This window comes from Streptomyces sp. NBC_01454, from assembly GCF_036227565.1.
GTDB lineage: Bacteria > Actinomycetota > Actinomycetes > Streptomycetales > Streptomycetaceae > Streptomyces.
In genome coordinates this window covers 625,251-679,942 of record NZ_CP109460.1, presented here as the reverse complement: position 1 = coordinate 679,942, position 54,692 = coordinate 625,251, and the positions used below count along the sequence as shown (strand labels likewise).

The window sequence follows — 54,692 nt, the reverse complement described above, 5'->3', positions numbered from 1 at the left end:
CCGGACCCTCTGGGCGTGGACATGGCTTTTCCCCCTCCTGGCAGAATTGGACCGACGCATGACACCATGTGGCGTGTCCGGGCTCGGGAAGTAGAGCCAATTCGGGGAAGGTGGACTGATCTTTGTGGCTCAGTGGACTTCAGCGGTAGGCGCACCCCAACTCGCCCGGCTGCTCCGGTCACAGGACCCGTGCGACGCCCAACTCGCGGCCGGCGGGCGCCGGTTGCCCGCCTACCGCAGCCTCGCCGACCGGGTGCGCCTGCTCGTACTGGAAGGCCGGATACCGGTCGCCGCCCGCCTGCCCGCCGAACGGGAACTGGCCGCCGCCTTCGGCGTCAGCCGCACCACCGTCGCCGCCGCCTACGAAGCGCTGCGTGCCGAGGGGTTCCTGGAGTCCCGGCGCGGCTCGGGCAGTTGGACGGCCGTCCCGGCGGGCAATCCGCTGCCCACCCGCGGCCTGGAACCGCTGCCCCCGGAGGCCGCCGGATCCATGATCGACCTCGGCTGCGCCGCCCTCCCGGCCCCCGAGCCCTGGCTCACCCGCGCCGTCCAGGGCGCGATGGACGACCTTCCGCTCTACGCCCACACCCACGGCGACTACCCGGCCGGTCTGCCGGTCCTGCGCCAGGCCCTCGCCGACCGCTACACCGCCCGCGGAATCCCCACCATGCCGGAACAGATCATGGTGACCACGGGCGCGATGGGCGCCGTGGCCGCGATCTGCCGGCTGTGTACGAGCCCCGGCGAGCGGGTGGCCGTCGACTCCCCGTCGTACGCCAACATCCTCCAGCTGATGCGGGACGCCGGCGCCCGGCTCGTCCCGGTCGCCCTCGGCGAGCGGCTGGCCGGCTGGGACCTCCCCGTCTGGCGCCAGGTGATGCGCGATGCCGCGCCCCGGATGGCCTATGTCGTCGCCGACTTCCACAATCCCACCGGCACCCTCGCCACCGACGACCAGCGCCGCCGCCTGGTCGACGCCGCCAAGTCGGCCGGCACGCTGCTCGTCGTCGACGAGACCATGACCGAACTCCAGCTGGACGAGGACCCCGAGCCGCCGCGCCCGGTCTGCTCCTTCGACCCCGGGGGCAGCGCGGTGATCACCGTCGGCTCGGCGAGCAAAGCGTTCTGGGCGGGGATGCGGATCGGCTGGGTGCGTGCCGCTCCCGACGTCATCCGCAGTCTGGTTGCCGCCCGCGCCTACTCCGACCTGGGCTCACCGGTCCTCGAGCAGCTCGCCATCGCCTCGCTCCTGAAGGGCGGCGGCTGGGAAGCGGCCGTCGAGATCCGTCGTGAACAGGCCCGTGAGAACCGCGACGCGATCGTCGGGGCCCTCCAACGGCACCTCCCCGACTGGGAGTTCAGCGTGCCGCACGGCGGGCTCACGCTCTGGGCGCGCACCGGCGGACTCTCCGGTTCCAGGATCGCCGAGGCGGGGGAGCGGCTCGGGGTGCGGGTGCCCTCCGGCCCGCGGTTCGGTGTCGACGGGGCCTTCGAGGGGTTCGTGCGACTGCCGTTCACGGTCAGCGGCGCCGTCGCGGACGAGGCCGCGGTCCGGCTGGCCGGCGCCGCGCGGCTGGTCGCGACGGGTGCGCCGGTGGACACCGAGACGCGGCACGCCTTCGTGGCCTGACGCCCTGGGGACCGCCCGGGCGGCTGAGCCTCAGCCCTCCGCCCGGGACGCGTCCGCCGACCCGTTGACCACCCGGGGCTCGCCGCCCTTGCCGTGTGCCGCGGGCGCGGCGGCGCCCACCGGTTCGCCGGCGCCCCCGGCCTCCCCGTCCCGCGGCGTCCCCTCGGCCGCGGCGGACCCGCCCGCCGGTTCCGCGGTGCCGGCGCCCGCGGACGTACGGGCGTCCACCTTGCGGATGTCCACCGGCTTGCGGCCCGCTCCCACCGTGCGGTCGCCGCCCGCCGGGCGGCCGTCCTCGGGCTGCTTTCCGTCCACCGGCTCGGCGGGGTCTGCGCCATCGGCCGGGACCGTCCGCTCCGGCAGCAGTGCCAGGACGGCCTTCCGGTGCGCCTGACCGGTGGCGTCGTCGAGCGGGTCGGGGGTGGCCGGCACCTGGAGCCGCAGCACGGGAGCGGTGCCCAGGCGCGCATAGCCGCGCCCCGGCGGCACCTGCGCGACCGGAGTGGTGTGCGGCGGCGCCCCGAGCACCGCCCGTACCTCCTCCGCCGTGGCGGGGCCGAGGACCACCCGTGCCTTGGTGTGCGCCCGCACCGGTTCGCTCAGCAGCTCGGCGCTCTCGAACTGCTCGGCCACGACCACCGTGATCTGGGCGGCCCGGCCGTGCCGCAGCGGCACCTCGAGCCACTGCTGCGGATCGTCCCGGCCCTCCGCGGCCGCGATATGGGCCAGCGCGGTGGGACGGTCCGCGATGATCCACAGCGGCCGGCGGGTGTCCTCCGGCGCGGGCCGGCCGGCCTGCCGCGCCCGGTTCGCCGCGATCAGCCGCCGCTCGGTCTCATGGGCGGCCCACTCCAGCGTCGCCAGCGCCCCCGCCAGCCCGCTCTCCACCCCCAGGACGCCACGGCGCCCGGCCAGACACCCGTACTCGCCGGTGCCGCCGCCGTCGATGACCAGCACATCACCATGCTGCAGCGCCTGGAGCGCGAGCGAGCGCAGCAGCGTCGTGCTGCCCGTCCCCGGCTGCCCCAGGGCGAGCAGATGCGGTTCGGTGGAGCGCGGACCGGTACGCCAGACGACCGGCGGCGCGTCCCGGGTCTCCTCCCCGGCGGTGACCGGGAGGGTCCGCTGGACGAAGTCCGGGTCGGTGAACCCGAGCACCAGCTCGCCCGGCGAGGTGACGAAGCGCTGGGTGGCGATGTCGGTGGGCAGCGGGCCCAGGGCGGTCAGGGTGAGCTGATTGGCCAGCTCGTCCCAGGCGAAGTGGTACTCCCGGCCGCGGCCGGCCTTGGCGTACAGCACCTGCTCGATGCGGGTCCGGGCCCCGTCCTCGCCGTCGGTGAAGTACGCCGGGTACTTCAGCTGGAGCCGTTCGAGCCGCCCGCCGTCGTCGAAGGCGTACTCGGGGAAGGCCCGCTCCCAGTCGCCGTCGGGCGCGTACAGGGGACTGGGGTCACCGTCCACGGAGAGGTACGGCACCAGGGCCTCGTACAGCGCCCGCAGCCGCTCGGTCGCGGCCTCGCCGGGGCCGGTCTCCACGGGCGTGCGCTCCCGCCCCGCCCAGGCGCCCGCGCCCATCAGCGTGATCAGGGCGAGCAGCGGCCCGTACGGCACCAGGCACACGACCAGTACGCACGCCCCGATGAAGAAGGCCATCGGGCCGCGGTGCTCCCGGGGCGTGGCGACCCAGCGTCCACGCCCGGCCGCGCCCAGCCGGCGCAGCCCCCGGCCGATGATGATCAGCGGGTGGAACACGTCGGAGGCGCTCTCGGCGGCGGTGCGCGCCAGTTCGCGGCTGCGGGCGAGGGAGGCGCTGTTGGCCATGCGGGTCAGGGGCTGGCCGCTGGTCAGGATGCGGGGCAGGGGGCGCCGGGCCACGTCTTCTCCTGTTGCTCGTGCGGTGGTCGTCGGGGCTCGGCGTGGGCGGCGAGCCGGGGAACGTGCGGCACGCGGAGCCGCCCGGACGGAGCGGGCGCGGCCCGTCCGGGCGGACCGGTGGGGTGGCGCCGGACGGGGACTCCGGGCGGGAATTCCGGGCGGGAGCGCCGGACGGGCCTAGATCTTGATCCCCCCGAGGAGGTTGGCCAGGCTCGCCCCGCCGGCCTTGATGCTGGGCGCGATGGCGGAGCTGGCGAGGTAGAACCCGAAGAGCGCGGAGACCAGCGCGTGGGACAACTTCAGGCCGTCTTTGCGGAAGAAGAGGAAGACGATGACACCGAGCAGGACGACGCCGGAAATGGACAGAATCATGGGGGGTTCTCTCCTGGGTGGTGGGGACGGTCACCATGAGTTCTTCCAGCCTCACAGCACGTATCAAGCCACGAAAAGCTGCAAATGGGTGATTTATCGTTGAAATTCCCTAAATGGGCGCAGCTTTCGCGTGGTCCGCTTCGACGGATGCCCGGCGTGTCGTGGACCGTCCCGGCCGACCCGGCACAATCGTGGGGTGCCGAAACCGAAGAACACGCCCCGCCGCCCGGCTCCCGCCGCCCCCGCCTCGCCCTGCCCCTGCGGACGCGCCGCGACCTACGGCGACTGCTGCGCCGCCTTCCACCAGGGACGCGCCACCGCCCCGACCGCGGAGCGCCTGATGCGCTCGCGGTACAGCGCCTTCGCCGTCGGTGACACCGGATATCTGCTGCGCACCTGGCACCCGACGACCCGGCCGGCCGTTCTGGACCTCGACCCGGCACAGCGGTGGACCGGACTGGACATCCTCGGCACGAGCGGCGGCAGCGCCTTCCACACCGAAGGCACCGTGGAATTCCGCGCGCACTACACCCTGCACGGCCACGCCGACAGCCAGTACGAGCACAGCCGCTTCGTCCGCGAGGCCGGCCGGTGGGTCTATCTCGACGCCCTGCCGCCGGGCTAGGAACGGGGGCCGCGGGGCCCGGTCGCCCGGCGGCCGGAGCCCGGTGTTCCGCGGACCCGGCCCTCAGCGGCCGCGCAGCTCGTCGATCTCGCGGCGTTCGCGTTTGGTGGGGCGTCCGGCGCCGCGGTCGCGGTGTGCGATCACCGCAACCTCCTCGCGCGGCGGGGCCGGTGGGGAGTTGTCGACGTAGCACTCCGCGGCGATGGCCGCGCCCACCCGCTTGCGCACCAGCCGCGCGACCACCACGATCCGCTCCCGGCCCGCGTGCCGCAGCCGCACCTCGTCGCCGTTGTGCACACCGTGCGCCGGCTTCACCCGTTCCCCGTTGACCCGGACGTGTCCGGCGCGGCACGCCGCCGCGGCCAGCGAGCGCGTCTTGGTGAGCCGTACGGACCAGATCCAGCTGTCGATGCGGGTGGTCCCCTCGTCTGAAGCCATACCCAGACTCTAGAACGGGTGCCCATGCGGGAGTCGGCCCGACGGCCCCGATGCTGCCGGCCCCTGCACGAAAGCTCCGCCTCAGACGGGATCGACGGCTTCTTGGACTCCGGTGTCGGTGAGCTCGTCCCGGGACACGTTCTCGCGGCGCGGGAGCAGCAGCGGGGTGGCCAGGAGGAGGACGCCGGCGGCGGCGATCGCGGTACGGAGGCCGGTGACGGCGGCCAGCAGACCCCAGAGGGCGGTCACGGCCGCGATGGCGGCGCTGCTGCTGATCGACCACGCGGCCAGGGTGCGCGCCACCCGGTCGGGGGCGGTGTGGTCGAGCCGGGCCGTCGCCAGCAGCGGGTTGAACACGCCGCAGCAGGTCACCACGCCGAGTTGGACGACGATGATCACGACGAGCCCGGGGACGCCGGGCTGGACGAACGCCAGGCCGAGCGGCCAGCACGCGCGCAGCGCCCCGGAGGTGCGCAGTACCCGGTGCCGGCCGAACCGCGTCGCGAGGGGGTGCGCCAGGCGTGAGCCGATCAGTCCGCCGACGCAGGGGGCCGCGAAGGCGAGACCGTACTGCCAGGGCGCGAATCCCAGGCGGCCCAGCAGCAGTACGGCGAGCAGCGGTTGGGAGGCCATGATCAGGCCGTTGACCACGATCGAGTTGACGAACAGCGGGCGCAGCGCGGGGTGGCTGAGGATGTGGCGCCAGCCCGCCAGCAGGTCGCCTGCGCGCAGCCGTGCCGCACCGGTCCGCGCGGGGAGCGGTTCCGTCCCGCCGATGGCGCGGATGCCCAGCGCCGAGAGCAGATAGCTGACCGCGTCGGCCACCACGGTCGTCACCGGGCCGAACAGTCCGATCGCGGCCCCGCCGAGCGGCGGTCCGACCGTGGTCGAGGTCCAGGTCGTGGACTCGAACCGGCCGTTCGCGACGAGCAGGTCCGCCGGCGGCACGAGCGCCTTGAGGTACGCGCCGCCGGCCGCCTTGAACGCGATGTCGGCCGCGGCGGTGACCACCGAGACGAGGAGGAGCTGGGCGAAGCTGAGCAGGCCGAGCGCGAACGCGGCGGGGACACTCAGCAATGCCACGCAGCGGGTCAGATCCATCGCCACCATGACCGGCCGCTTGCGACGGAACTCCACCCAGGGGCCGAGCGGCACCGCGACCAGTGCTCCCACGGCCCGTCCCGTGGCGGCCAGCGCCGCCACCTGGGCCGGGCCGCAGTGCAGTACCAGCACCGCGATCAGGGGCAACGCGCCGAAGCCGAACCCCGAGCCGTACGCGCTGACCGCATACGCCGCCCACAACCACCCGAATTGACGCCCCAGCGCCCGCCTGCCCGCCATACCCGCCGCCCCCCCTCGCCGGACCGGACCGCCGACGTTGACCACAGGCATCTAAGCGAGGAGGAGAGGACGAGAGCAAACGAGATCCGCCGGACCTTCTTCAGGCGGGCGACCGCCGGCGCGACGTCTTGGCCCCGGTCTTCTTGGCAGTGGCCTTCTTGGTGGCCGACGTGGTGGCGGCTTTCTTTGCGGTCTTTGCGGTGCTTTTCGACGCGGCCTTCTTGGAACTGCCGGCCGCGGTGCCGCGGGAGGCCGTGGACCGCCCCGCGGCGGCCTTCGGCGCGGTCGAGGATTTCGCCGCCGCCGCCGCCGTCTTCTTCGCGGGGGCCTTCTTCGTGGCGGTCGCGCCGGTCTCGCGGGCCGTGGCCTGCTTCGTCGTCCCGCTCTTCTTGGCGGCGCCCGAGCCCGCCGTGCGCTTCTTCGCGGCCTTCCGTCCCCGCAGGGGCGTCACGGAGGCCGGCTCCGACGTCGTGTCGCCGCCCCCGCCCCGTGCCGCCTGCACGCTCTTCTCCAGGGCCGCCGTCAGATCGATGACCTGGCCACCGGACGCGGCGGAGGCGGGGGCGGCCGGCTCCTCGCCCTCCAGCTTGGCGGCGACCAGCTCCTCGACGGCCTCGCGGTAGTCGTCGTGGAGTTCGGCGGGATCCAGCTCGCCCAGGGAGTCCATCAGGGTCTCGGCCAGCGTCATCTCGTTCTCGCGGATCTCGACGTCGTCGGGCACCACGTCGGTGGCGGGCCGGATCTGATCCGGCCACAGCAGCTGATGCATCACCAGCGCCCCGTCGTGCGCCCGCAGCATCGCCAGCGACTCCCGCCCCCGCATCGCCACCTTGCCGATCGCGACCTTGCGGTGGTGCTCCAGCGCCTCCCGCAGCAGCGTGTACGGCTTGGCGGCGGCCGCTCCGTTGGGCGCCAGGTAGTAGGACTTGTCCATCTGGAGCGGATCGATCCCGGTGGGGTCGACGAACGACAGGATCGAGAGCGTTTTGGCGGTCGGCATCGGCAGCCGGGACAGGTCGTCGTCGGTGATCGGCACGATGGTGTCGTCGCCGGGCGGCTGATAGCCCTTGCCGACCTCCTCGTTCGGGACCTCCTCGCCGTCCAGCTCACAGATCTTCCGGTACTGGACCGGCGCACCGTCCTTCTCGTGAATGCGCACGAAGGAGACCGACGAGGTGCGGTCGGTGGCGCTGTAGGTCTTCACCGGGATGGTGACCAGGCCAAACGATATCGATCCATTCCAGATAGAACGCATCTTTCATCCCTTGTGTGGGATTCTCATGGTATGTCGCCGATCACGGTCGTGGAGGGGCGGCGCCTCTCCCTGACCAACCTGGACAAGGTCCTCTATCCGGGGACCGGCACCACCAAGGGTGAGGTGCTGCACTACTGCACCACCACCGCAGAGCCGCTGCTCAGCCACCTCCGCGATCGGCCGCTGTCCTTCCTGCGCTACCCCGACGGGCCGGACGGCCAGCGCTTTTTCACCAAGAACGTGCCGCCCGGCACACCCTCCTGGGTGAAGACGTGCGAGGTCCCCCATTCGACGTCCGGGCCCACCCGCCAGGTCCTGCTGCAGGACCTCCCCTCGCTCGTCTGGGCCGCGAACCTGGTCGTCGAGCTGCACACCCCGCAGTGGACGTCCCGGGCACCGGGCATCGCCGACCGGCTCGTCCTCGACCTCGACCCCGGAGCCCCGGCCACCGTCGTGGAGTGCTGCATCGCGGCCCGGTGGCTGCACGACCGGCTGGCGGCCGACGGTCTGGACGTCCACGCCAAGACCAGCGGGGCCAAGGGCCTGCACCTTCTCGTGCCCGTCGAGCCCACCCCGGCCGAGCGGACCACCGCCTACGCCAAGGCGCTCGCCGTCGAGGCGGCGGCGGCCCTCCCGGAGCTGGTCGTGCACAAGATGACCAAGACGCTGCGCCCCGGCAAGGTCTTCCTCGACTTCTCCCAGAACGCCGCCGCCAAGACCACCGCGGCCGCCTACACCCTGCGGGCCCGCGACACCCCCACCGTCTCCGCCCCGGTCACCTGGGACGAGATCGCCGGCTGCACCGATCCCCGGCAACTCACCTTTCTCTTCGGTGAGATCGCTCCCCGCCTCGGCCGCCACGGCGATCTGCTCGCCCCGCTCCTCGACCCGGACCGCGCCCGCCCGCTGCCCGCCGTGACGTAGTCCCGTGCGCGGCCCGCCTCCCGGCGGCCGGGGCCCAGGGCCCGCCCGTGGTTCCCCGTAGATTGACGGAATGCTGGACGGGACGTCACACACACCACATCCACCGCACGACACACTGCCGCTGCGTCTGCCGGACCGCTCGGGGGACCGCTCGGCGGGCGAAGAGATATCCGGCGGCCGGCCGGCGCCCGGCGGAGCGCAGGACGCGGACACCGGGGAGGACACGGCTACCAGGGAGGACGCGGACACGGGCGCGGGGCTGCGGCGCTCCTCGCTCCTGATGGCGCTGGGGACCGTGGCCTCCCGGGCCACCGGGCTGATCCGCGTGATGCTGCAGGCCGGCGCACTCGGTACCGGACTGCTCGCCACCACGTACAACATGGCCAACGTCATCCCGATGAGCATCTACACGCTGATGATCGGCGGCGCGCTCAACTCGGTGCTGGTGCCGCAGCTGGTCCGGGCCAGGACCGAGCACCCGGACGGCGGCCGCGCCTATGAACAGCGCCTGGTCACCCTGGTCCTGAGCGTCCTCGCGGTCGGTACCGTGCTGTCGGTCTGGGCCGCGCCGCAGATCGTCGCCGTCTACACGAGCGACACCCCCAAGAACCATGCCGCCTTCGAACTCACCGTGGCCTTCGCCCGCTTTCTGCTGCCGCAGATCTTCTTCTACGGCCTGTTCTTCATCCTCGGCCAAGTCCTCAACGCCCGGAACAAGTTCGGCGCGATGATGTGGACACCGGTGCTCAACAACGTCGTGCTGATCACGATGTTCGGCCTCTACGTCGGCCTGCTGGCGGGCCCGGACCGGATCGAGGACATCACCCCGGACCAGGTCGATTTCCTGGGCATCGTCACCACGGGCGGGATCGCCGTACAGGGACTGGCCCTGATCCCCTTCGTGCGGGCCGCCGGCTTCCGCTTCCGGCCGCGCTTCGACTGGCGCGGCAGCGGTCTGCGCAAGAGCATCGGGGCCGCCCGGTGGACGCTGCTGCTGGTGCTCGCCAACCTGGCCGCGATGACCGTCGTCACCCACTTCGCCGGCGCCGCCGACCAGCAAAGTCCCACCGGGGGCGTCGGTTACACCGCCTACAACTACACCCAGGGCATCTGGCTGCTGCCGCAGTCGATCGTCACCGTCTCGCTGGTGACCGCGCTGCTGCCACGGATGAGCCGGGCGGTCGCCGAACGCCGCCTGGACGACCTGCGCGCCGATCTCTCCCGCGGGCTGCGGATCAGCGGGGTCCTCATCGTCCCGGCGGCCTTCTTCTTCGTCGCGCTCGGCCCGCAGACCGCCCAACTCCTCTTCGCGCACGGTGCCGGGGACGCGGCGTCGGCCGTGCCCGCCGGGCAGATGCTCCAGGCCTTCGGGCTCGGTCTGATCCCGTTCTCCGCCCAGTACCTGCTGCTGCGCGGCTTCTACGCGTTCGAGGACACCCGTACGCCGTTCTGGGCGGCGCTGTGCATCGCCGTCGTCAACATCGGCCTGGCCGCGGCCTGCCACCTGTGGCTGCCCACCCGTTGGGCGGTCATCGGGATGGCCGCGGCCTACGCCGTCGCCTACGGAACGGGGCTGCTGCTCACCGCGGTGCTGCTGCGCCGCCGGCTCGCCGGCCGCCTCGACGGCCGGCGGCTGTGCCGCACCTACGGCAAGTTGGCGCTCGCCGCGGCCGCGGCCGGCGTGCTGGGCCGGCTCGTGGCCCACACCTGCTCCGGTGTGCCCGTCCCGGCGGGCTGGACCTCCGTGCCGGCCCTGGCCGCCGGCGCTCTCACCATGGCGCTGGTCTTCGTGCTCCTGGCCCGCATGCTGAAGATCGCCGAGCTGCGCAGCCTGCCCGGTCTGCGCTGACGGGGGCGGCGCCCTTCGTCACACCGCCCGCGGCCAGGACGCCCGGGCGGCGGCCCCGAGCCAGCCGATGACGGCGACGACCGTGGTGTCGCCGAGGCTCGCGATCTCCGCCAGTGCGGCCAGGTCGGCGTCCGCCGGAGCGACGCCCGCCGCGCTCAGCGCGGCCTGGAGCTCCTGCCGCCGCCGGTCGGGCATGGCCACCGGCCCCTGCCGCTGCTCCGCGGGGCGCGGGGGAGCCGGCGGCCGGTCCGGCGGGAGCAGCGGCCCGAAGTGCAGCCGGTCCTCCGGGCGGGGCGGCGGGAGAACGGGGTCTGCGGAGTACGCGGACGGGCACTGCTGCGCGGCCGCCGGCGTACCGAGACGCTCCTCGGGGCGCGGGGGAGCGAGCACATAGCCCGGCGTGGCACCGTACGGCGGGGGAGTGGGGCGGAACTGCGACATGAGGGCCTCCACAACTCACGGTCCGAAGGGTTCGGGGGATCGAAAGGGTCGGTCGAGGGCTTCGACGGGGTCAGTCGAAGGGTGCGAGGGGTGCGAAACGGTTCGACGGGATCAGGGGATTCCGGGGAGTTTCCGGGATTCGGGGCATTCGGTGAACAACGTGTCAGTTCTTCGGAAGCCGGGCCGGGCCCGTCCGGTTGCAAGCCGGGAGTGAGTTCACCCGATAAGGCCAAAGTGCGCCGGTTGCCTCGTTACCGTGGCCGCATGCCGAGCCCGGAAGAACTCCCGAACCCGTACTGGAATCACAATGTGCACTATCACCGGCTCGTGCTCGGTGCCGTGCCGGACGGCTGCGCCCGGGCGCTGGACATCGGATGCGGCGACGGCCTGCTGGCCCGCAAACTCGCGCGGCGGGTTCCCGAGGTGACCGGGGTGGACCGCTCGCCGGCGATGATCCGGCTGGCCCGCGAGGCCGGTGCCCGGTCCCCGAACGCCGCGTTTGTCGAGGCGGATTTCATGACGGCGGACGAGGGCCTTCCGGGCGGGTACGACTTCCTCTCCGCCGTGGCCGTCCTCCATCACCTGGAGTTCACGGCCGCGGTCCGCCGCATGGCCGCCCTGCTCGCACCCGGCGGACGCCTCGTCGTCATCGGCCTGGCGCGCACCCGGACGCCGCTGGACTGGCTCATCAGCGGCGCGGGCGTGCCCGCCGCCTGGCTCCTCGCCCGGCGCCACGGCGGCACGTCCGCACCGTCGGGCATGCCGATGGAGGACGCGGACATGACCTGGGGTGAGATCCGGCGCGCGGCGCGGGACATGCTGCCGGGCAGCCGCTTCCGCCGCCATCTGCTGTGGCGCTATGCACTGGTGTGGGACAAACCGCATTCCTGAAAGCGGCCGGCGCGGGACGCCAACCCGCCCGCCCGGCAGTGCCTTTCCTCCCGCACGAGGAGGTCCCGAGCGGGTTTCCGTGCGCCCGCCGCTTTCCCTCTCCGGGCAGCGGTACGGAGTGTTCCGGGCCGAACACCGCCTGGCCCATACGCTCCTGACGGGGTAGCGGCAAAGGTGCTGTGTTTCCGGGGTTTCCGGGGTTTCGGGGGAATTCAGTGATTGTCACGGAGTGGGCACATAACCCTCTCCCACTGTTCACGCCGTGCTGATTCCCGTGATGGAAGGCTGCCTGCGGCCGTGTTTCCCAGCGGCCGGCGCGGGTCGCGCCCCCACATTTCGCGACTCGACGCCACAATTCGGGGAGAGGACACCCTTCGTGGACACCACTCGCGTGACCCGTCGCGCCCGTATCGGACTGGCTCTCGCCATCGGCACGGTAGTGACGGCGGTGGTCGCACAGATCCCGGCCAGTGCGACGGCCACTGAAGCCGTACACCGGCCCACCGCTGCCGCGCCCCTCGCTTCGCACCCGTCCCGTGCCCTTCGCGCGGACGACGAGACGTACTACAAGGACGCCCTCGGCAAGACCGGCCAGGCGCTCAAGGATTCACTGCACCGGATCATCAGCACCACCCAGACCGGAAAACTGACGTATGACGAGGTCTGGGACGCCCTCAAGGACACCGACCAGGACCCGGCGAACAGCGCGAACGTGATTCTGCTGTACTCCGGCCGCTCGGCGAGCAAGGACGCCCACGGCGGCGGCGCGGACGACTGGAACCGCGAACACGTCTGGGCGAAGTCCCACGGCGACTTCGGTACCGACACCGGCCCCGGCACCGACCTCCACCATCTGCGCCCGGCCGAGGTCTCCGTCAACGGAGCCCGTGGCGACAAGGACTTCGACAAGGGCGGTGAGGCGGTTCCCGGGGCGCCGGGCAATTTCACCGACGACGACTCCTTCGAGCCCCGTGACGCGGTCAAGGGCGATGTCGCCCGCATGATCCTCTACATGGCCGTCCGCTACGACGGCGGCGACGGATTCCCGGACCTGGAGCCCAACGACAAGGTCGACAACGGCACCGCGCCGCACATCGGCAAGCTCTCCGTCCTGAAGCAGTGGAGCAAGCAGGACCCGCCGGACTCCTTCGAGAAGCACCGCAACCAGGTGATATTCGACAAGTACCAGCACAACCGGAACCCGTTCGTCGACCACCCGGAGTGGGTCGACGCGATCTGGTAACCGGGATACGGCCGCGCGGGCCGGGACCGGCGGGGCGACCGCCGGCCCCGGCCCGCCGGCCCCGGCCCACCGCTCTAGGCCCACCGGCCCCGGCCCTCCGCGTACGGCAATGGAGCCCCCGCACATCGGATGGCGTATGCCAGACGGCGCCACGCCCGGGTCGTTTTTAGCGTGGGCCACATGTCTAGCGTGAGTTGGGCCCCCGTCAGAGTCGCCACCGCAGCCACTCTTTGTGCCGCCGGCCTGTGGGCCGTGCCCGGTCAGGCAGCCGCCGATGGTCCGAACGGCATCGACGACCTGCGGCCCGGAGTGCACCTGGCCGATCCGGCCGCCGCCGAGTACCGGCTGGACCGGCGCGGCGTGCAGTTCCTGCCCAGGGCGGAGGTGCCCGAGCCACCGGAGGTCTCCGCCCTGTCCTGGATGGTGACGGACCTGGCGAGCGGCAAGGTCCTCGCGGCCAAGAACGCCCACCGGCCACTGCCGCCCGCCAGCACCCTCAAGACGCTCTTCGCCGTGACGGTGCTGCCGAAGTTCGCGCAGGGAGAGGTGCACACCGTCTCGCTGGAGGACCTGTCCGGTATCGAGTCCGGGAGTTCGCTCGCCGGCCTCAGGGAGGACATGCCCTACCACGTCGATGACCTGTGGCGCGGCGTCTTCCTGCGCTCCGGCAGCGACGCCGTCCACACCCTGGCCGCCATGAACGGCGGGTGGAACAAGACCATCGACGACATGCAGGAGACCGCGCACCGTCTCGGCGCCCGCGACACCCGGGTGGCGTCGGCCGACGGGTTCGACACGCCGGGCCAGGTCTCCTCCGCCTACGACCTGACGCTCTTCGGGCGGGCCGGTCTGCACAACCCGGACTTCGCCCACTTCGCCGCGACCAAGGAGGCACAGCTTCCGCAGGACGGCGGCCCGGACTCGTTCGGCATCCAGAACACCAACCGGCTGTTGGTCGGCTCACACGGCGTCAGGCCGTACGACGGGCTGATCGGCGTGAAGAACGGCTACACGACCCATGCCGGCAACACCCTGATCGCCGCCGCCCGGCGCGGCGGCCGGACACTGCTGGTCACCGTCATGAACCCGCAGTCCGGCGCCCCGAACGCGGTCTACGAGGAGACCCGCACCCTGCTGGACTGGGGATTCGAGGCGGCGCCGCACACGGCGGCCGTCGGTGCGCTCCCCGCCTTGACGCCCGGCGACGCCGACGGCGGCTCGGAGCATGCCGCCCATCGGCAGGGGCCCGGAATGTCCCTGCACAAGGCGGCGGTGGCGCCGACGGATGCCGGATGGCAGGGGCGTTACTGGTGGATGCTGTCGGCCGTCGGCGTCATCGCCCTCGCCGGCCTCGGCACCGGGGCGTGGTGGCGCCATCGCAAGCTGCGCGAGAGCGAGAGCGCGCGGAAGGCCGAGGGGGAGGCCGAGCGCGAGGCCGAGACCGTGGAGACCGGCTGAGGCCGCCGCCCGCACCGCCGGGGTGTCGCACACCCGTCCGATCGGTCAGGGATACGGAGGACGTGCGATGGCCTTGGCCGGTGAAGGGCGACGCGTCCGTCATGGTTGTGCGGCCCGCCGGGCGTTGCTCGGTGTAGCGTCCTGATCAGCTGTCGTGGTTCCGAAGTGCCGGACGCCCGTGTCGCATTCACGGGCGTCCTTGCTGTGTAGCGCGTCTCCGGACCAGGGCGATCACCTCCGGATTCCGCAGCACGCGGAAGCCGACGCAAGCCCATTGAACGAAGGAGACGGACATGGCTTCCGGCACGGTCAAGTGGTTCAACTCGGAGAAAGGCTTCGGCTTCATCGCCCAGGATGGCGGCGGCGCCGATGTCTTCGCGCACTACTCCAACATCGACGCCACGGGCTTCCGAGAGCTGCAAGAGGGCCAGAAGGTGACCTTTGAGGTCACCCAGGGGCACAAGGGCCCCCAGGCCGAGAAGATCCGGCTGGCGTAGTCACGGCGGACTCACCTCTCGGTGCCCGCTCCCGATCGCGGGGGCGGGCACCGTCGCGCGGGGGCGGTGCCGCCTCACCCCATCGGCCCCGTCCACGGCCTCCTGGGGCACCGGGCGCGAGCCGGCCGGATGGCACCGTGCTCATCCGTGCGGCGTACGGCGACGCGGCGGAACTTCGCCGCCGCTGGGCGGGCCGCTCAGGTCTGCGGTGGTCAGGGCTGCGGTGGCCGGTCCTGGCCCGATCCGCCGCCGAACTGGTCCCTGAGCTTCTCCTGGCCTGTGTCGACCTGGCCCTTGTGTTTGCCCTGGGTCTTGTCGTCGACCATGTCGCCGGCCTTGTCGATGCCCTTGTCCGTCTGGCTTTCGTGGCCCTTCAGCATGCTCTTGATCTTGTCCATCATGGACATGAGTCGTCCTCCTCACCACGATCCCCCACGCCTCCAGCATCGTCCTGTCCCAGGGGATCTGCATCAGGGGGCCCGGCAGGCCGTCCGTGGGCGGGGTATGGCGCCGGTGCGGCGGTGGATTCCCGGGGTCCGGATCCCGTCGGCGCCGTGGTGACCCGCTCTCCGGCGGAGAGGCGGCATCGTCACGGGAGCGGGCGGCTTCCGCCCGGGCGCGCGGTGGCGGCGGAGCCCGCGCCCTCGCCCGGCGGGGAAGCGCGCCCGCCCACCCGTGTGGAGCAGTTGCCCCGCGGAAATTGCCGGGAACCGCCGTCGGCCCGCTCGACGGGCACGGCGTCGCGGTCCGGCTGAGAATGCAGCGGTGAGCGATGAACACCGCAGTGCCGATGACCCCGCGCCGCGCGCCGTGCCGTGTGAAGAGGAACGACGGCTCGCCAGGAAGGCGCTGGCCGGCCATGCGCGGAACGAGGGCGACCTGTCGATGTTGATGGACATGCTGGGCCTGGACCCGAGCCGCGATCAGGAGGCCGATGCGCCTTGCTGCCAGGAGACGGGCCATGGCCCTGAGTGCGGCGGCGGCCCGGCCGGCCGGATCGCCGGCCGCGAACGCGAGCGCCGGCCCGAGCCACGCCGGGACACCTGCCGCGACGCCCGGTCACCTTCGGGCGGGCCCCGGGGGTAGGTGGCACCCGGGGCCGGGCGCCACCCGTCCGGCCGCCCGTGACCCGCCCCGTTCCCGCACGGACCTGATCCCACGTCACCTACGCACCGTGCTCCATCGGAGGAGGCCGCGCAGATGTCCGGCACAGGCGACGTCCCCGCGCGGCCCGCGACACGTCCGCGCGCCCTGGTCACCGGTGCCACCGGCTACATCGGCGGCCGTCTGATCCCCGAGCTGCTCACGGCCGGGTACGCCGTCCGCGCGCTGGCCAGGACCCCGGAGAAGCTGCGCGACCATCCCTGGGCGGAGCGAACGGAGGTGCTGCGCGGCGATGTCACCGACGCCGAGTCGGTGGCCACCGCGATGGACGGCGTCGACATCGCCTACTACCTGGTGCACGCCCTGGGCAGCGGCCGGCGGTTCGAGGACACCGACCGCCGGGCCGCGCAGATCTTCGCCCGGCAGGCCCGCGCCGCCCACGTGCGCCGGATCGTCTACCTCGGCGGCCTCACCCCCGAGGACGTCCCCGAGCAGCAGCTGTCACCCCATCTGCGCTCCCGCGCCGAGGTCGCGGACATCCTGCTGGCGTCCGGTGTCCCCACCGCCGTGCTGCGCGCCGCGGTCATCATCGGCTCCGGCTCCGCCTCGTTCGAGATGCTGCGCTATCTCACCGAACGGCTGCCGGTCATGGTCACCCCCAGCTGGGTGCGCACCCGCATCCAGCCGGTCGCCGTCCGCGATGTCCTGCGCTACCTGGTGGGCTGCGCCCGCCTGCCCGACGACGTCAGCCGGGCCTTCGACATCGGCGGACCCGACGTGCTCAGCTACCGCGACATGATGCAGCGTTACGCACGCGTCGCCGAGCTGCCCGAACGGCTGATCCTCCCGGTGCCGATGCTCACCCCGCGACTGTCCAGCCTCTGGATCGGCCTCGTCACGCCGGTACCGCCCGGCCTCGCCCGTCCCCTGGCCGAATCGTTGCGGTACGAGGTCGTCTGCCGCGAGCACGACATCGCCCGGTACGTTCCCGACCCGGACCCGCCGGGCCACCCGATCGCCTTCGACGAGGCGCTCCACCTCGCGCTGCGCCGGGTGCGGGACGCCGAGGTCGCCACCCGATGGTCGAACGCCGCGGTGCCCGGCGCGCCGAGCGATCCACTGCCCACCGACCCGGACTGGGCCGGCGGCAGCCTCTACACCGACCGGCGGGAGCGGACCGTGGACGCGCCCCCCGACACCCTGTGGCGGGTGGTCGAGGGCATCGGTGGCGACAACGGCTGGTACTCCTTCCCGCTCGCCTGGGCGGTGCGCGGCTGGCTGGACCGGCTGGTCGGCGGAGTGGGGCTGCGCCGCGGCAGGCGGGACGCCCGCCGGCTGCGGGTCGGTGACTCGCTCGACTTCTGGCGCGTCGAGGAGGTCACCCCCGGGCGGCTGCTGCGACTGCGCGCCGAGATGCGGCTCCCCGGCCTGGCCTGGCTGGAACTGACGGTCGGCCGCGACGCCCGGGGCCGGACACGCTACGGCCAGCGGGCCCTGTTCCACCCGCACGGACTGACCGGCCATGCGTACTGGTGGTCCGTCTCGCCCTTCCACGCCGCGGTGTTCGGCGGCATGGCCCGCAACATCGCCGCCGCCGCGGAAGCCGAACACCGCTCCCACGGGGAGTGAACCGCCCGCGCGGCGCGGCGTGCTTCGTACGGCATGTCAGGACACACCCTGGTCGTCGCGCAGGAGCAGCCCGAGCAGTCCCGGGAACCTCGCCTCGAACTCCTCGTGGCGCAGCCGGTTGACCCGCTTGGCCCCCTGATCGCGCTGCTCGACGAGTCCGGCGCCGCGCAGCACCGAGAAGTGATGGCTGAGCGCCGCTTTGCCGACCGGCACATCGAAGCTGCCACAGCTGCGCGTCCAGTCGTCGGAGCCCGCCAGCTCGCGGATCAGCTGCATCCGGACGGGGTCGGCGAGCGCGGACAGCGCGGTCAGGACGGAGACCTCGCCGGGATCCGTATGGACCGGTGCGGCGCGGTGCCCGCCGTCTGCGGCCTGGTGCGGCATGCCCTCTCCTCGCCCTGCTCCACGTCTTGCCGAGTGTTCGATGGATATCTTACAGTCCGAGTGTTCGCATTTCATTGAACACTCTTCGAAGGGCGTGGTCTGCCATGCGTGCGGTCGAATTCCGGGAGTACGGCGGCCCGAGGTGCTGCAGGTCGTACACACCGATGCCCCGGAGCCGGGGCCGGGGCAGGTCACCATCGACGCCGTCTACGGGGGCGTGAATTTCGCGGATCTCAAGGCGCGTGCCGAGGGTTACCGGGTGGCCTCGCTGCCCTGCGTCCCGGGCCTGGAGGTCTCCGGGCGGGTCCGGGCCGTCAGCCGGGGCGTGGCGGGTTTCCGCGTCGGGCAGGACGTCGCGGCGCTCGTCAGCGGTGGCGGCTATGCGGAGGTGGTGGCCGCCGACGCCGCCACCGTCTTTCCCCTCCCGGACGGCATCGATCTGCGGACCGCCGCCTGTCTCCCCACGGTGCTGCCCACCGCCCACGCACTGCTCCACGAGGTGGGCCGGCTGCGCACGGGGGAGAGCGTCCTGGTGCACGGTGCGGCGGGCGGCGTCGGCACGGCGGCCGGGCAGCTGGCCCGGGCGGCCGGCGCCGGCGCCGTGTACGGCGTGACCTCCTCCGAGGCCAAGGCCGGGCACGCCCTCAAGTACGGCTATGACGAGGTGTTCTCGGCCGAGTCGTTCCCCGACCGGGTCCGCCGTGCCACCGGCGGCAGAGGAGTGGACCTCGTGCTCGACCCTGTAGGGGGCGAGACCCTCCGGCGCGGCATCGAGGCGCTGGCGGTCTTCGGGCGCCTGGTCTCCTTCGGCAACGCGAGCGGGGCGGAGCCCTGGCAGGTCGGACAGGCCGAGCTCTTGACGCAGGGACGTTCGGTCGCCGGCTTCTCGATCCTGGCGCTTGCGCAGTCGGCCCCCGAGGCGCTGCGCGCACTCGCCGAGCGTGCCTTCCGTACGGTCACCGACGGCACCGTGCACCTTCCCGTCACCGCGGAGTTCCCGCTGTCGGAGGCGTCCGAGGCGCACCGCCTGATGGGCGGACGCACCTCGACGGGCAAGCTGCTGCTGCGTCTTGCCGACTGACGCCCCGGCCGCCACGGGCACGAGGGCAGGGGCGGCCGAACTCCCCCTCCCCACAAGGGTGCTGCTTCCCTGGCCGGACGCGCCAACAGCGAGCCCCCGGGCACGAATGCCCAGGGAACCCGCCGTCGTGGGTGAACTCAGTGGTGGGTCACCACACCGGCCGCGAACCGGCCGCAGTTGGAGCCGGAGACGTTGACGCTGACGGACTCGATCGAGCCGCCCCAGTCCACGCAGATGCCCTTCCCGGGCAGATAGACCGGACCCGCGTAAGAGGTGTACTTACCGCTGTCGTACACCCAGGGCGAACTGCCGTCGGTGGCCGTGAGATAGGCGTACATCTGCACGGGCTTACCGGTGGCGTTGCGCACCGTCACGACACAGTTCTTTCCGGTCTTTGCGTTGTACGTCAGGAACACGGTCCCCTTTCCGGTGACCGGCACGGAATTCACTACGCGGTAGCCGCTTCCGCAGGCCCCGTTGTACGCGGCGGCCTTCGGCGCGGCGGATGCGGTGGTGGCTGTCGCCATCGTGGCGATTCCCGCGACGGCCAGGATTGCGGATCCGGCGATGGCACGTGAACGCTTCATCTGAATACCCCCGTTGGGTGCAGTGCCTTGCGTGGTCGTTGCGCAGTGTTGGACACCGGTCCGCCATGGATGGTTGCACGGCAGCGTGAATTCCCTCTCTTTCCGGCCGATTTGCGATCGGGATTCTCGTGAATTCTGTGACGACAGGGGCGCATGAGGTATGACAAAGGCCGGTCCCCGGCGCCGCGGAGGGCGCCGGGGACCGGCCGGGGTGGCGGGGTGGCGAGGTCAGCGGCCGTTCGCGAGAACCTTCAGGCGGCCGTACGTACCGTTGAAGCGGTTGCGGTCGCCCACCGTGTGACCGGAAGAGGTGTGCTGCCAGATGCTGTGGTAGTGCCAGCCGGCGGGCAGCGCGCCGACGGAGGAGCCGTAGCGCGGGATCCACAGCGGAGTCGTCCGGCCGAACTTGCCGGAGTTGCCGGTGCAGCGCTTCCACCAGTTGGTGGAGGTGTAGATGACCGGATAGCGGCCGGTCTCCTCCCGGTAGGTCTGCACGAAGTCGTGGATCCAGCCGACCATCCCCTTGTGGCTCTTGCCGTAGCAGGTCGCGCCGTAGGGGTTGTACTCCATGTCGAGTGCGCCGGGCAGCGTCCGGCCGTCCCGGGACCAGTCGCCGCCGTGGTCGGCGAAGTACTCCGCCTGGGAACCGCCGCTGGAGTGGTCGGGCAGCGCGAAGTGGTACGCGCCGTGGATCATGCCGGACTTGTACGAGCCCTTGTACTGCTGCGCGAAGTACGGGTTCGTGTAGCTGGTCCCCTCGGTGGCCTTGACATAGGCGAACCGCACACCGGACCTGCGCAGCCCCGACCAGCCGACCTTGCGGTTGTGGCTCGAGACGTCGACGCCGGACACGGCCCTTCTGGACGACGCCCGCGGCGCCAGGCCGCCGGCACGGAGGGTGCCGAGACCTTCATGGGCCACGATGGTGGACCCCATCCAGTCCTGGTCGGGATGGGCGGGTCTCTTCCCGGCGTCCTGCGCCGTGGCGGCGCCGGGCAGCGCGAGGGGCAGCACGGAGAGAAGAGAAACAAGAGTTCCGGCCGCAATAGGGACAGTACGGCGGGCCGGACCGGATCTGCGCAAGGGCATCGCATGCCTCCGAAGGCCTTCGGTTGAGTCAGGTTCGGCAGCTTTTGAGCAGAATCCTGCCGATAAGAGACTTATACGCAGAACTGCCTGACGCTATGACCCAACAGGCCGTCAGTCCGCCGACCGGCCCCGCATCTCACCCGTCTGGCGGCCGGTAGCGGCCGCCCCGGGCCCGGTCCGAGCACATGTCCGAGACAGAGCGAAGCGGGCCCCGGCTGTGCCGGGACCCGCTTCACCGCGCAGCGGCGAACGCGCCATTCCGCCGCTTCGCAAGCTGCCTTGTGCAGAGCCTGTCGGCTCGTTTGTGGGGACCGTCGTTCCCGTTGCCTCATCCGGCCGGTCCGGCCTGGGCGGGTGGGTGACGGCGCATCGGCTCCTCGGCTCAGTAGGCCGAGTTGACGTTGTCGATCGAGCCGTAGCGGTCGGCCGCGTAGTTGGCGGCGGCGGTGATGTTGGCGACCGGGTCGGTGAGCTTATGGGCGGTGCCGGCCACGTGGTACTGGTCGAACGTGGGCTGTATCACCTGGAGCAGACCCTTGGACGGTATGCCGTTGACGGCGTTGACGTCCCAGCCGTTGACGGCGTTCGGGTTGCCGCTGGACTCCCGCATGATGTTGCGGTGCAGGCCCTCGTAGGAGCCCGGGATGCCCTTGGACTTCATGATGTCCAGGGACTGGCGGATCCAGCCGTCCAGGTTGTTCGGGTAGCCCTTGACGGCCTTGCGCTCGGTGGAGCGGTTGGCGGCCTGCTGGGCGCTGTGCTGCTTCGCGACGGCGGTGACCTTGACGCGGTCGGCGACCGAGGCGGTCACCGGGCGGCCGGTCTTCGCGTCGTCGGCCTTCGCCGGCTGACCCTTCGCATCGACGGGCTTGACCGCGGCCGGAGCGTGCTCAGAAGCGGCCTGAGCGGTGTCCGGGGCCGAGGTGAGGGCCAGGCCGGAGGTGGCACCCGCGGCGGCCAGAACGGCCACGGCGATCTTGTGGGTGCGGGTGATGCGGGTGATACGGGCAGCGCGGGGCAGGGTGAAGCTGGGCATGCAGGGTGACCTCTTCCAGGTACTGGGGACGGGGAGGCGGCCTTCTTTGGCGGCGCGAGACGAACCGGAGGTCTTTGCTGCGTTCGCCGTGGGGCGTGAATCGCAAACTCGCTCTCAGTGCGTCGGAATCCATGGTTAACGCCCGTCCCGAATTGTGGCAATGGTGCTCTGTACTACTCGTCTTCGTGAGAGAAATCTGAATCCCCGAAGTGATAAGCGTGTGCGGCTCCGTTGACCCGGAATGGCCGCAGGATATCGACTAGGCAGGCTCGTAAGTGACGTACGTCGCGTGCCTCGGGTCACCCGGCGGCGGCCGTAAAGCCCTCTGAAGACCGGGCTATAAGTTGCCTGGCTCACACCGGAATTACTGTTCGCCGGCATCGATTTGCCCGCCGGCGGCAGCCCATTTATCGGGATGGCGGCCGGGCGTGGCGTCTCGGAAGACGTCAAATGCGGTGAGAGGCACCGCGTCCGGGCCCGGAAGGGCGGCGATTGTGCCCTGATTCACGCACGAGGCACGTCCGGCCCACGGCTCCGCTTCCTTGGGCACGCGGTGCGTGGGAGCGGCGGCGTCCGCTCGGCCGTTGGTGAGCCCCCGCTACGGCGATACGGCGGTGGTGCTGGGCCGTTCGCAGCAGCGTCCGGGGCTGTCGCATGACTACGAGCCCTCCGCTCCCGGAGGGTGGCACCGCACACCGTCCACACTCACCGTAGGGAAGTGCTCATGCTCCGTCGTCTTGCCGTCGTGCTCACCGGTCTTCTCGTCACGGGCTTCCTCGCCGCCGGCCCCGCCGTCGCGGCGCCGGCCGACGGCCACCGTCTTACCGCCAAGGAACGGGAGGGACTTCGTATGGCCGGCGAGGTGCTCGACGTCCTCTTCGGCGCCCCCGCGCGACCGGACCGCTACTGACGCGCGGCGTCCACGCAGCACGGCAACGGCAATGGCCCCACCCGCGAGTTGCGGGCAGGGCCACTGCCGTTGCCGAGCCTGGTGCCGCCGGCGCGGCACCCGTATCAGTCTGCTCCGACCGTCCGCACGGTCGTGTCTCTCCGGCTCAGTAGGCCGAGTTGACGTTGTCGATCGAGCCGTAGCGGTGCGCCGCGTAGTTGGCGGCGGCGGTGATGTTGGCGACCGGGTCGGTGAGCTTATGGGGCGTACCCGAGACGTGGTACGTGTTGAAGGTGGGCTGGATCACCTGGAGCAGGCCCTTGGACGGGATGCCGTTGATGGCATTGATGTCCCAGTTGTTGACGGCGTTCGGGTTGCCGCTGGACTCCCGCATGATGTTGCGGTGCAGGCCCTGGTAGGAGCCCGGTATCCGCTTGGACTTCATGATGTCGAGCGACTCACGGATCCAGCCGTCGAGGTTGTTGGCGTAGCGCTTGGGGGCGGCCTTCGGCGCGGCCTTGGGGGCGGCCTTGGGTGCGGCGGCCTTCGGCGCGGCGATGATCTTACGGTCGGCGGACCGGTCGGCGGCCTGCTTGGCCGTGTGCCCCTGCTTCGCGACGGCGGTGACCTTGAGGCCGGCGGTCAGCGACGAGGCGACCTGCCGGTCCTTCGCGCCGTCGTCGGCCCGGTCCTTCGCGGTGAGCGGCAGACCGTTGGCGCTGACGGGCTTGACCCCGGCCGGTGCCTGCGCGGCGGTGGTCTCGGCGTGGCCGGGCGCCGCGGTGAGCGCCAGGGCGGCGGCACAGCTCGCGGACGCCACCACTGCCGCGGAGATCTTGTGGGAGCGGGTGATGCGGGTCGTACGGAGGGCGCGGGGCAGAGTGAAACCAGGCATGCGGATATGACCTCTTCCAGGGCTGGGTGGCGGGGGGAGACGGCCTTCGGTTGGCGCGTGAGAACCGAGGGTCGTGGCCGCGTTCGCCGTTCTGGCTGAGGCCGCAGGCTCGTTCTCGGTGCTACGCGGAACATGGTTAACGCGAGCCCTGGATGGTGGCAAAGATGCCTTGTACTACCTATCTTCGTGAGATAGAGCGAGATGTCCGTTGTAAAGATGGCGCTCTGCGGTAAACGCCGGGAAGGGCATCGACTAGCGGTGCTCGTACGTGACGTACGTCGCGTGCCGTGCATCACCCGGCGAGGACGCCAAAGGCTTCTTCGGAGCCCCGCGGAGTTGCCTGGCTCACACGGGGGAGAGGTATTTCCGCGGGGGTGAGCGGCGGGGCCGGAGCGGCCCCGGAGCGCTTATCGCTCGCGCCCCCTGCGGAATCCACAGGGGGCGCGAAGAGGCGGGGGCGGGGAAATACGGAAGGTCAGTCGCTCAGCAGCCGCGCCGCGAGGTGCTCGATGCGGTCGTGCCAGGCGTCCAGCGCGGCGGCCGTGTCGAAACCCCGCGGGCCGGTCTGGGTGAGGACGAGGCGCGCGCCGTGACCGGTGCCCCGTCCCAGCTCCCAGCGGACCGTGCCCTGCGGATGCCAGCGGTAGGCGAGCACCGACGGGGCCCGTACCTCGGTGACGGGCCCGGCCGCCGCGTCCCCGGCGGTGAAGCCCTCCGGCGCCGGCGCATCCGTCACGGGCTCCGCGCCCGAGGTCAGCGCGGCCCAGACGGTCTCGGCGGGCTTGATGAGCTGGCGCTCGAAGCGGATCCGCGGGCCGTCCGCGGTGTTCTCGACCACGCCGTGCCCGAGATCGAACTGCTCGACATACGCCTCGTGGAGTTCGCCGGCATCGCGCTCCACGGCGGGCGGGGCGCCGTCCAGCAGCTGCGAGAGCGCGGTGAGACACAGATGCCAGCCGGACGCGAAGCTGGCGCCGCCGAAGCGGTCGCCGAAGGTGTGCACCAAGGTCAGCAGCGAGCCCTCGCCGTCCGGGGTGATCTCCCAGCGCAGATGGTCCTCGCCCCAGGTGAAGGCGAACAGCCGGGGCTCCTCGGCGTCGGTGACCGTGCCGGTCATGGCGACCCCGCTGACGCCCGGCATGGTGAAGGTCACCGCCCCGCCGGGCCGGAGCTCCACGGTGACCTCGGCGGGGAACCACTGCCCGATGTGCGCCGGGTCGGTGATCGCCGACCAGACTTTCGCGGGCGGATGGGCGAGCCTGCGCTCCATGCGCAGGGCGGTGCGGCCGTCGGAGGTGGTGAGGGTGTCGGAGTGCGGGTTCATCGGGGGTCGTCCTCCATGGCGTCGAGATGCCGTTCCAGCGCGTCCAGGCTCCCGGTCCACAGGTGGCGGTAGTGGGCGAGCCAGGCGTCCAGCTCCGCCAGCGGCTCGGGCCGCAGCTCGTACCAGCGGCGCTGGGCGTCCTGCCGGACCCGGACCAGCCCGGCCTCGCGCAGCACCCGCAGGTGCTTGGAGGTGCCGGGCTGGCTCAGTCCGAGCTGGTCCGTGAGCTCGCCGACCAGACGCGGCCGCTCCAGGAGCAGGTCGAGGATCTTGCGCCGGCGCGGCTCGGCGAGTACGTCGAACGGTATGGGCATGGCGCCAGCATGCCTCTCCGGCTATATAACCGCAAGGGAATGTATTGGCCCCGCGTGGCTCACACACACGCCGGATCGGCCGGCGACGGCTCCCTGCCCGCCGCCGGTGCGAGACAGGGCGCCGAGCTGAGCGGGCCGTCGGTGAAGAAGCGGGCCGCCAAGTCCGCGACGTCCTGCGGGCGTTCGAGCACCACCCAGTGATCGGCGTCCGGAATCGTCAGGAAGCGGCTGCCCGGGATGGTGGCCGCGAACGCCCGCTGGCGGGCCGGGGAGGTCACCGTGTCGTGCTCACCGCTGAAGACGAGGGTGGGGACCCCGGTCAGTCCGCCGGAGAAGTCCGGACGGTCCAGGAGCCCGCGGCTGAGCGAGGCGACGGCGTCCCGGGAGTGGCGGGCCGCATGCAGTATCGAGCGCCGGACGTAGCGGTAGGCCAGCTTGCGATGGGTGACGTGCCGGCCGGCGTCGAGGCACATCAGCCCCTCGGTGACCAGGGTGGCGAAGGCCTCGTCGTCACCCTGCAGCAGATGGTCGGCGGCCCGCTGCCACAGCTCCATCTGCGCCTCGCTGATGTGCGCCGGGACCCCGCCGAGGGCGAGCCGTGCGATGCGCCCGGGGAAACGCCGGGCGCATCCGAAGGCCACGCCCGCGCCGTAGGAGAAGCCGAAGAGATTGATCCGGGGGACGTCCAGATCGTCGATGATCCGCTCGATCGCCGCGCACACCACGTCGATGCTCGGCCCCGGGGGCAGCGGATCGGCGCTGCCCATGCCGGGCAGATCGGCGGTCACCACATCCGCCACCGGCCCCACGTGATCCTCCATCTGCGGCCAGCCGAACATCCCCTGCAGCGCGCCCCCCAGCACCAGCACGGGCTCGGTGGTCCGCTGCGGCTGCCGCAGCCGCCGGTAGGAATAGGACAGCCCGCCCACCGACAGGGCACGGATCGTTTCCTCGGACATGGCAGTTTCCTTCTCGGGGCACCGGCGGGAGCGTGCGCGCCGGCCGGGCGCGCGGTGGTGGTCCAGGGCGTGTCGCCCTAGCGGGTCAGTACCAGCGCGGCGTTGTGCCCGCCGAAGCCGAGCGACGTCTTGACCGCGCAGTCGAAGGACGCCGGCCGGGCCTCCTTGCGCACGATGTCGATCGGGATCCGCGGATCCGGCACCTCGAGGTTGGCGGTCGGCGGCACCAGCTGCTGCTCCAGGGCGAGCACGGTGAGCGCCGCCTCGATGCCGCCGGCGGCGCCCAGTGCGTGCCCGGTCATCGCCTTGGTGGAGGTGACCAGGGGGTGATCGCCGAGCACCCGCCGCAGCACGGTGGCCTCGACCCGGTCGTTGACCACCGTCGAGGTGCCGTGCGCATTGACATGGCCGACGTCGCCGGGCTGCACCCCCGCGTCCGCCAGCGCGGTCCGCAGCGCCCGCTCGATGCCGTTGCCCTCGGGGTCCGGGGCCACCGCGGAGTGGGCGTCGCTGGAGGCGCCGTAGCCGCGCAGATGCGCGCGGACGGGTGCCCGGCGCGCCCGGGCGTGCTCGGGGCGCTCCAGCACCAGGAGCCCGGCGCCCTCGCCGACCACGAAGCCGTCCCGGTCGGCGTCGAAGGGACGGCAGGCCGTGGCCGGGTCGTCCCGGCGGGTGGAGACCGCCTTCATCTGGCAGGCGCTGGCGATCAGCAGCCGGGACAGCACCGACTCCGCCCCGCCGGCGATGGCGATGTCGCATACCCCGGCGCGCAGCAGCTGGTGCGCGGTGCCCAGGGCGACGGTGCCGGAGGAGCAGGCCGTCGCCACCCCCAGGCTGGGGCCGTGGGCGCCGAGATCGGTGCAGACACTGCTGGCGGCGCTGTTCACGACGGTCAGCGGGGCGAGCTTGGGCGAGACCCGCCGGGCGCCGCGCCCGGCCATCGCCACATGCTGCTGGTCGTAGAACGGCAGCCCGCCGTGCGCGGAGCCGATCACCACCGCGACGCGGTCGCTGTCCCAGGACTCCGTGTCGAGTCCGGCATCGGAGACGGCCTCCCGGGCGGCGATGACCGCCAGCTGCGAGAAGCGGTCCATCAGCCGCTGGGTGGCCACGCCGAGCAGCCCGAGGGTGTCCAGATCGGGGACGGTGTACATGAAGTCGCAGGGCAGATCGGCGAGTTCCTCGTGCCGCGCCACTCCGGAAGGCACCGTGTCCTGGGTGACGGAATGCCAGGTGGCCTTCGCGCCGACGCCCGCCGCGGTGACCAGTCCCAGTCCTGTTACGGCCGCGGAGAACGGCTCCTGGCGGCCCGTCATGCCGGAACTTTGCCGTCGACGGCCGCCACCAGCTGACCCACGGTGTTCCGCGGGGTCAGCGAGACCTCGTCGAGGTCGATGTCCAGCCGCTCCTCGATGAGCACGCGGAGCTCTTCCAGTGCCAGGGAGTCCAGACGCAGGCTGCGCAGCGCAGTCCCGTCGGTGATGTCGCCCGAGGAGACCCCGAACCGTTGGACCAGCATGGTGGTGACAACTTCTGCCGCATTCACGTGGCGCTCCTCCTTGCCGTAGGCGATGCTGCCAACCGCGTCGTGGGCGGGATTTCACCGGCGGCTCCGGCTGGTTTGACCACCCTTTATACGCCTTTGTCCTGATGACTCCCCAACTTTGGTAGCTCAATGGGGTGATGAGTGCACCAGGGTGGACAGGGCGTTCGTGCCCCGCCTTGCGGACGCCGCGGAAAGCGCCTACGTACGTAACGCCGCGGACCGTCGAGAGGTACGGGCCGGAGGGCGCCGGACTCGGGAGGCCGGTGGGGTCAGGCCTCGTCGAGGGCGCTGGTCACCCGTCCCAACAGGCCCTGGAGTGTACGCAGTTCCTCGATCGTCAGGCCGGTCGCGGCCAGTATCCGGAGCGGGACCGGCAGGGCCCGGGTGCGCAGCTCGTCGCCGGCGGGGGTGAGCTGGACGGTGACCGAGCGCTCGTCCTCGCTGCTCCGTTCGCGCCGTACCAGGCCGGCCGACTCCAGCCGCTTGAGGAGCGGGGAGAGGGTGCCGGAGTCCAGCCGGAGCTGTTCGCCGATGGCCTTGACCGGCTGGGGGCCGTGCTCCCACAGGACCAGCATGACCAGGTACTGGGGGTAGGTCAGGCCCAGGTCCTTCAGGGCGTCCCGGTAGACGCTGCCGAAGGCGCGCGAGGCGGCGTGCAAGGAGAAGCAGACCTGGTGGTCGAGGCGGAGCAGTTCGGCGTCGGGCACCGGGGGCCTGGTCGTAGGGGTCATGGGTCCAGGTTAGCTCGCCCAGCCATTTAATTGTGCACAACCTAGTTGCACGCAATTTAAATGTGTGCGACTGTAGTGCCCATCGGGCGGCCGGGAAACGGCCGCCGCGCCACGAAGGGAACCCTGATGGACGCGCTGTACACCGCTGTCGCCACCGCCAACGGCCGCGAGGGACGGGCCGTCAGCTCCGACGGCCGGATCGACCTCGCCCTGGCCATGCCCCCGGAGCTCGGCGGCAACGGCGCGGGCACCAACCCGGAGCAGCTCTTCGCCGCCGGCTACGCGGCCTGCTTCGCCAGCGCGATGAGCAATGTCGGCCGCCAGATGAAGATCGACACCAAGGACGTCTCGGTCACCGCCGAGGTCTCGATCGGCAAGGACGGCACCGGCTTCGGTCTCGGGGTCGTCATGCGGGTGGAGCTGCCGGAGACCCTCGCGGGCGAGACCGGCCACAAGCTGGTCGAGGCCACGCACGAGTTCTGCCCGTACTCCAAGGCCACCCGCGGCAACATCGACGTCGAGCTCGTCATCGAGTAGGCGCGCGTCCCGCCCGGCGGGCCGGCCCACCGCGAGAGCGCGGGGCGGGTCCGCCGGGCGCACAGCGCGGGGGTGGCGCGGCCGGGGCGTGGGGCTCCGGCCGCGCCGTCCTGCTCAGGCGTCGTCGGCCGCGTACACCCGGCTCCCGCCGACGAAGGTCTCCAGCACCCGGGTCGCGGCGATCTCCTCGTCGGGGCCGTCGAACGGGTCGCGGTCGAGGATGGCCAGGTCGGCCAGCATGCCGGGACGGATGGTGCCGGTGTCGTCGAGGTGGTTGGCGTATGCGCTCCCGGCCGTGTACGCGGCCAGCGCCGCCCCCAGGTCGATGCGCTGTTCGGGCAGGAAGGCCGGTGCCGCGTCCGGGCCGTCCGGGGTCCGGCGGTTGACCGCGACATGCAGGGCGGCGATCGGGTCCGGGGAGCTGACCGGCCAGTCGCTGCCCGCCGCCAGGGTGGCGCCCGAGCGCAGCAGATCGCCGAACGGATACTGCCAGGCGGCCCGCTGGGCGCCCAGGAAGGGGATGGTCAGCTCGTCCATCTGCGGTTCGTGGGCCGCCCACAGCGCCTGGATGTTGGCGGTCGCGCCGAGCCGGCGGAAGCGCGGGATGTCCTCGGGGTGGACCACCTGGAGATGGGCGAGGTGGGGCCGGGTGTCGGTCCGGCCATTCGTCCGCCGGGCCGCCTCGACCGCGTCCAGTGCCTCGCGTACGGCCCGGTCGCCCAGGGCGTGGAAGTGCACCTGGAAGCCCTCCGCGTCCAGCCGGGTGACATAGGTGCACAGATCCCCGGGGGCGATGAACGAGATGCCGCTGTTGCCGGAGGCGCAGCCGCAGGACGTGAGGTAGGGGCTGAGCATGGCGGCGGTGTGGTTCTCGGCGATGCCGTCCTGCATGATCTTGACGCTGGTCGCCTGCAGCCGCCCGCCCGTCAACTCCTCCCGCCGCGCCAGCAGTTCGGGGATCTGCTCCACGCCGCGGTCCCGCTCCCACCACAGTGCCCCCCGCACCCGCGCGGTGAGCTTCCCTTCGCTGCGGGCGGCCACGTAGGCGGGAGTGACGTCGGGCGACCCCGGAGCGCGGCCCAGCATCGCGTCCTGCCAGGCGGTCACCCCGTAGCCGTGCAGCAGCCGCTGCGCTCTGAGCAGACCGGCGGTCCGCTCGGCGAGCGTCGGCTCCGGCACCAGATCGCCCACCAGCCGCATGGCCCCCTCCTGCAGCATGCCGGTCGGGTGGCCGTCGGCGTCCCGCTCGACACGCCCGTCGGCCGGGTCCGGCGTACCGGCGGTCACCCCGGCGCGTTCCAGTGCGCAGGTGTTGGCCCAGCCGCCGTGGTGATCACGGTTGACGAGGAACACCGGACGGTCGGGGACGAGCTCGTCCAGGAACTCGCGGGTCGGCATCCCGCCGGGGAACGCCTCCAGGGACCAGCCGCCGCCCGTGATCCACGGAGCCTGCGGATGCGCTGCCGCATACGCGCTGATCAGCTCGCGGTACGCGGTGGCGGTCTCCGCCGCGCTCAGATCGCACAGCGCCAACTCCAGCCCGCCGCCGACCGGATGGACATGGGCGTCCTGGAAGCCGGGGATCAGCAGCTTGCCGCCCAGGTCGACGACCTCCGTGCCCGGTCCGATCAGCTCGCGCACCGCCGCGTCGTGCCCGACGGCGATGATCCGGTCCCCGCGGACCGCCACCGCGCTCGCCCGGGTCCGCGCGGGGTCGACGGTGTGTACGGGGCCGGAGAGGAAGACGAGGTCGGCGCGGTGGTCGCCGGGGGATCCGGAGGGGACGCCGGCCGGGCCGGGCTCGGGGTGCACGGTGGTGCGGAGATCCATGAGGGTGCAGCTCCAGTGGTGTCGGGTGGGTGGTGCGGTCGTCGCGAGGGGGCCGGGCGGGCGGTCAGCTCTCCACGGGGTGCGGCAGCGGCCCGCCGGCGTCCCCGTCCATCGGCAGGGTGAGCGCATCGGCGTCGGTGCCCCGGCCGGTGCGGAAGTACGGGGCGTGGCGCACCCACTTGGCCCAGGCGGCGGTGGCCAGGCCCAGCAGGAGGAACAGCGCGGGGAGCAGCAGCATGAACCAGCCGTTGTCCGGACTCGCCTCGAAGTGGTCGCTCATGGTCGCGTAGTCCCAGACGAGGTAGGCGCCGAGCCCGAACAGCGCCAGGGCGCTCGCCGCCGGGACGACCACGTCCCGCAGCGCGCGCACCACGCCGTCGCGCAGGCTGCCGCGGAAGCGCACCGCGCAGGCGAGTGCGGTCAGGCCGTAGTAGAGGGCCACGGTCAGGCCGATGGAGTTGACCGCGGTCAGGATCATGTCGTTGAGCTTGGGGATGCCGACCGCGAGCATGGCCAGCAGCGCCGCCATGGCCATGATCACGAGGGTCCCCACGGCCGGCGAGCCGTAGCGCGGATGCAGGCGCTGCCAGACCGGGCCCAGCGTCCGGTCGCGGGCCATCGCCAGCGCCCCCCGGGCGGTGGGGATCACGCTCGACTGGAGCGAGGCGAAGGCGGAGCACATCAGGGCGGCCAGCGGCAGTGAGGCCCAGGGCTCCGGCGCCAGGGTGCTGCCGAGGAAGGTGAGCGCCTGGGGGCCGTTGTGGATGAGTTCGCCCGTGCTCATCACGCGCTGGAACGCGAGTGCGCCGATCAGGAACAGTCCCAGCATCGCCACCAGCGCGATCAGTCCGCCGCGGGCCGCGTCGGAGGCGCTACGGGTCTCCTCGTTGACGCTGAACGCGGCGTCCCAGCCCCAGTAGATGAACACCGCGATCACCATCCCCTGGGCCAGTGCCTGCGGTGAGCCGATGTCGAAGGGGTTGAGCCAGGACAGCGAGAACGGCTGGTCGCCGATGTACAGCGCATAGCCGCAGAAGACCAACAGCACCGTGTACTCGAAGATCAGCAGCCACATTTGCATCCGGGTCGCGGACCGCACGCCGGTGATGGCGGTGACCGTGACGACGACCAGCGCCACCAGGCCGACGGCGGTACTGATGCCGGTCGAGGACGGATCCAGCCGGAGGCCCAACAGGCTGTGCAGCCCGAGCTTGTTGAGGAACTGGAGCACCACGGAGCCGGTCACCGCCCCCGTGTACGCCATGAAGATCACGTTGCCGATCAGCACCACCCACCCGGTCAGAAACCCCGACCAGGGGCCGATGGACCGGCCCACCCAGGTGTAGCCGCTGCCGCAGTTCGGCTCGGTGCGGTTGAGCCGGGCGTACGACAGGGCGATGCCGAGCACGGGGAGGAACGCGAGCAGCAGCAGGGCGGGTGTCTGGCGCCCGGCGTACGCGGCCAGCGAGCCCATCCCGATGCCGAGGCTGGTGGTGGCGGCGGTGCTCGACGCGGCGATGGCCACACCGTCCTTCACCCCCAGCGAGCGGCGCATTCTCGGCCGGCCGGGGTCCTGCTGCACGGGGGAAGGCATGGCACTCACTCCTTGAACGGCGGCCCGGGCCGGACTCGCGCCGGGCCGGGGGGAGGTGCGGAAGGGGTGGCAAGGCGGGGCGGCACGGGCCGGGCCCGGGATCGGGGCCCGGCCGCGTCGTGGGAAAGGGGTGCGGAGCGGGGTACGGCACCGCGGCGGTCCGTGTATGTCCGCCGATGAAACCGCCCGCTCCTCCTTGTGTCAACGGTGTTGACGTAACCTGGTGATTAACTTGCCCGCACGGGGCCCGAGGGGTCGGGGGCGGAGCGATACGGAGGTCAGGCGTGACGGAGAGCGAGCGCGTCCCGGCCGAGCGCAAGCGGCGCCGGCCGACCAGCTCGGGGGTGGTCCTGTCGGCCGATCTGATCGTCGACGCGGCCTGTGAACTGATCGACGCCCAGGGCGCGCAGGCCTTCACCGTCCGCAAACTCGGTGCGGCGCTCGGCGCCGACCCCTCCGCCGTCTACCGCTACTTCCGCAACACCGAGGACCTGCTGCTGGCGCTCGCCGACCGGCTCATCGGCGAGTGCATGACCGGTTTCGGATCCACTGGCGACTGGGCCGCCGATCTGCGCGAACTGGGCCTGCGCGCCTACCGTTCCGCGCTGCGCCATCCGCAGATCGCCGTGTTCAGCACGGTCCGGGTCACGGGCCGCCCCCATGAGCAGCGCGCGGTCGACACCGGCGTCGGCCTGCTGCTCGGGGCCGGCTTCGACGAGGCCACGGCCGTCCGTCACTACCACGCGCTCGTGGACACCGCCCTCGGCCATGCGGCCCTGGACGCCGGTGTGCTGCGGCTGGCCCCCGCCCAGCGCGCCGCCGACGAACAGGCCTGGCAGGCGCAGTACGGCAGCCTGCCCGCTGACGAGTACCCCAGCCTGCACCGCGTACGGGAGCATCTGCCGCTCATGGCGGGTTCGGCCGTCGAGCGCGCCCTCGATCTGCTCATCGCGGCGATGCGCGGGGAGGCGGCGGAATGGGTGGCGGAAGGGGCGGAGCGGGCGGAGTGAGGCGCCTCCCGCGACGACCCGGCGGGACGATCCGGGCATTTCGCCCTCCCGGGTGCCACCATGAGGCATGCCCTTGCGACGGCTGCCTCGGCTCTGGGGACGACGGGAGCTCAGTCACGTCCTGGTGCTGTTCCCGATCGGGCTCATCGTGGCGGTCTGCACGATCGATGTCCTCTCGCCGCCCGACATCCATCTGGGGCCCCTGCTGGTCGCGGCCCCAGCGCTCACCGCGGCCTTCGCCGGGCCCGAGCTGACGGCGGCGATCGGGGCGCTGGCGGTGGTCGCGCAGGTGAGCATCGGGCTCGTGCGCCGGGTGCTGTTCACCGAGAATCTCGAGGCCCAGATCGCCGCGCTGATCGTCGTCTCCGCGCTGGTCGTGCTCTACACCGTCGTGCGCGACCGCGGCGAGCGGCGGCTCACCAAGAGCCGCTCGGTGGCCGCCGTCGCCCAGCAGGTGCTGCTCAGACCGCTGCCCGCCCGCAGTGGCCCCTTGGAAATCGCGTCCTTCTATCTGGCGGCCGAGGAGGAGGCGGCGATGGGCGGCGATCTCTTCGCGGCGGCCCGCACCACCACCAGTACCCGGCTGATCATCGGCGACGTCCGGGGCAAGGGGCTGCCCGCTTACAGCCATGCGGCCCTTCTCCTCGGCGCCTTCCGGGCCGCCGCCCACCGTCAGGCCACCCTGCCTAAGCTGGCCATCCACCTCGACGGCGCGGTGCGCTGGGACAGCAGCCAGTGGGGCAACGCCCCGGATGCGACGACGGAGGCCGCGACGGAGGCCGCGACGGAGGCCGCGACGGAGGCCGGTGACGCCCCCGACGCGGATGTCCGCTCCGCCCCGGCCGCCACCGCGGAGCCCGGTCCGGAGCCCGCCGGCCCGGACTCGGCCCCGGCCCCGGACCTCGACACCGACACCGACACCGACACCGACGAGACCTTCGCGACCGTCTCGCTGCTGGACATCCCCGATCACTGGCCCGTGCTGCGCACCATCACGTGCGGCCACCCGCCCGCGCTGCTGCTGCGCGACGGGTGGGCCCTCACCTTGCGCCCGGAGCGGACCGCGCTGCCGATCGGGCTCGGCCGGCTGGCCGGCGCCCCCGACTACGAGGTCGAGACGTTCCCCTTCGAGCCGGGGGATCTGCTGCTCCTCTACACGGACGGGGTGACCGAGGCCCGCGACGGCAAGGGGGTGTTCTACCCGCTGGCCGAGCGCGCGGGAGCCTGGAGCGGCTGCAGCCCGCAGCAGGTCCTGCAGCTGCTGCGGGCGGATCTGCTGGCGCACACCGACGGCCGCCTGGGCGACGATGCCGCCGCGGTCGCGGTACGACGCCTGCCCGCGGGGCCGCCGCAGGCCGGGCGACCGGACGGGTCCTGAGACGGTTCTGCGGACCTCCGGTTCTCCGGATTCTGCGGACCTCCGGTTCTCCGGATTCTGCGGACCTCCGGTTCTCCGGTTCTCCGGTTCTGCGACTCTCCGGCGGTCCGGCGGTCCGGCCGGGACGGGCGGCTGACCCGACCGGGATGAATTCCGTCACACCTCGCATTAGCGGACACCTCCGGCACGACGCAGGCAATTCCCCACACGGGAATTCCGCTTTACCCACTTCCGTACGCTTTCGTGAGTGCACACTGCGCGACCGGCCGTTCCGTATGCCGGACCCCTCCGGGACGCTCTCCGCCTGACGCTTCCTCAGTGCCGCCCGGCTTGATAGACACGTTCGAATCATCCGCACGTGGCATGGGACGCGCACCATGATCGACCGCAATACCTCGGACCACCACATAGTCGAGTTCGACCTCACCGCAGACGAGGCCCGGCGGCGCACCGAAGTCGTCGCGGCGCTGGGGGACACCTGGGACCCCCTCGCGGTGTTGGAGGGGGAGGCCGACGCCTACCGTCTCCTCTACTCGGACCTGGACGCGGAGCAGCAGGCCACCTACGACATGCTGGTCTCCGCCGGGGTGCTGCCCGCCTCCGGACAGGCCTGAGCATGCTGCCGCTCGACCCCACCGCCGATATCGGCCGCCGGGCCTGGGTCCCGTGCCCCGGCTGCCAGGACCACCAGGAATGCGGCACCTGCCTCGACGGCCGCACCTGTGAGGACCACTGGCGCTACCTCCTGTCGAACAAGGGCAGCGTCCTGCACCTGCAGTGCCCCAACTGCACCCATCTGTGGGCCTGGCAGTCGGGATTCGGCGCGGGCGGCCGCACCGACGCCTGACGCGCCACTGCCGCCCCACCGTCTAGGCCAGCCGTCCCAGCGCCTCCTTGTACGCCACCTCGAATGCCGTGTCGGCCGGTACGTCGCGGTCCGGGTGCACTCCGACGCCCTCCCAGTTGCTGCCGGTGACGGCATTGATCGTCCGGGCCGTGGGCACGGTGACCGTGATGTGCTCCGTCACCGCATGCCGCTTCGTCGGGTGCGCCCCGCCGCGGGTCGTCTCCCCGATCACCTCCGCGCGCTCGTAGGCCTGCAGGGTGTACGCCACGTCCTCCCCGCCCGAAAACGTGGTCGCGCTGGTGAGGACGTACACCGGACGGTAGAGATAGCGCGGCGCCGGCAGGTGCGACAGGGTCCAGAACTGCCGGGTGGAGTCGCTGGAGCGCTCGTAGAAGTCGTTGAGGTGCACCTGATCGTCGGGGAAGAAGTAGCTGCACCACATCGCGGCGCCCGCGGGGGAGCCGCCCCGGCACTCCCGCAGATCGAGCAGCAGGGCCCGGGTGTGCGCGACCAGCTCCATGGCCGCACCGATCGCACGCGCGCCTTCCCCGGCGTCGGCCATCCACCGGATGTCCAGACAGCCGATGTTGCCGTCGAGCTGCTCGCAGCGGCGGATGCCGTGGTTCTCGGCCCGCATCAGCGCGAGGAAGGCCGCCCGCCCCGCGTCCCCCTCCGCCGACTCGGCGGCCCGGGGCTCGTCCTGCCACAGCAGCCGGAGGTGCTTGTCCGGGCAGACCTCCTGGAGGTGCGCGGTCACCGCCGCGCAGAACGCGGCACCGCTCAGCGCGTCATACGTCCCCGATGCCAGCCGGGCCCGGATCGCCTGATCGATCTCCACCGCACGCTGGGGGAAGACATAGCCCGTCACTATGCGGTCCAGTGCGAGGTCGATGATCTCTGCGTGGGTGGGCATTGCTGCTGATCCTCTCTGTGGTGCGGGTGGGTCTCCCCGCCGGCTCCGGCTCCCGGGGCGGGCTCGTACGAGGGGCCGTACGGGCCGTGCACGCGGTGCGCCGGACGTCCGCCGGCGGTAGCGTGCCGAGCATGGAGCTGCACGCACGATCGCTTTGGCTGCTGACCGAGCCGCTGCACGCGGTCTGCTACTTCGACGACCACTGCCGTGACATGGGCAAGGACCTCGGTCTCAAGGGCTTCTGGATGGGGTATTTCGCGGCCCGCACCGCCCCCATGGGAGCGGTGGAACCCGCCGCGGCCACGGCCGTTCTCGGGGTGTTCGCGCCGGGGATGGTCGCCCGTGCGCTGCCCGCGGCCTGGAGCGTCGTCAGCCCGGCCCATGTCCTCGACGAACGCGGCAGCCGCGCGGCCCGGGCGCTGCGCGGGATCGACCCCGAACTGGAGCGCCGCGCCGCCGAGCTGCTGCCGCCGCTCCAGGCGATCGTCGACGACGCACCGGCCACCGCACGTCCGCTGTTCGCCGCCAACCGCGCGCTGTGCGATCACGCCGACCCCGTCGAGCGGCTGTGGCAACTGGTCACCACCGTCAGAGAGTTCAGAGGCGACGCGCACCACGCCGTACTCGCCGACGAGGGGCTCGACGGATGCGAGGCCCTGGTCCTGGCCGCCGCGTCCGGGCGCGTCCCCGGGGAGGCCATGCGCCAGGACCGCGGCTGGAGCGAGGAGGACTGGGCAGCGGCGGCGGACCGGCTGCGGGCCCGGGACCTCGTGGACGCCCGCGGCGAGGCGACCGGGCACGGCAGACGGGAACGGGAGCGCATCGAGGCAGCCACCGACCGGCTGGCCGGCCGGCTGCTGCGCCCGCTGCCCGAGGCGCAGACCGAGGCGATGCTGCACACGCTGGAGCCCGTGGTCCGCCGCATTCTGGCCGCGGAGGTGCTCCCCTTCCCCAACCCGATCGGCCTGCCGCACCTCGATGCGCCCGTGCCGTACTGAGACGCCCGTCAGGAGGTGCGCGGCCGTATGCCGCCCTCCTTCAGCTTCTGCTCCAGATCCACCGTGTCCGAAGCCGGCGGCGCCTGGACCGTGACCGGCTTGTTGACGCCGGAGAACCATATGGTCAGGTCCAGCGGGCCCTGGGCCGCCTGCGCACGCTCCCGGAACTTCACGGTCCGGTCATCGGGTCCGATCCAGATGTCGAGCCGCAGCTTGCGCACCCCGAGCTGCCCGTACTGCTCGATCGCCTTCTTGCGGCGCGCGGCGTCCATCGCACTCTTGGGCATCTGCTGCCTGAGCAGCTCCGCCACGTCCACCGTGCCGGCATAGTGCGTCGTCCGCACGCCGTCGACGGTCTCCGCGCCGACCTTCTTGACGTCCTCGGACTGCGGAAGCAACGACGCCTGCGCCGCCGGGTCCTGGTCGGCCTGCTGCTGCATCCCCCGAGTCCGCCGGCCCCCTTGCCCTTCATGGCGAACTTGATCCAGTGCTTGCCGTCCATCCCGGCCGCCGTGTCCGAACCCCCGCCCAGATACACCGAGCCTCCGACGAGCCGCACCGAGAACTCGTGTGCCTTCCCGCCCATGGACGCCTTCATCTGCATGTCGGCGACGCGCGGACGGAGGCTGAACGACACCTTGCCCTCGATGGTCCCCTGCCCCGGGACCCTGCCGGAGAGGCGATACGAAGCGGAGTTGAGCCGGGCGCCCTTGTTGACGGCCTTCTGGACCGCGGCGACCGGCGCGGCGCGGAAGCTCTCCGGCGCGGAGCGGTCCGCCGAGGTCCCTTTGGACGCCGCGCATGCCGCCGTGCCGCACAGCACGGCGCCGGTCAGCAACGCCCCGGCGACGCGGAATGAGGTACGGGAAATACGAGTCATGGCCCCCCCATGAACACACGGACATATGGAAATGTGACTGATCGAGACAGTAACCCACGGCACCGACAATCCCCCGTGTGGCGGGACGCGGCCGCGTGGCCTGGGCGTATGGCATCCGGCGGGGCCGGGGGGCGGGCGGGAGCCGTGGGGCCGGAGTGATTTTCATCTGGTGGTTCGATGGGTGCTTTGGGGTGTTTTATTTAGCCAGATCGGGACACCAGCGCGCGCGAGGCGTTGAATAAGTATGGATCCTAGAGAGTTGTGGGACCGCAACGCCGTGCTGGCAGAAGCGTTTTGTCTGGGCGACGAGCGTGTGCGTGAGGCGCAGGCCAGACTTGACGAGGCGCAGGCCGACCGGTCACGGGTGCTGGCGGCGTTCGCGGTGACGGTGGGCAGCACTGGCGCGGTGGCGGGTCTTTTCGGTCTGAACGAGCGGGAAGTACGGATCGCCCGGCGCACGGTGGGCAAGGACGACGCCCGCGCCGTCGCCGAAGAACTGCTCGCGGCCTCCACTCCCGCCGCGGTCCCGCAGCCCGACGAGGCTCCGCCGGCCCCCGAGGCAGCTGCCGAATATCCTCACCACCAGAACTCCTCTGCCGGAACGCGTCCCGGGCCGGTCCGTGAGAACGTCGGCAGCCCGGGGGCAGCGGAACAGAGCTGGTCACCGGCCATGGACGCGGTGCTGATCGGCAGTTGGCAGACGGGGGTGGACCTGCGCGAACTCGCCGCCGAATTCGGGCTCGATCTCACCCGCCTGGTGACCCGGGCCCAACAGCTCTCCGCCCAGGGGCGGTTCTATCCGGGCCCGGTCGAGACCCATGCCGGACGCCACCGGCGCGGTCCCGGCGATGTTCATGAATCCGAATACACCATTCCCGCACAGCAGACGGCTCCCTGGAATGCCGCGCCCTCGGCACACCCGATGGCATCCGCCTGGCACACCGGCACGATGCCGACCGCGGAGTCCGTCCCGGACAACATGGCCGCCCTCGCCTCCGAATGGGACAACGCCCTCGCTCCGTGGGGCACCCTCGCGCCCTCGCACGAGGACCCCGTTTCCTCCCATCAGCCCTGGGCCCAATACCACCTCAGTTCCTGACTGCCCGTTGAGAGCGCGCTACGTACGCACTCCGCCCCGCAGGCCGGTACCGGCCGTCCCGGGGTGAGAGGCCCCGCCCGGATTCCCCGGAGCGGGGCGAGAAGAGGGGAGCAGGCCGGAGCCATGGCGAGGGATGAGGCGGGGGCGGGGGACGAGGCGGGGGCGGGGGACGAGGCGGGGGCGGGGGAGAAGGGGGTGCTGGCGGGGAAGGTGGCGCTGGTGGCCGGCGCCGGGCGCGCCATCGCGGTGGAACTCGCCCGCGCCGGCGCATGGGTGTACGCCACAGGGCGCAGCAGCCGGACCGCCGGCCGGTCGGAGATCGACCGGCCGGAGACGATCGAGGAGACCGGAGAGCTGGTCACCGCGGCCGGAGGCACCGGAACGGCCCTGCGGTGGACCACCTCGACAGCGATCAGGTCCGTGCTCTCATCCGGCGCGTCGACCGGGACCACGGCCGCCTCGATGTCCTCGTCAACGACATCTTCGGCGGCGATGCCTATGCCCAGTTCGGCACCACCGTCTGGGAGCACGATCTCGCCGGCGGGCTGCGGATGCTGCGCATGGGCATCGACACCCACGCGATCACCCGCCACCATGCGCTGCCGCTGCTCATCCGCCGCCCCGGCGGGCTGGTGATCGAGATGACCGACGGCACCCCGGAGTACAACGCCGCCTACCGCCACCACGAGGGCTCCTACTACGACTTGGCGAAGGCCGCCGTGCAGCGGATGACCCTGGCCCTGAGCCATGAACTCACCCCGTACGGTGGCGCGGCCGTGGCCGTCACACCCGGCCGGCTGCGGTCGGAGAAGATGCTCGAGGCCTCCGGCGTGACCGAGGAGACCTGGCGGGAGGCGACCGCCCGTGTACCGCATTTCTGTATCGCCGAGTCCCCCACCTGTGTCGCTCGGGCCGTGGTCGCGCTCGCCGCGGATCCGGACGTCGGCCGCTGGAGCGGAAAGGGGGTCTCCAGCGGGCAACTGGCCCCCCTCTACGGATTCACCGACACCGACGGCACCCGCCCGGACTGCTGGCGCTATGTCGTCGAGGTCCAGACCGGGGCCTGACGGCCGACGACACCGGCTACCGCTGACGGCCGCACGGCCGGCCGGACGCCCCGCACGCGACGCGGTGTCATGGCGTTGCCGTACCCAACTCGCGCCGGTGCAGCGGAAATACGGGCGGGCAATGTAACCATGTGTGCGGCTCATCAGTCTGATGCGTGAAAGAGCATCACTTCCCCGGACAAAGGGAGAGGGAAGCCCTCCTGCGGAAGACTCTTGCTGTGGCCGCCGCGATATCGGTGTGCACGCTCACCACGGCGCCCGGAGGGGCGGCGGCGCTCACCACGAGGGGCACCGGGTGGAATCTGACCTCCCGGCTCGGCGTCACCGGCCTCAGCCCGTCCCGCCCGTACACGGTCACCTTCGCCACGGCTGCCATGAAGGCCCGCTACACCCCCTACCTGACGGCCGCCGTCGCCCAGGCCAAGGCCGCCGGTGTGAAGCCGGCCCTCGGCGGCGTCGAGACCGTCAACCCACGACATCGTCCTTGTCCAGGTCGGTGTTCGGGTGGTCGAGATCGAGCGCGTGCAGCATTTCGTGGACGACGCTGTTCCGCACGACGTGGGTGGAGAAGTTCGAGTGCGTCGCCACGTCCTACGGCAACAAGCCGATCATGTGCGACCCCAACGGCGGGTACCGGACCACCGCCGACGCGGACAAGCTGACCGGCTTCGACCTCAACGGGCGGAAGGCGCTGCTGGCCAACGCCCGTGCGCAGGGCGTCGGATAGCTACCGGGGGAGGGGCGCTGAGGCGGTCGAGTCCGGTAGGGGGACGCCGGGTTCACGGGTTCACGCGCCGATATTCAGCAGCCGCGTGGCCGGCCGCGTGCGAGCATGTGCTCATGCCGTCGCGACTGCCGTTCGGAGACGAGTTACAGGCCGAGTTGGGGCCGCCCCGGCGCGCCCGCCGACTGGACAGCAGCCCGCGCTCCCGTGTGTGGCGAGTGGAGCTGACCGGTGGACCGGCGGTCGTGAAGCAGATCGTCCATGGGGCCGATGCCGAGGAACGGTACGCCCGCGAGGTGGCCGCTCTGCGGCTCGCCGCCAGGGCCACCACACCTGTGGTGCCCGCGGTGCTGGGCACCGATCCCGGCGAGCGGGTTCTGGTTCTGGAGCATCTGGACCACCAACGACCGTCCCCGGGCTGGATCGTCGACCACGCCGCGGCGCTGGCGCGGCTGCACGCCTCCGCGGGCCCGGACGGCGCCGCCGTGCTCCCCCGGTGGACCGGACCGGGCGGGGCCGACATCGACGCCTTCCTTCGACTGGCCGAGGCGCTGAAGGCTCCCGTGGCCCCCGGCGTGCGCGCCGAGCTCGATGCCCTCGTCCTCCGGCTCGGCCGGGCGCCGGGGAACGCCCTTCTCCACGGGGACCCGTGCCCCGGCAACGACCTGCACACCACCGGCGGCGTCAGATTCATCGACTTCGAACAGGCCGCATGGGGCAGCGGACTAATGGAACTCGCCTATCTCCGCATCGGCTTTCCCACCTGCTGGTGTGTCACCGCCTCCTCCGAGGCGCTGCTGCACCGGGCCGAGGACGCCTACCGCACGGCCTGGCACGCCGAGACCGGCGCCGCACTCCCCGTCGATCTCACCGACGCCTGCGCGGGCTGGCTGATCAGGGGCGACGCGCTGGTCCCCCGCGCGCGGCGCGGCGGCACCGACGACTTGGCCCGCATCCCCCAGCGGGACTGGACCTGGGGCACCGCCACCGCTCGGCAGCGGCTGCTGCACCGCCTCGCTGTCGTCAGCCGGATGAGCGCCGGCCACGCGGAGTTGCCGGGCTTCGGCACGCTCTGCACGGTCATGCACCAACGGATGGCCGCCCGATGGCCCGCGCTCCCGCCGGTTCCGTCCCGACGCCCGTAGGTGGGCGGGCGTCGGCGTCCAGGGGCCCGCCGCGGCCCGCCCCCACTTCCCCGTATGCGGGCTGCTCAGCCCGCCGTTTCCCCCGCATGCGGTGTCAGCACCCCGGCCGCGACCAGGGCGAACAGGGCTATGCCCAGCAGAATGCGGTAGATCACGAACGGCATGAAGCTCTTGTGGGAGATGAATTTCATGAACCACGCGATCACTGCGTAGCCGACGACGAAGGCGATGACCGTGGCGAAGACGGTGGAGCCCCAGGCGACATGCCCCTGGCCGGCATCCTTGAGCTCGAAGACGCCGGAGGCCAGTACGGCCGGAATGGCCAGCAGGAAGGAATAACGGGCCGCGGATTCACGGGTGTAGCCCATCAGCAGGCCGCCGCTGATCGTGGCGCCGGAGCGGGAGACGCCGGGGACGAGGGCCATGGCCTGGCAGGCGCCGTACAGCAGGCCGTCCTTGACGTTGAGGTCGGTGAGGGTCTTGCGCTGCTTGGCGGCGCGGTGCCGGCCACCCGTCTCGTCGCGCGCGGCCAGCCGGTCGGCGATGCCCAGGACGACACCCATCACGATGAGGGTGGTGGCGATCAGCCGCAGATCCCGGAACGGGCCCTCGACGGCATCCTTGAGCGTGATGCCCAGCACGCCGATCGGGATCGAGCCGACGATGACCAGCCAGCCCATCTGGGCGTCGTGATCGTGCCGCAGCTCGCGCCGGAAGAGGGACCGGGCCCAGGTCGAGATGATCCGCCCGATGTCCTTGCGGAAGTAGATGATGACGGCCGCTTCGGTGCCGATCTGGGTGATGGCGGTGAACGCCGCCCCGGGGTCCTGCCAGCCGGCGAACGCCGCGGTCAGCCGCAGATGGGCACTGGACGAGATCGGAAGAAACTCGGTCAACCCTTGGACGAGTCCGAGCACGAATGATTCAAACCAAGTCATGGAAAAGACGCTATCCAAGGGTGATCAGGCGCTGACCTGCGCGAGATGTGAAAAATCGGACACTGGCGGCGGATGTGGATCACCGCCGATCGGGGGCAGCGTAACGTCCGAAGATGTCCGGATGGCCAAGGGGTCCTGGACCCGCTGCGCCTGCCGGGTGGCGGCTCCCATGGCGGGTGCCGTCGGCCCCTCCGGGGTCAGCTGCCGCGCAGCGCCTTGCGTGTGCACCACGCCACCACCAGCGCCCCCAGCGCGCTGACGACGACGAAGCCCACGGCGAGGAGGAACGCCGGTGAGGTGGGTGTCGAGGCCCGTGCGCCGGCGAGGGCGTAGGCCGCGGTGTTCGGGACGCTGCCGAGGGCCGTCGCGAGGAGGAAGGGGAACCAACCCATCCGCGAGACCGCGGCGCAGTAGTTCGTGGCCCAGAACGGCAGGCCGGGGAAGAGCCGGACCGCCAGCATCGAGCGGAAGCCGTGCTCGCTCAACTGCCGGTCGGCGGCCGTCAGCCAGCGGGCGCGCAACAACGGACGCAGGGCGTCCTGCCCGAGCAGCCGGCCGAGCCCGAAGGACAGTCCGGCGCCCAGCACCGTACCGACGAGCGCGGTGGCCAGCCCGGCCCGGCAGCCGAAGAGGGCGCCCGCCGCGAGGTTGAGCACCGGGCGCGGGACGAAGGCGGTGGCGCACGCGCCGTACGCCAGCGCGAAGACCACCAGGGCGGTCGGGCCGGACAGCTGCGCGGGCCAGCCGCCGGTCAGCAGCTGCTGCGGCCGCCACAGCAGCACGGCAGCCGCCGCGGCCGCCAGCAGGGCGAGCAGCAGACCCAGCCGGGCCCAGGGGGAGAGCAGCACACGCGTGCAGCGCGCGGCGAGGCCGTCGGGCGCTGCGGCGGGTGTGAGCATCCCGGGAGCGTAACCGACCCCAGTGAGAAGGAGCGGTCACCCCGGCCCGCGGCCGGCGCGTTTCGGGATTGCCGGAAACCGGCGCAAGGATGTCCTGTTGTGTCCGTGTCCGGCCGTGGCATCGACGGGTAAATCGTTCGACGGCGGTGCGGGTGCCCGGCACCATGGGGCGCATGCCCCGGCGCGCCTTCCTCCCGCTCCCGCCCGCAGTCGCGGACGGGCCGAAGGCTGCCGTCGCCCTCCCCGCGGCCCTCGCCGCAACGGAGGACGCCACCCCCACCGTCACCCCCACCGCCGCCCTCGCAGCGGCCGTGCCGGCCGACGGCATTCACAGCTGACCCTCTCCGGATCGTCCCGCGGACCCCGCAGGGGGAGGGTCGGCCGGCCCAGGGGTCCCCGCGGCGCCAAGTCGCCGTCCTCACCGCATTGTTGCGAGGAAGTACACCGTGCCCAAGACGGCAAATGTGCGCGCCAAGCCGCATCTGAACATCGGCACCATGGGCCATGTCGACCACGGCAAGACCACGCTGGCCGCTGCCCTCACCAAGGTCCTCAGCGACCGGGGGAGCGGTACGTTCGAGCCGTTCGGCCGGATCGACCGGAGGCCCGAGGAGGCGGCCCGCGGTCTCACGATCACCAGCTCGCACGTCGAGTACGAGACCGGCACGCGGCACTACGCCCATGTCGACATGCCCGGTCACGCCGGCTTCATCAAGAACATGATCACCGGCGTGGCGCAGCTCGACGGGGCGATCCTGGTCGTCTCCGCGCTCGACGGGATCAGGCCGCAGACCGCCGAACATGTGCTGCTCGCCCGGCAGATGGGCGTCCGGTACGTCGTCGTGGCCCTCAACAAGGCCGACGCCGGCGCCCCGGAACTCACCGGCCTGGTGGAGCGGGAAGTGCGCGAGGTGCTGAGCGCGCACGGCTACGACGGGGAGCATGTGCCCGTCGTACGGGTCTCGGGACTGCGTGCCCTGGAGGGGGACCCGCGCTGGACGGCGGCGATCGACGCGCTGCTGGACGCCGTGGACGTCGGTGTCCCGCTGCCCGAGCGGTATCCGGCCGCTCCGTTCCTGCTGCCGGTGGAGAGCGTCCTGACCCTCACCGGCCGCGGCACGGTCGTCACCGGAACCGTCGCGCGCGGCACGGTGCGGATCGGCGACCGGGTGGCGGTGGTCGGTGCGGGGGCCGAGATGACCGTCGCCGGGCTGGAGACGTTCGGCAAGCCCGTGGCGTCGGCCGAGGCCGGGGACGATGTCGGGCTGCTGCTGCGCGGACTCCACCGCGACCGGGTGCGCCGCGGGCAGGTGGTCGCGGCACCCGGCAGCGTCACCCCGCGGCGCCGTTTCACCGCCGGCCTCCAGGTCCTGTCTTCAGAGGACGGCGGCCGCCGGACGCCGCTGTCCACCGGCTACCGGCCGCAGTTCCACCTTCGCACCGCGGACGTGACCGGCCGCCTCGACCTCGGCGAGCGGGGCCTCGCCCACCCCGGAGAGACGGTGACGGTCCGCGTCGAACTGGACCGCGCGGTGGCGCTGGAGACGGGCCTGGGTTTCGCCGTCCGGGAGGGCGGCCGGACCGTCGGCGTGGGGACGGTGCGCACCGTCGAGGAGTGAGGCGGCGCAGGTCAGCAGCGGTGTCCGGCACCGTCGCCGATGCGGGGCGCGGCCGCCGCTGTCCCGGGAGCGAGCGGGGTGCGACACTGCTCGCCCGGAGGAACGGCTGCGCACACACGGATGATCGAGGGTGACCTGATGGCGGGTACGGCACTGGTCCTGGGCGGCGGAGGGCTCACCGGCATCGGCTGGGAGATCGGTGTGCTGGCGGGTCTGGCCGAGGCGGGCATCGGTCTCGCCGACGCCGACGTCGTCATCGGCACCTCCGCCGGATCGATCGTCGGCGCCCATCTCACCTCCCGGCAGCTCGCCCTGGAGGAGATCTACGAGCGCCAGCTCGCCGTGCCCGCATCCCGCTCGGCGGAGCGGATGGGCCCGGCCGCACTCGCCCGGTTCGCGACCATCGCGCTGCGCTCCCGGGACACCGTGTCCTTCGGCGTACGGATGGGGAAGCTGGCCCTCGCGGCCCGTACCGTTCCCGAGGAGACCCAGCGCACGGTCATCGCCCGGACCCTGGAGCTGGCCGACTGGCCGGCCCGCCGGCTGGTGATCACCGCGGTGAACGCGGCCACGGGGGAGCGGACCGCCTTCGACGACACCAGCGGTGTGCGGCTGCTCGACGCGGTGGGCGCGAGCTGCGCGGTCCCCGGTATCTATCCGCCGGTCACCATCGACGGCACGCGCTGGATCGACGGCGGGGTGCACTCCAGCGCCAACGCGGATCTGGCCGCGGGCTGTGAGCGGGTGGTGGTCGTCGCGCCGATGGCGGCCTCCGGCGGGCCGATCGCCGGGCCCCGGGCGCAGGGTGCCCAACTGGCGCGCCAGGGTGCCCGGGTGTGCGTGATCACCCCGGACCGCGCGGCCCGGTCGGCGTTCGGCCGCAATGTCCTGGATCCCGCCCGGCGTGCGGACGCGGCTCGTGCCGGGCGCCGGCAGGCCGCGTCCCATCTGGCGGAGATCCGGCAGGTCTGGCCGGACTGACCGCCCGCCCCGGGGCCGGTAACGGGGGCGAGGTGGCCCGCACCGGCACCAGCGCCCGGGGCCGGACGGGCACAATCGGACGGTGGACCGAGCACCTGAGCCGATACCCGTCACCCGGACCGTGGACTGCGGCACTGCCAAGCTGCTGCCGGATGTCGACCGGCGCCGGGCCTGGCTGCTCACGGTCGACGGGGCGCCGCAGTCGTACGTGGACCTCGACGCTCCGCTGCATCTGGAATTCGAGTATGTGCGCCGGCTGGCCTTCGTCCTGGACGAGGTGGCCGCCCCGGGGCAGCCGCTGGACGTGCTGCACCTGGGGGGCGGGGCGCTGACCCTGCCCCGCTATCTCGCGGCCACCCGGCCGCACTCCCGGCAGGAGGTCATCGAGGCCGACCGCGCCCTGCTGGCCCTGGTGGCGGAGCACCTGCCGCTGCCCGGGAACTGCGGTGTCACGCTGCACGCCCAAGACGCCCGTATGGCGCTGGAGGCGGCCCCGGAGCGGAGCGCCGACGTGATCGTGGCGGATGTCTTCGGCGGCTCGCGGGTGCCGGCGCAGCTCACCTCGATCGAGTACGCGCGGGCCGCCGCCCGGGTGCTGCGGGAAGACGGCTGCTACGCCGCGAACCTCGCGGACAGCGCGCCGTTCGGCTTTCTGCGCGGTCAACTCGCCAATTTCGCCTCGGTCTTCGAGCATCTGGCGCTGATCGCGGAGCCCTCGGTGCTCCGCGGCCGCCGCTTCGGCAACGCCGTGCTGCTCGCCTCGCGCACGCCGCTCCCGGTCGCCGCGCTGGCCCGGCGGGCGGCCGGCGACGCGTTCCCGGCCCGGGTGGAGCACGGTGCGCGACTGCGGCGGCTGATCGCGGACGCGGCACCCGTACGCGATGCCGAGGCGGTGGCCTCGCCGGTGCCTCCGGACGGTGCGTTCAGCGTCGGCTGAGCGCGGACCCGCCGCGGCCGCGGGTCACGGCGTCCCCGACGTCTGCGGTTCCTGCGCACCGGCCGCGTGGGAGTCCGCCCGCCCGGCCGCGGGCTCCGGGTCCGTGCGCCGGGTCAGCTGCCGTACGCCGGGAACGCACAGCACCGCCGCCGTCAGCAGCACGATCAGCGCCGAACAGCCCCACAGCGCGGCCCTCGTGCCGATGAGGTCCTGTACCGGGCCGGCCAGTGCGGTGGCCGCCGGGACCATGGCCAGGGAGCCCAGCCAGTCGTAGGACGAGACCCGGGAGAACTTGTCCTCGGGGATCTCCTGGTGCAGCGCCATCATCCACGTCACCGCGAAGACCTCGATCGCGACGCCGGTACCGAACATGATCACGGCGAGCCCGGCCGTCGGGAGGGGCACGGCGAGCGCGGCGGACGGGAGGGCGAGTGGGAAGACGCACAGCGCACCGGTCAGCAGGAGCCGGCGCGGTCGCAGGCGGGTCATCAGCAGGGCGCCGCCCGCGGTACCCGCGCCGAAGGCGGCCAGCGCCAGCCCCCAGGGGCCGGGGCCGCCCAGATACCGGGCGGCGACCAGCGGCCCGTAGACCGCCTCGGCGGCCGCGACCATGGCGTTGACGAGGGAGAACTGCAGGACCACCGCCCACAGCCAGGACCGCGAGACGACCTCCCGCCAGCCCTCCCGCAGCTCGTGCAGCATCCCGCCGCCGGCGGCCCGCAGGGGAACTCCGCTCACATCGAGGAACGCACGCAGCGCCGCCGCGAGCGCGAACGCCGCGGAGTCGACGGCCAGCACCCAGCCCGGGCCGACGGCGGCGACCAGGGCGCCGCCGAGCGCGGCCCCGCCGATGTTCGCGCCGTTCATGCCCATCCGGTACACGGCGAAGGCGCGCCCCGCGTGCTCGCCGGAGACCCCGGCGAGCACCATGCCCTCGGAGGCCGGCGCGAAGAACGCCTGCCCGGTACCGCCCAGGGCGGCCAGCAGCGCCATCTGCCACAGCCGTGGCTCCCCGGTCAGGACGAGCAGCGCGAACAGGCCCTGGGAGACGCAGTTGAGGGCGTTCGCGGCGACCATCACACGGTGGCGGGGGAGCCGGTCGGCGATCGCGCCGCCGATCAGCAGGAAGAGGAGCAGCGGGACCGTGCGGGCGGCCGCGACCAGGCCGACCTCGGTGGCGGTGCCGCCGGCGGCGAGCACCGCGAAGGCGGTCGCGATCAGCGCACCGGAGCTGCCGAGGCTGGTGATCACCGTGGCGCCGGTGAGCAGCAGGTAGTTGCGTCCCGCCCAGGCGGGACGGGCTCTCACCAAGGCCGGGTGCCCGGGGAGGGGGCGGTGGGGGACGGCCTGCGGCACGGGGAACCCGGCGCGTGGTGCCGGTGGTGTGCCGGGTACCTCACCCGTGCTTCTGCGCTGTGTTGTTGTCCTGGCCGCATGGGCGCTCACGATAGGCGGCGCGGGCCGCGGCGTGCACCCGGATGGTCGCGGGGCGCGACGCCCGGGCGGCGCGGCCCTTCCCACCTAAGCTACCGCTAGGTAACATGACCCCATGTCCTCCGAGACCCTGCCGTCGATCGGCGAAATGATGGCGGCCTCCGTGCCGATGGTCCGCACCCTGAACCTCGAGTTCACCGAGACCACCGCCGAGCGCGCCGTGGTCCGCATGCCCGACCAGTCCGACTTCCACAACCACGTCGGCGGCCCGCACGCCGGCGCGATGTTCACCCTCGCCGAGTCCGCGAGCGGGGCGATCGTGATGACCGCCTTCGGCGACCAGCTCGGCCGCGCGGTGCCGCTGGCGGTGCGCGCCGAGATCGGCTACAAGAAGCTCGCCATGGGAGCGGTCACCGCCACCGCGGAGCTGGGCCGGCCGGTGGCCGAGGTGGTCGCCGAGCTCGACGCCGGTGAGCGCCCGGAATTCCCGGTGAACATCGCCCTTACCCGCGAGGACGGCGCGGTGACCGGCGAGATGACCATCGTGTGGACCCTGCGCCCCAACAAGTGAGCCGCTTCACCGAGTGAATCGCTTCACAGCCCAGTTCTCCCCCGGCCCGCCGTGTCACCGCACGGCGGGCCGTCGCCGTCCCGGGACGGCCCGGCCGCGCCGGCAGGGTCCCCGGTGGCGGAGGTCGCCCACCGCGGGACGAATCGGCCCACGACCGACCCGATCGAGTACGCTTCCCGGGCGCGCCCCGGGCGTGCCAGGGGGATCGAGCGGCGACGGTGTCAGGGGCACCGGGCCACGGCCCACGGGGGCCCTACTTCAGCGGAGGAACCGGTTTTGCACATCCAGGAGTGGCTCGAGACGGTACCGGCCGTGAGCGTCTACCTCCTGGTGGGGGTGGTCATCGGACTGGAGAGCCTCGGCATTCCGCTGCCCGGTGAGATCGTCCTTGTCAGCGCGGCGATCCTCGCCGCGACCCAGGACCACATCAACCCGTTCGTGCTCGGCGCCTGCGCGTCCATCGGCGCGATCCTCGGGGACTCCGCCGGCTATCTGATCGGCCGCAAGGGCGGCCAGCCGCTGTTGCACTGGGCCGGCCGGAAGTTCCCCAAGCACTTCGGCCCCGACCATGTCGCCATGGCCGAGGAGAAGTTCGACAAGTGGGGGATGTGGGCGGTCTTCTTCGGCCGCTTCATCGCGCTGCTGCGCATCTTCGCCGGCCCGCTCGCCGGCGTCCTGCGGATGCCGTACTGGAAGTTCCTGATCGCCAACGTCCTCGGCGGCATCATCTGGGCGGGCGGTACGACCGCGCTGATCTACAGCGTGGGCATCGTCGCCGAGCCCTGGCTCAAGCGCTTCTCGTCGTGGGGCCTGGGTGCCGCGGTGCTGTTCGGCATCGGCTCGTTCCTCTTGATGAAGCACCGGGCGAAGAAGGCGGCCGCCGCCCGCGAGGCGAAGGAGGCCGCGGTCGCCGCCACGGCGGACTGACCGGGGAACCGGGCCGGTGCGGCCCTGCTGCCCGTCCGCGCGGCCGGATCTCCGGACGCCGCACCCGATCGATACTTCACATCGGCGCCGCGGCGGCGGCTCAGGGCATCAGCCAGACGTCCGGCCCGCCGTCGCGCCATTCGAAGACGCCGGTGTCGTCCCAGACGAACCGCGCGGTACCGAAACCGGCCCGGCGCAGTATGGCGGCCACGTCGCCGGGGCGCAGCGCGCGCCCCAGATCCTGTCCGTAGAGCGTCACACGGCGACCGCCCGTACAGGGCGGATGCACGATCACGGGGGCACGCTTCATGTCCTCAGCATGCGACCGGGCCACCGCCCCCGCATCCCGAACGTGGCCGGAACGTCACACAGCGTGCCCCCGCCGCGCCGGCCGGCCGCCGTACGTCCGCGCCGCTCAGGACCGCGCCCGCAGCCGTGAGCCGAACGCCCGGGACCGCACGCCGGAGCCGCCGCCCTGCCACCACGCCTCCTGCCCGTCCCGGCCCGGCGGCGCCCCGCCGCGCAGCTGGTGCCGCAGGCCGGCCAGCAGGGTCCGGGCACCGGCGATGAACAGCGGGTCACCGACGAGCTCGGTGGCCGCCAGGGCCTTGCGGCAGGCACGCAGGGCCACCGCCGGTTTCCCGTGGGCACGTTCGGTCATGGCGAGCGCGTACAGCACCGTTGAGTGGAGCCAGCAGTCGCCGTCGGAGTGCCGGGCCTCCCATGCGCGGCGGGCCGTCGTCCTCGCCCGCCGGGCGTCGAGCGACGAGAGGGCGAGGGCGAGCAGCGCCCCGCTGTGGGCGGGCCCCGGGCCGAACCACGGATCACGGGAACGGTGCCGGGCCGCCTCCTCCAGACACGCCGTGGCAGCCGTGAGGTCCCGCCGGTACAGCGCCAACACACCGTGCGCATGCGCGATCCGGGCCAGCCCGTCGCTGTCCGCATGCATCACCGCCGCCGTCCATGCCCGGTCGAGCAGCGCCCCGGCGGCGGGCGCGTTCTCCTGCGCCGCGAGATACCCGGACAACCACAGGGCACGGGCCCGCAGCGGAGTGTCCTCGGGGGAGAGCAGCAGCAGCCGGTCCAGATGCGCCCGCCCCTGTCGTCGGTGGCCGCAGGCCGCCCAGTGGAACCACAGCGACACCGCGATCTCCAGTGCGTCGAGCGCATCCGCCGCGTCCTGCGGCGGCCGGGTCAACGCCGCGTCGAAGTTGGCCTGTTCGTCCTCCACCAGCCCCACGGCGAGCCGCTGGTCAGGGCCCTGCCAGGCGATCTGGGCCTCGGCCGCGAGCGCCGCGCAGCCCTGCCGGAACCGTCTGAGCGCCGCGGATTCCCCGCCCGCCTCGCGCAGCTGTGTCCGCCCGAAGTCGCGGGCGGCGCGGGGGAGTCGGTAGCGCGGCGGCAGCGCGGCCCCGGTGTCCTCGTGCACATCGCCCGCGTCTCGGACGCGCTCGATGACCGAGGCCGTACGCAGCCGTTCCAGTGCGCCCTCGACCGCGGCCGCAGGAACGTCACTGCTCGTACAGACACAGCCGGCGAGCCAGGAATCGAAATCGCCGGGAAGCACCGAGAGGCAAGCCCACACCTGCCGGTCCACGGGCGAACAGAGGGCGTAGCCGGCCGCCTGCGCGGCATGGAGCGAGGTGTGCCGCGCGGTCGCCGCCGGCCCGGCGTAGAACAGCGGACCGTCCGTGCCCACCTGCGCCGCGAGCTGCGGCAGCGACATCCGGTCCAGTTGCCGGGCGGCCAGCGTGATCGCCAGCGGCGAGCCCTCCAGCGCCTGGCAGACCGCGACCAGCAGCTCGGGCGCCGCGGTCCCGGCCCGGGCGGCCAGCAGCTCGACGGCCGGTCCGGCGATCCCCTCGCCCAGCGTCACCGGGAGCGGCGCGATCTCCACGACCCGTTCCTCGGCCAGCCCCAGTGGGCGCCGCGCGGTCGCGACGATCCGCAGCGCCGGATCGGCCCGCCACAGCCGCCGGACGAGCCGCGCGCACTCCTCGATCCGGGGGTCGCAGTCGTCGAGCAGCACGATCGCCCGGCGTTGCCGGCAGTACGCGGTGAGCGCCGCGAAGCGATCCGTCGCGGTATCCGCCGGGCGGGCCGTGCCGGGCGGTGCGCCGGCGCCGGGGTGAGCCGGCGGCCCGGCGGGCGCGCGGGTGCCGTCCCTGCCGGCCGGTTGTGCCGCGTGCAGCAACGCCTCTGACGGGCCGTCCGGCCCGTCCGATGGGTCGGGCCCGCTTCCGTCCGGCGGCCCGTCCCAGCAGCCGACCCGGATGACCGTGCCGTCGTACCGGGCGGTGCGCTCCGCCAGGACGGCGTGGGCCAGCACGCTCTTGCCGACCCCCGCGGCGCCGGTGAGCGTCACCAGCCGGGCGCTGTCGAGCAGTTCGGACAACTGCTCGTGCTCCACCGCCCGTCCCACCACTCCCGGCAGTGGCCGGCGATCGGCCCACGTGGTCATCGGTCATCCCCCACCACGGCACAGCGCCGCACCCTTGCCAACGGGAATCCACCATGCCAGAACCGACCGTCCGGTAAACAAGCCGAGGGCCTATCGAACGGGGGAAACCCGGTCGGCCCAATTGACGTAACGGAGCGCCCTTTTGAGGCCCGGAAACCGTGGACCGCCAGGTCACGCGGCTGGGGGCGGCGCCGGGCGGGCTCCGGACGATCTTAGAGTGGTGCCTTTCGGCCGGCGCCGTGATGGCAGCGTGGTGCCCGCGGCCGGACCGAGCAGCCAAGGAGAGCGTCCCGATGAAGTGCCTGCGTGTCCGTGCTGGGGTGAGCGTGCTGGCTCTGGCGCTGCTGGCCGGCTGCGGCACCGGCCGGGACATCGTCGACGCCTCGGGGGTGCCGCGGCTGCGGGCCCGCCCCGCGGACGCCAACAACGGCCGGCCCCAGATGGTGCCGCCGCGCGGACCGCGCTCCTCCTTCACCCCGTTCCGGACGACCGGGGACGACGGCACCCAGGTCGTACGGACGACATGGCACGGCCGCAAGTCCGGTTTCACCGGCGACATCTGGGCCTGGGTGCCGCCCGAGTACCACCGGCCCCGGTACGTCAGGAGCGGCTTCCCCGTGCTGATCGCGCTGCCCGGTGCCTACGGATATCCGTTCAACTACTGGGCGGGGGAGCCGTTTTCGCTGGAGGAGCGGATCGCGGAGTGGTCGCGGCAGGGCAAGACGCTGCCGTTCATCCTGGTGATGCCGGTGCTCAACCCCGGCAAGAGGTACTACGACGGCAGCGACATCCCGGGGCAGCCGAAGATGGGCAGCTGGCTCACCGAGGACGTGCCGGACTTCGCGCGGGCCAATTTCCGTACGTACGACAGCCGTGACGGCTGGGCCTTCATGGGGTCCTCGTCCGGTGGCTTCGCCGCCCTGAAGGCCGTCCTCAAGGAGCCGCAGAAGTTCAAGGCGGCGATCGTCAACGGCCCGGACACGGCGCCGGATTCGCCGCTGTGGCGGGGGCACCCGGCGGAGATGCGGGCCAACGATCCACGCCACCTGGCACGGCAGCTGGTCCGGCGGAAGGGCCCGGACGTCTATCTGGCGTTCGAGCTCGGCAGCAGGGAAGTGGCGGTGCCCGATGTGAAGCGCTTCATCGCCGACCACACCGGTGGACCGATCCACTCCACGCTCTTCGACATACCGGGCGGTGTGCACAGCGGCCACACCTACATCCAGCGGATGCCCGAATCGCTGCACTGGATCAGCGAACAGATGCAGGGCCCGGTGCCGTCCCCCTGACGCACCGTCGCCTGGGTGGCGGCACCGCAGGGGGCTCATGTTGCCGACCCCGGACAACCGGTAAGAATTGTCCGTGATCCGGCCGCGCCGCGGCCCGGAGGACCGCGTCCACCCGCGGGAAGGAGAGTCGTGCGCACACTGCGAGCTGTCGGCCTGGCGCTGGTCGGCACGGCTCTGCTGGCGGGGAGCCTCACGGCCGGCAGCCGG

At 72.3% G+C, this 54,692-nt stretch carries 56 protein-coding genes and 2 pseudogenes (2 of these 58 cut by a window edge); 30 read left to right on the top strand and 28 right to left on the bottom strand.

Annotated features, from left to right (window positions below):
* A protein-coding gene (gene yczE / locus OIU81_RS02625) for a membrane protein YczE (protein WP_329143367.1) crosses the window boundary here: on the bottom strand, positions 1-23 show its start. 661 nt of this gene lie to the left of the window's left edge; 23 of the gene's 684 nt are visible here — the first part of the coding sequence; the start codon lies at positions 21-23; its stop codon lies off the left edge, out of view.
* A 101-nt stretch (positions 24-124) separates the two neighbouring features.
* Here yczE and OIU81_RS02620 point away from each other — a divergent pair, with 101 nt between their 5' ends.
* The gene (locus tag OIU81_RS02620; protein WP_329143365.1) at positions 125-1,630 is read left to right on the top strand and encodes an SCO1417 family MocR-like transcription factor; all 1,506 of its coding nucleotides are present in this window, start codon (positions 125-127) and stop codon (positions 1,628-1,630) included.
* 30 nt (positions 1,631-1,660) lie between these two features.
* Here OIU81_RS02620 and OIU81_RS02615 read toward each other — a convergent pair whose 3' ends face one another.
* Entirely contained in the window at positions 1,661-3,505 is a 1,845-nt protein-coding gene (locus OIU81_RS02615) for a hypothetical protein (RefSeq protein ID WP_329143363.1), read from the bottom strand.
* 177 nt (positions 3,506-3,682) lie between these two features.
* Positions 3,683-3,877, bottom strand: a complete 195-nt coding sequence (locus OIU81_RS02610) for a hypothetical protein (protein ID WP_006601706.1) — start codon at positions 3,875-3,877, stop codon at positions 3,683-3,685.
* A gap of 196 nt (positions 3,878-4,073) precedes the next feature.
* Here OIU81_RS02610 and OIU81_RS02605 point away from each other — a divergent pair, with 196 nt between their 5' ends.
* Positions 4,074-4,502 (top strand): YchJ family protein, encoded by a 429-nt coding sequence (locus OIU81_RS02605; protein ID WP_329143360.1) that lies wholly within the window; start codon positions 4,074-4,076, stop codon positions 4,500-4,502.
* 63 nt (positions 4,503-4,565) lie between these two features.
* Here the strand turns inward: OIU81_RS02605 and OIU81_RS02600 are convergent, their stop codons facing one another.
* The 3 genes from OIU81_RS02600 to ku all read right to left on the bottom strand — a co-directional run bounded on the left by OIU81_RS02600 (position 4,566) and on the right by ku (position 7,536).
* Complete coding sequence (locus tag OIU81_RS02600; RefSeq protein WP_329143358.1) at positions 4,566-4,940, bottom strand: RNA-binding S4 domain-containing protein; 375 nt, start codon at positions 4,938-4,940, stop codon at positions 4,566-4,568.
* An 81-nt stretch (positions 4,941-5,021) separates the two neighbouring features.
* Positions 5,022-6,281 (bottom strand): MFS transporter, encoded by a 1,260-nt coding sequence (locus OIU81_RS02595; protein WP_329143356.1) that lies wholly within the window; start codon positions 6,279-6,281, stop codon positions 5,022-5,024.
* A gap of 100 nt (positions 6,282-6,381) precedes the next feature.
* Positions 6,382-7,536 (bottom strand): non-homologous end joining protein Ku, encoded by a 1,155-nt coding sequence (gene ku, locus OIU81_RS02590; protein WP_329143354.1) that lies wholly within the window; start codon positions 7,534-7,536, stop codon positions 6,382-6,384.
* 30 nt (positions 7,537-7,566) lie between these two features.
* Here ku and ligD point away from each other — a divergent pair, with 30 nt between their 5' ends.
* Both ligD and murJ read left to right on the top strand, forming a co-directional pair.
* Positions 7,567-8,460, top strand: a complete 894-nt coding sequence (gene ligD, locus OIU81_RS02585) for a non-homologous end-joining DNA ligase (protein WP_329143352.1) — start codon at positions 7,567-7,569, stop codon at positions 8,458-8,460.
* A gap of 70 nt (positions 8,461-8,530) precedes the next feature.
* Positions 8,531-10,309, top strand: coding sequence for a murein biosynthesis integral membrane protein MurJ (gene murJ, locus OIU81_RS02580; RefSeq protein ID WP_329143351.1), 1,779 nt, complete (start codon positions 8,531-8,533; stop codon positions 10,307-10,309).
* A gap of 18 nt (positions 10,310-10,327) precedes the next feature.
* Here murJ and OIU81_RS02575 read toward each other — a convergent pair whose 3' ends face one another.
* Positions 10,328-10,750 (bottom strand): hypothetical protein, encoded by a 423-nt coding sequence (locus OIU81_RS02575; RefSeq protein ID WP_329143349.1) that lies wholly within the window; start codon positions 10,748-10,750, stop codon positions 10,328-10,330.
* A 264-nt stretch (positions 10,751-11,014) separates the two neighbouring features.
* Here OIU81_RS02575 and OIU81_RS02570 point away from each other — a divergent pair, with 264 nt between their 5' ends.
* The 4 genes from OIU81_RS02570 (at position 11,015) to OIU81_RS02555 (ending at position 14,839) form a co-directional block, all read left to right on the top strand.
* Positions 11,015-11,641 carry a class I SAM-dependent methyltransferase gene (locus OIU81_RS02570; protein ID WP_329143347.1) on the top strand — a complete coding sequence of 209 codons (627 nt, stop codon included), beginning with the start codon at positions 11,015-11,017 and terminating at the stop codon, positions 11,639-11,641.
* Positions 11,642-12,017: 376 nt separating this feature from the next.
* A complete protein-coding gene (locus OIU81_RS02565) occupies positions 12,018-12,884 on the top strand; it encodes an endonuclease I family protein (protein ID WP_329143345.1) in 867 nt (288 codons plus the stop codon).
* Between the two features lie 180 nt (positions 12,885-13,064).
* The gene (locus tag OIU81_RS02560) at positions 13,065-14,342 is read left to right on the top strand and encodes a D-alanyl-D-alanine carboxypeptidase family protein (RefSeq protein ID WP_329143343.1); all 1,278 of its coding nucleotides are present in this window, start codon (positions 13,065-13,067) and stop codon (positions 14,340-14,342) included.
* Between the two features lie 293 nt (positions 14,343-14,635).
* Positions 14,636-14,839, top strand: a complete 204-nt coding sequence (locus tag OIU81_RS02555) for a cold-shock protein (RefSeq protein WP_006601696.1) — start codon at positions 14,636-14,638, stop codon at positions 14,837-14,839.
* A 212-nt stretch (positions 14,840-15,051) separates the two neighbouring features.
* Here the strand turns inward: OIU81_RS02555 and OIU81_RS02550 are convergent, their stop codons facing one another.
* Positions 15,052-15,246, bottom strand: a complete 195-nt coding sequence (locus tag OIU81_RS02550; protein WP_329143341.1) for an antitoxin — start codon at positions 15,244-15,246, stop codon at positions 15,052-15,054.
* 358 nt (positions 15,247-15,604) lie between these two features.
* On the opposite strand from OIU81_RS02550, the gene OIU81_RS02545 reads away from it, so the two are divergent.
* Both OIU81_RS02545 and OIU81_RS02540 read left to right on the top strand, forming a co-directional pair.
* A complete protein-coding gene (locus OIU81_RS02545; RefSeq protein WP_329143338.1) occupies positions 15,605-15,925 on the top strand; it encodes a hypothetical protein in 321 nt (106 codons plus the stop codon).
* A 114-nt stretch (positions 15,926-16,039) separates the two neighbouring features.
* Entirely contained in the window at positions 16,040-17,572 is a 1,533-nt protein-coding gene (locus OIU81_RS02540) for an SDR family oxidoreductase (RefSeq protein ID WP_329143336.1), read from the top strand.
* Between the two features lie 36 nt (positions 17,573-17,608).
* Here the strand turns inward: OIU81_RS02540 and OIU81_RS02535 are convergent, their stop codons facing one another.
* Positions 17,609-17,956, bottom strand: coding sequence for an ArsR/SmtB family transcription factor (locus OIU81_RS02535; RefSeq protein WP_329143334.1), 348 nt, complete (start codon positions 17,954-17,956; stop codon positions 17,609-17,611).
* A gap of 104 nt (positions 17,957-18,060) precedes the next feature.
* On the opposite strand from OIU81_RS02535, the pseudogene OIU81_RS02530 reads away from it, so the two are divergent.
* A pseudogene (locus tag OIU81_RS02530) lies at positions 18,061-19,037 on the top strand (quinone oxidoreductase family protein).
* Positions 19,038-19,174: 137 nt separating this feature from the next.
* On the opposite strand, the gene OIU81_RS02525 reads toward OIU81_RS02530, so the two are convergent.
* The 3 genes from OIU81_RS02525 to OIU81_RS02515 all read right to left on the bottom strand — a co-directional run bounded on the left by OIU81_RS02525 (position 19,175) and on the right by OIU81_RS02515 (position 21,749).
* Positions 19,175-19,624 carry a spore-associated protein A gene (locus OIU81_RS02525; protein ID WP_329143331.1) on the bottom strand — a complete coding sequence of 150 codons (450 nt, stop codon included), beginning with the start codon at positions 19,622-19,624 and terminating at the stop codon, positions 19,175-19,177.
* A 228-nt stretch (positions 19,625-19,852) separates the two neighbouring features.
* Positions 19,853-20,713, bottom strand: a complete 861-nt coding sequence (locus tag OIU81_RS02520; protein WP_329143329.1) for a lysozyme — start codon at positions 20,711-20,713, stop codon at positions 19,853-19,855.
* Between the two features lie 382 nt (positions 20,714-21,095).
* Positions 21,096-21,749 carry a transglycosylase SLT domain-containing protein gene (locus OIU81_RS02515; RefSeq protein ID WP_329143328.1) on the bottom strand — a complete coding sequence of 218 codons (654 nt, stop codon included), beginning with the start codon at positions 21,747-21,749 and terminating at the stop codon, positions 21,096-21,098.
* A gap of 724 nt (positions 21,750-22,473) precedes the next feature.
* On the opposite strand from OIU81_RS02515, the gene OIU81_RS02510 reads away from it, so the two are divergent.
* Entirely contained in the window at positions 22,474-22,659 is a 186-nt protein-coding gene (locus tag OIU81_RS02510; protein ID WP_329143326.1) for a hypothetical protein, read from the top strand.
* A 145-nt stretch (positions 22,660-22,804) separates the two neighbouring features.
* Here the strand turns inward: OIU81_RS02510 and OIU81_RS02505 are convergent, their stop codons facing one another.
* The 7 genes from OIU81_RS02505 to OIU81_RS02475 all read right to left on the bottom strand — a co-directional run bounded on the left by OIU81_RS02505 (position 22,805) and on the right by OIU81_RS02475 (position 28,407).
* Positions 22,805-23,533: a transglycosylase SLT domain-containing protein gene (locus OIU81_RS02505; protein WP_329143323.1), complete on the bottom strand. Its 729-nt coding sequence runs from the start codon at positions 23,531-23,533 to the stop codon at positions 22,805-22,807.
* A gap of 475 nt (positions 23,534-24,008) precedes the next feature.
* Positions 24,009-24,857, bottom strand: a complete 849-nt coding sequence (locus OIU81_RS02500; protein WP_329143321.1) for an SRPBCC family protein — start codon at positions 24,855-24,857, stop codon at positions 24,009-24,011.
* A complete protein-coding gene (locus tag OIU81_RS02495) occupies positions 24,854-25,171 on the bottom strand; it encodes an ArsR/SmtB family transcription factor (protein ID WP_329143318.1) in 318 nt (105 codons plus the stop codon). Before OIU81_RS02495 ends, OIU81_RS02500 begins: the two co-directional genes overlap by 4 nt.
* A gap of 59 nt (positions 25,172-25,230) precedes the next feature.
* The gene (locus OIU81_RS02490) at positions 25,231-26,130 is read right to left on the bottom strand and encodes an alpha/beta fold hydrolase (RefSeq protein WP_329143316.1); all 900 of its coding nucleotides are present in this window, start codon (positions 26,128-26,130) and stop codon (positions 25,231-25,233) included.
* A gap of 77 nt (positions 26,131-26,207) precedes the next feature.
* Positions 26,208-27,446, bottom strand: a complete 1,239-nt coding sequence (locus OIU81_RS02485; protein WP_329143314.1) for a beta-ketoacyl-[acyl-carrier-protein] synthase family protein — start codon at positions 27,444-27,446, stop codon at positions 26,208-26,210.
* Positions 27,443-27,649: an acyl carrier protein gene (locus OIU81_RS02480; protein ID WP_329154856.1), complete on the bottom strand. Its 207-nt coding sequence runs from the start codon at positions 27,647-27,649 to the stop codon at positions 27,443-27,445. Before OIU81_RS02480 ends, OIU81_RS02485 begins: the two co-directional genes overlap by 4 nt.
* Positions 27,650-27,945: 296 nt before the next feature.
* Complete coding sequence (locus tag OIU81_RS02475; RefSeq protein WP_329143312.1) at positions 27,946-28,407, bottom strand: MarR family winged helix-turn-helix transcriptional regulator; 462 nt, start codon at positions 28,405-28,407, stop codon at positions 27,946-27,948.
* 126 nt (positions 28,408-28,533) lie between these two features.
* Here OIU81_RS02475 and OIU81_RS02470 point away from each other — a divergent pair, with 126 nt between their 5' ends.
* The gene (locus OIU81_RS02470) at positions 28,534-28,944 is read left to right on the top strand and encodes an organic hydroperoxide resistance protein (RefSeq protein WP_329143310.1); all 411 of its coding nucleotides are present in this window, start codon (positions 28,534-28,536) and stop codon (positions 28,942-28,944) included.
* A gap of 114 nt (positions 28,945-29,058) precedes the next feature.
* On the opposite strand, the gene OIU81_RS02465 is transcribed toward OIU81_RS02470, so the two are convergent.
* Both OIU81_RS02465 and OIU81_RS02460 read right to left on the bottom strand, forming a co-directional pair.
* The gene (locus tag OIU81_RS02465) at positions 29,059-30,774 is read right to left on the bottom strand and encodes an amidohydrolase (RefSeq protein WP_329143308.1); all 1,716 of its coding nucleotides are present in this window, start codon (positions 30,772-30,774) and stop codon (positions 29,059-29,061) included.
* Between the two features lie 64 nt (positions 30,775-30,838).
* Positions 30,839-32,368: an APC family permease gene (locus OIU81_RS02460; protein WP_329143306.1), complete on the bottom strand. Its 1,530-nt coding sequence runs from the start codon at positions 32,366-32,368 to the stop codon at positions 30,839-30,841.
* A 284-nt stretch (positions 32,369-32,652) separates the two neighbouring features.
* Between OIU81_RS02460 and OIU81_RS02455 the strand changes: the two genes are divergently transcribed.
* From OIU81_RS02455 to OIU81_RS02440, 4 genes are all read left to right on the top strand, one after another.
* Complete coding sequence (locus OIU81_RS02455) at positions 32,653-33,378, top strand: TetR/AcrR family transcriptional regulator (RefSeq protein WP_329143304.1); 726 nt, start codon at positions 32,653-32,655, stop codon at positions 33,376-33,378.
* A 67-nt stretch (positions 33,379-33,445) separates the two neighbouring features.
* Positions 33,446-34,756: a PP2C family protein-serine/threonine phosphatase gene (locus OIU81_RS02450; protein ID WP_329143302.1), complete on the top strand. Its 1,311-nt coding sequence runs from the start codon at positions 33,446-33,448 to the stop codon at positions 34,754-34,756.
* Between the two features lie 377 nt (positions 34,757-35,133).
* Positions 35,134-35,370, top strand: coding sequence for a DUF6400 family protein (locus OIU81_RS02445; RefSeq protein WP_329143300.1), 237 nt, complete (start codon positions 35,134-35,136; stop codon positions 35,368-35,370).
* 2 nt (positions 35,371-35,372) lie between these two features.
* Positions 35,373-35,603, top strand: coding sequence for a hypothetical protein (locus OIU81_RS02440; protein WP_329143298.1), 231 nt, complete (start codon positions 35,373-35,375; stop codon positions 35,601-35,603).
* A 22-nt stretch (positions 35,604-35,625) separates the two neighbouring features.
* Here the strand turns inward: OIU81_RS02440 and OIU81_RS02435 are convergent, their stop codons facing one another.
* Complete coding sequence (locus tag OIU81_RS02435; protein ID WP_329143296.1) at positions 35,626-36,516, bottom strand: S41 family peptidase; 891 nt, start codon at positions 36,514-36,516, stop codon at positions 35,626-35,628.
* Positions 36,517-36,647: 131 nt separating this feature from the next.
* Here OIU81_RS02435 and OIU81_RS02430 point away from each other — a divergent pair, with 131 nt between their 5' ends.
* Complete coding sequence (locus tag OIU81_RS02430) at positions 36,648-37,514, top strand: SCO6745 family protein (RefSeq protein ID WP_329143294.1); 867 nt, start codon at positions 36,648-36,650, stop codon at positions 37,512-37,514.
* Between the two features lie 8 nt (positions 37,515-37,522).
* On the opposite strand, the gene OIU81_RS02425 is transcribed toward OIU81_RS02430, so the two are convergent.
* Positions 37,523-37,954 carry a hypothetical protein gene (locus OIU81_RS02425; RefSeq protein ID WP_329143291.1) on the bottom strand — a complete coding sequence of 144 codons (432 nt, stop codon included), beginning with the start codon at positions 37,952-37,954 and terminating at the stop codon, positions 37,523-37,525.
* A 699-nt stretch (positions 37,955-38,653) separates the two neighbouring features.
* On the opposite strand from OIU81_RS02425, the gene OIU81_RS02420 reads away from it, so the two are divergent.
* The 4 genes and pseudogenes from OIU81_RS02420 to OIU81_RS02405 all read left to right on the top strand — a co-directional run bounded on the left by OIU81_RS02420 (position 38,654) and on the right by OIU81_RS02405 (position 42,429).
* Positions 38,654-39,493, top strand: coding sequence for a hypothetical protein (locus OIU81_RS02420; RefSeq protein ID WP_329143290.1), 840 nt, complete (start codon positions 38,654-38,656; stop codon positions 39,491-39,493).
* 210 nt (positions 39,494-39,703) lie between these two features.
* A pseudogene (locus tag OIU81_RS02415) lies at positions 39,704-40,586 on the top strand (SDR family oxidoreductase).
* Between the two features lie 536 nt (positions 40,587-41,122).
* On the top strand, positions 41,123-41,287 hold the full coding sequence (locus tag OIU81_RS02410; protein ID WP_329143289.1) for a hypothetical protein: 165 nt from the start codon (positions 41,123-41,125) through the stop codon (positions 41,285-41,287).
* A 113-nt stretch (positions 41,288-41,400) separates the two neighbouring features.
* The gene (locus OIU81_RS02405) at positions 41,401-42,429 is read left to right on the top strand and encodes a phosphotransferase (protein ID WP_329143288.1); all 1,029 of its coding nucleotides are present in this window, start codon (positions 41,401-41,403) and stop codon (positions 42,427-42,429) included.
* Positions 42,430-42,494: 65 nt separating this feature from the next.
* Here the strand turns inward: OIU81_RS02405 and OIU81_RS02400 are convergent, their stop codons facing one another.
* Both OIU81_RS02400 and OIU81_RS02395 read right to left on the bottom strand, forming a co-directional pair.
* Positions 42,495-43,367 carry an undecaprenyl-diphosphate phosphatase gene (locus OIU81_RS02400; protein ID WP_329143286.1) on the bottom strand — a complete coding sequence of 291 codons (873 nt, stop codon included), beginning with the start codon at positions 43,365-43,367 and terminating at the stop codon, positions 42,495-42,497.
* Between the two features lie 197 nt (positions 43,368-43,564).
* Positions 43,565-44,266, bottom strand: coding sequence for a TVP38/TMEM64 family protein (locus OIU81_RS02395; protein ID WP_329143285.1), 702 nt, complete (start codon positions 44,264-44,266; stop codon positions 43,565-43,567).
* A gap of 173 nt (positions 44,267-44,439) precedes the next feature.
* Between OIU81_RS02395 and OIU81_RS02390 the strand changes: the two genes are divergently transcribed.
* The 4 genes from OIU81_RS02390 to OIU81_RS02375 all read left to right on the top strand — a co-directional run bounded on the left by OIU81_RS02390 (position 44,440) and on the right by OIU81_RS02375 (position 47,803).
* Positions 44,440-44,604, top strand: a complete 165-nt coding sequence (locus tag OIU81_RS02390; RefSeq protein ID WP_329143283.1) for a hypothetical protein — start codon at positions 44,440-44,442, stop codon at positions 44,602-44,604.
* A 108-nt stretch (positions 44,605-44,712) separates the two neighbouring features.
* Complete coding sequence (locus tag OIU81_RS02385) at positions 44,713-45,885, top strand: elongation factor Tu (protein ID WP_329143280.1); 1,173 nt, start codon at positions 44,713-44,715, stop codon at positions 45,883-45,885.
* Positions 45,886-46,023: 138 nt separating this feature from the next.
* Positions 46,024-46,866 (top strand): patatin-like phospholipase family protein, encoded by an 843-nt coding sequence (locus tag OIU81_RS02380; RefSeq protein ID WP_329154854.1) that lies wholly within the window; start codon positions 46,024-46,026, stop codon positions 46,864-46,866.
* An 82-nt stretch (positions 46,867-46,948) separates the two neighbouring features.
* The gene (locus OIU81_RS02375) at positions 46,949-47,803 is read left to right on the top strand and encodes a spermidine synthase (RefSeq protein ID WP_329143278.1); all 855 of its coding nucleotides are present in this window, start codon (positions 46,949-46,951) and stop codon (positions 47,801-47,803) included.
* Positions 47,804-47,827: 24 nt separating this feature from the next.
* Here the strand turns inward: OIU81_RS02375 and OIU81_RS02370 are convergent, their stop codons facing one another.
* Positions 47,828-49,114, bottom strand: a complete 1,287-nt coding sequence (locus tag OIU81_RS02370; protein WP_443073918.1) for an MFS transporter — start codon at positions 49,112-49,114, stop codon at positions 47,828-47,830.
* Positions 49,115-49,352: 238 nt separating this feature from the next.
* Between OIU81_RS02370 and OIU81_RS02365 the strand changes: the two genes are divergently transcribed.
* Complete coding sequence (locus tag OIU81_RS02365) at positions 49,353-49,808, top strand: DUF4442 domain-containing protein (protein WP_329143274.1); 456 nt, start codon at positions 49,353-49,355, stop codon at positions 49,806-49,808.
* 276 nt (positions 49,809-50,084) lie between these two features.
* A complete protein-coding gene (locus tag OIU81_RS02360) occupies positions 50,085-50,735 on the top strand; it encodes a DedA family protein (protein ID WP_329143272.1) in 651 nt (216 codons plus the stop codon).
* 100 nt (positions 50,736-50,835) lie between these two features.
* Here OIU81_RS02360 and OIU81_RS02355 read toward each other — a convergent pair whose 3' ends face one another.
* Together OIU81_RS02355 and OIU81_RS02350 are read right to left on the bottom strand one after the other, a co-directional pair.
* Positions 50,836-51,045 (bottom strand): hypothetical protein, encoded by a 210-nt coding sequence (locus OIU81_RS02355; protein WP_189096091.1) that lies wholly within the window; start codon positions 51,043-51,045, stop codon positions 50,836-50,838.
* 105 nt (positions 51,046-51,150) lie between these two features.
* The gene (locus tag OIU81_RS02350; RefSeq protein ID WP_329143270.1) at positions 51,151-53,196 is read right to left on the bottom strand and encodes an ATP-binding protein; all 2,046 of its coding nucleotides are present in this window, start codon (positions 53,194-53,196) and stop codon (positions 51,151-51,153) included.
* A gap of 293 nt (positions 53,197-53,489) precedes the next feature.
* Between OIU81_RS02350 and OIU81_RS02345 the strand changes: the two genes are divergently transcribed.
* Together OIU81_RS02345 and OIU81_RS02340 are read left to right on the top strand one after the other, a co-directional pair.
* Entirely contained in the window at positions 53,490-54,485 is a 996-nt protein-coding gene (locus OIU81_RS02345; protein ID WP_329143268.1) for an alpha/beta hydrolase, read from the top strand.
* A gap of 129 nt (positions 54,486-54,614) precedes the next feature.
* Positions 54,615-54,692 carry the 5' portion of a DUF4333 domain-containing protein gene (locus OIU81_RS02340; RefSeq protein ID WP_329143266.1) on the top strand. The gene runs 279 nt beyond the window's last position, so only the first 78 of its 357 coding nucleotides appear in the window; it begins with the start codon at positions 54,615-54,617; the stop codon falls past the right edge of the window.

Coding starts and splice junctions, on each gene's coding strand:
- OIU81_RS02435 (WP_329143296.1), bottom strand. CDS start 36,516: ATGCCCACCCACGCAGAGATCATCGACCTCGCACTGGACCGCATAGTG.
- OIU81_RS02345 (WP_329143268.1), top strand. CDS start 53,490: ATGAAGTGCCTGCGTGTCCGTGCTGGGGTGAGCGTGCTGGCTCTGGCG.
- ligD (WP_329143352.1), top strand. CDS start 7,567: ATGTCGCCGATCACGGTCGTGGAGGGGCGGCGCCTCTCCCTGACCAAC.
- OIU81_RS02555 (WP_006601696.1), top strand. CDS start 14,636: ATGGCTTCCGGCACGGTCAAGTGGTTCAACTCGGAGAAAGGCTTCGGC.
- OIU81_RS02460 (WP_329143306.1), bottom strand. CDS start 32,368: ATGCCTTCCCCCGTGCAGCAGGACCCCGGCCGGCCGAGAATGCGCCGC.
- murJ (WP_329143351.1), top strand. CDS start 8,531: ATGCTGGACGGGACGTCACACACACCACATCCACCGCACGACACACTG.
- OIU81_RS02395 (WP_329143285.1), bottom strand. CDS start 44,266: ATGCTCACACCCGCCGCAGCGCCCGACGGCCTCGCCGCGCGCTGCACG.
- OIU81_RS02535 (WP_329143334.1), bottom strand. CDS start 17,956: ATGCCGCACCAGGCCGCAGACGGCGGGCACCGCGCCGCACCGGTCCAT.
- OIU81_RS02520 (WP_329143329.1), bottom strand. CDS start 20,713: ATGCCCTTGCGCAGATCCGGTCCGGCCCGCCGTACTGTCCCTATTGCG.
- OIU81_RS02355 (WP_189096091.1), bottom strand. CDS start 51,045: ATGAAGCGTGCCCCCGTGATCGTGCATCCGCCCTGTACGGGCGGTCGC.
- OIU81_RS02510 (WP_329143326.1), top strand. CDS start 22,474: ATGCTCCGTCGTCTTGCCGTCGTGCTCACCGGTCTTCTCGTCACGGGC.
- OIU81_RS02495 (WP_329143318.1), bottom strand. CDS start 25,171: ATGCCCATACCGTTCGACGTACTCGCCGAGCCGCGCCGGCGCAAGATC.
- OIU81_RS02515 (WP_329143328.1), bottom strand. CDS start 21,749: ATGCCCAGCTTCACCCTGCCCCGCGCTGCCCGTATCACCCGCATCACC.
- OIU81_RS02480 (WP_329154856.1), bottom strand. CDS start 27,649: ATGCTGGTCCAACGGTTCGGGGTCTCCTCGGGCGACATCACCGACGGG.
- OIU81_RS02380 (WP_329154854.1), top strand. CDS start 46,024: ATGGCGGGTACGGCACTGGTCCTGGGCGGCGGAGGGCTCACCGGCATC.
- OIU81_RS02500 (WP_329143321.1), bottom strand. CDS start 24,857: ATGAACCCGCACTCCGACACCCTCACCACCTCCGACGGCCGCACCGCC.
- OIU81_RS02505 (WP_329143323.1), bottom strand. CDS start 23,533: ATGCCTGGTTTCACTCTGCCCCGCGCCCTCCGTACGACCCGCATCACC.
- OIU81_RS02350 (WP_329143270.1), bottom strand. CDS start 53,196: ATGACCACGTGGGCCGATCGCCGGCCACTGCCGGGAGTGGTGGGACGG.
- ku (WP_329143354.1), bottom strand. CDS start 7,536: ATGCGTTCTATCTGGAATGGATCGATATCGTTTGGCCTGGTCACCATC.
- OIU81_RS02485 (WP_329143314.1), bottom strand. CDS start 27,446: ATGACGGGCCGCCAGGAGCCGTTCTCCGCGGCCGTAACAGGACTGGGA.
- OIU81_RS02400 (WP_329143286.1), bottom strand. CDS start 43,367: ATGACTTGGTTTGAATCATTCGTGCTCGGACTCGTCCAAGGGTTGACC.
- OIU81_RS02550 (WP_329143341.1), bottom strand. CDS start 15,246: ATGTCCATGATGGACAAGATCAAGAGCATGCTGAAGGGCCACGAAAGC.
- OIU81_RS02450 (WP_329143302.1), top strand. CDS start 33,446: ATGCCCTTGCGACGGCTGCCTCGGCTCTGGGGACGACGGGAGCTCAGT.
- OIU81_RS02390 (WP_329143283.1), top strand. CDS start 44,440: ATGCCCCGGCGCGCCTTCCTCCCGCTCCCGCCCGCAGTCGCGGACGGG.
- OIU81_RS02490 (WP_329143316.1), bottom strand. CDS start 26,130: ATGTCCGAGGAAACGATCCGTGCCCTGTCGGTGGGCGGGCTGTCCTAT.
- OIU81_RS02465 (WP_329143308.1), bottom strand. CDS start 30,774: ATGGATCTCCGCACCACCGTGCACCCCGAGCCCGGCCCGGCCGGCGTC.
- OIU81_RS02525 (WP_329143331.1), bottom strand. CDS start 19,624: ATGAAGCGTTCACGTGCCATCGCCGGATCCGCAATCCTGGCCGTCGCG.
- OIU81_RS02575 (WP_329143349.1), bottom strand. CDS start 10,750: ATGTCGCAGTTCCGCCCCACTCCCCCGCCGTACGGTGCCACGCCGGGC.
- OIU81_RS02610 (WP_006601706.1), bottom strand. CDS start 3,877: ATGATTCTGTCCATTTCCGGCGTCGTCCTGCTCGGTGTCATCGTCTTC.
- OIU81_RS02430 (WP_329143294.1), top strand. CDS start 36,648: ATGGAGCTGCACGCACGATCGCTTTGGCTGCTGACCGAGCCGCTGCAC.
- OIU81_RS02570 (WP_329143347.1), top strand. CDS start 11,015: ATGCCGAGCCCGGAAGAACTCCCGAACCCGTACTGGAATCACAATGTG.
- OIU81_RS02560 (WP_329143343.1), top strand. CDS start 13,065: ATGTCTAGCGTGAGTTGGGCCCCCGTCAGAGTCGCCACCGCAGCCACT.
- OIU81_RS02470 (WP_329143310.1), top strand. CDS start 28,534: ATGGACGCGCTGTACACCGCTGTCGCCACCGCCAACGGCCGCGAGGGA.
- OIU81_RS02425 (WP_329143291.1), bottom strand. CDS start 37,954: ATGCAGCAGCAGGCCGACCAGGACCCGGCGGCGCAGGCGTCGTTGCTT.
- OIU81_RS02595 (WP_329143356.1), bottom strand. CDS start 6,281: ATGGCGGGCAGGCGGGCGCTGGGGCGTCAATTCGGGTGGTTGTGGGCG.
- OIU81_RS02440 (WP_329143298.1), top strand. CDS start 35,373: ATGCTGCCGCTCGACCCCACCGCCGATATCGGCCGCCGGGCCTGGGTC.
- OIU81_RS02405 (WP_329143288.1), top strand. CDS start 41,401: ATGCCGTCGCGACTGCCGTTCGGAGACGAGTTACAGGCCGAGTTGGGG.
- OIU81_RS02600 (WP_329143358.1), bottom strand. CDS start 4,940: ATGGCTTCAGACGAGGGGACCACCCGCATCGACAGCTGGATCTGGTCC.
- OIU81_RS02445 (WP_329143300.1), top strand. CDS start 35,134: ATGATCGACCGCAATACCTCGGACCACCACATAGTCGAGTTCGACCTC.
- OIU81_RS02365 (WP_329143274.1), top strand. CDS start 49,353: ATGTCCTCCGAGACCCTGCCGTCGATCGGCGAAATGATGGCGGCCTCC.
- OIU81_RS02475 (WP_329143312.1), bottom strand. CDS start 28,407: ATGACCCCTACGACCAGGCCCCCGGTGCCCGACGCCGAACTGCTCCGC.
- OIU81_RS02540 (WP_329143336.1), top strand. CDS start 16,040: ATGTCCGGCACAGGCGACGTCCCCGCGCGGCCCGCGACACGTCCGCGC.